This is a genomic window from Pseudomonas sp. GW823-FHT04A03 (assembly GCF_058796615.1).
Window position 1 is genome coordinate 53,132 of record NZ_JBXAIV010000008.1, and the last position, 56,694, is coordinate 109,825.

Sequence of the window (56,694 nt, forward strand, 5' to 3'; positions counted from 1 at the left end):
GCGACCTGGCGCGCATGGCCGGTTTCGAGCCGAGCGGCGTGATCTGCGAAGTGATGAACGATGACGGCACCATGTCCCGTCGCGCCGAGCTGGAAGCTTTTGCCGCCGAACACAACATCAAGATCGGCACCATCGCCGACCTGATTCACTACCGGATGATCCACGAACGTACCGTTCAGCGGATTGCCGAGCAGCCGCTCGACAGCGAACTAGGCCAATTCAACCTGGTGACCTATCGTGATTCCGTGGAAGGCGACGTGCACATGGCACTCACCCTGGGCACTGTCTGCGCCGAAGAGCCAACCCTGGTTCGCGTGCACAACATGGACCCGCTGCGCGACCTGCTGATGGTCAAGCAACCGGGCCGCTGGAGCCTGCGCGCCGCCATGGCTGCGGTTGCCGAGGCCGGCAGCGGTGTGGTGTTGCTGCTCGGTCACCCACTGGATGGCGACGTGCTGCTGGCGCACATCCGCGAAACCGGCGATCAGGCGGCGGTGAAAAAACCGACCACCTACAGCATCGTCGGTGCCGGTTCGCAGATCCTGCGTGACCTCGGCGTGCGCAAAATGCGCTTGATGTCTGCGCCGATGAAGTTCAATGCGATATCCGGTTTCGATCTGGAAGTTGTAGAATACGTGCCCTCCGAATAATGACCGGTTGTTTCCGGCTCCGAATTCGCGGCAAATAAATCACTGAGGGACGCGAAACAGACGCGTCCCGGCTCTTTAAGAGATCTGACGAATGACCCTGAAGACCATCGAAGGTACCTTCATCGCCCCTAAAGGCCGCTACGCTTTGGTAGTGGGCCGCTTCAACAGCTTCGTGGTTGAAAGCCTGGTCAGCGGTGCAGTTGATGCCCTGGTTCGCCACGGCGTGAGCGAAAGCGACATCACCATCATCCGCGCACCTGGCGCCTTCGAAATCCCGCTGGTTGCGCAGAAAGTCGCCCAGAAAGGCGAGTTCGCAGCAATCATCGCCCTGGGCGCGGTCATTCGTGGCGGTACTCCGCACTTCGAATACGTGGCTGGCGAGTGCACCAAGGGCCTGGCCCAGGTGTCCATGGAGTTCGGCGTACCGGTCGCTTTCGGCGTCCTGACCGTTGATTCCATCGAGCAAGCCATCGAACGTTCCGGCACCAAGGCCGGCAACAAAGGTGCTGAAGCTGCCCTGTCCGCTCTGGAAATGGTCAGCCTGCTGGCGCAGTTGGAGGCCAAGTGATTAGCGACGAAAGCGATCGTTTCAACCCGCGCGATCCGAAACCTGCGGATGCCGGCAAGCCATCGAAAAGCGCCAAGCGCCGCGAAGCCCGTCAGCTCGCGACCCAGGCCCTGTATCAGTGGCACATGGCTCGGCAGTCGTTGAACGAGATCGAAGCGCAGTTCCGGGTCGATAACGATTTCACCGATGTCGACGGTGCTTACTTCCGCGAAATCCTCCACGGGGTTCCGCAGTTCAAGACCGAAATCGACAACGCGCTCACGCCTTGCCTGGACCTGGCGATCGAAGAGCTGGACCCGGTAGAGCTGGCGGTTCTGCGCCTGTCCACCTGGGAACTGCTCAAGCGCGTCGACGTGCCGTACCGCGTTGTGATCAACGAAGGTATCGAACTGGCCAAGGTGTTCGGTTCGACCGACGGCCACAAGTTCGTCAACGGCGTGCTCGACAAGCTGGCTCCGCGCCTGCGTGAAGCTGAAGTGAAGGCGTTCAAGCGCTGATCCGCGCTTGAATACTTTTTCTCGGCCATGGGCGAGTTTGAGCTGATCCGCAATTTCTTCGCCGCCGCGCCCTGTGCGCAGGGCGGCGAAGGCGTTGCACTGGGGATCGGCGATGACTGCGCCTTGCTGGCGGTTCCTTCCGGGGAGCAACTGGCGGTTTCCACCGATACGCTGGTGGCCGGCGTGCACTTCGCCGATCCCTGCGATCCGTTTCTGCTCGGTCAGCGCTCGCTGGCCGTGGCGGTCAGCGACCTCGCTGCCATGGGCGCCACGCCCGTTGCCTTTACCCTTGCCCTGACTCTGCCGACGGTGAATGCCGATTGGCTGCAGGCCTATGCCCGCGGTTTGAACCGCATGGCGCAGGGCTGCGGCGTGGCACTGGTGGGCGGCGACACGACGCGCGGGCCGTTGAGCCTGACCGTCACCGTGTTCGGCCGCGTGCCGGCCGGCAATGCGCTGACCCGCAGCGGCGCGCAGCCAGGCGATCTGCTGTGTGTCGGCGGTGAGTTGGGCAACGCAGCCGGGGCCTTGCCGCTGGTGCTGGGTCAGCGTGACGCCGAACCCCATATCGCCCAGCCGCTGCTCGATCATTACTGGTCGCCGCAACCGCAACTCGCCCTCGGTCAGGCCCTGCGTGGCAAGGCCACCTCGGCGCTGGACATCTCCGATGGCCTGCTCGCCGACTGTGGTCATATCGCGCTGGCCTCAAAGGTTCGACTCGAAGTCGAGCGCGAGCGTGTTCCGCTGTCGGATGCGCTGGTGGCGTTTCTCGGCCAGCGCGGCGCCGAGCGTGCGGCGTTGAGCGGTGGCGATGATTACGTGCTGGCCTTCACCTTGCCGTCCGTCGAGTTGCCGGCGCTGCTCGCCGATGGCTGGCCGATCCATGTGATCGGCCGCGTCGCCGAGGGGCAAGGCGTGGTGCTGCTGGATCGCGACGGGCACGACATCACCCCGCAAATCCGGGGTTATCAACATTTTCAGGAGTCACCGTGACAGATCACCCGAAACAGGTTCCGGCCGAATTCGTTCCGCCGTCGGTCTGGCGCAATCCCTGGCATTTCCTCGCGTTCGGCTTCGGCTCGGGCACCTTGCCCAAGGCGCCGGGCACCTGGGGCTCGTTAGTTGCGCTACCCTTTATCCCGTTGTGGCAGATGCTGCCCGACTGGGGTTACTGGCTGATGCTCGGGATCACCATGCTGTTCGGCTTCTGGCTGTGCGGCAAAGTGGCCGACGATCTGCGGGTGCACGACCACGAAGGCATCGTCTGGGACGAAATGGTCGGGATGTGGATCACCCTGTGGCTGGTGCCGGAAGGCTGGTACTGGTTGCTCGCCGGGTTCCTGGTGTTCCGCTTCTTCGACATTCTCAAGCCATGGCCGATCCGCTGGATCGACCGGCATGTTCACGGCGGCGTCGGCATCATGCTCGACGACGTGCTGGCCGGCGTGTTCGCCTGGCTGGCGATGCAGGGACTGGTGTGGATTTTCGCCTGATTTCCAGGCGTGGATGGGGGATACAGGGATGACTCGACGCTGGTTGGCGATAGTGGTTTTGACCTTGCTTGGCGCCATGGCCCAGGCACAGGACGCACCGCCGTCGGTCATTCACCTGGCCAGCGAAGAATGGGAAGACTACACCGCCGCCGACGGCCATGGCCTGGGCTGGGATGTCTTGCGCAAAGTGTTCGAGCCGGCCGGCGTGACCCTGGACATCCGCACCGTGCCCTACACCCGCTCGGTCGGGCTGGTGCAGTTGAAGGAAGCCGACGCACTGGTCGGTTCCTACCGCGGTGAAGCCGAGCAGGTGCTGTATCCGAAATGGAATTTCGATTCCGACCATATCTACGCGCTCGGTCTGGCCAGCAATCCTTCGCCGACCCAGGCGACGCTGGGCAAATACCGACTGGCCTGGGTGCGCGGCTATCGCTACGAAACCTACCTGCCGAACGTCAAACGCTTCAACCAGATCGAGCGCCGCACCGGCATCCTGTCGATGCTCAAGCAGGGGCGGGCGGATTACTACATCGATGCGTTGACGGAAATCGAAGCGGTGGTGAGAAACGCCGCCGACCCGTCGCAGTACCGTTATTCACATCTGGCGGAGTTGCCGCTGTACCTCGGTTTCGCCGACACCCCGCAAGCCCGCGCACTGATGTCGATCTACGACCAGCGCATGGAGCAACTGGTGAAAAGCGGCGAGTTGAAGCCGATCTTCGAGCGCTGGAAACAACCGTATCCCTTCGAATGAACGCGATAAGGGCGAGCCTGTTATCAAACTTTTTGATCGTTATGGCCGATAATTCAGCCTAAGCGCCTGCGGGAACCTGCTGTTACAATGCCGCCCAGCGAATCTTCAGACTTTTCAGATCAGGAGCACACCGGTGCCTGTCGTTTTTGTCGCCGCTTCCAAGCTGCCAACGCCTTTTGCGCAATTCACCATGCACGGTTTTCTCGATGAAGCCACCGGCCGCGAGCACGTCGTGCTGAGCCTGGGTGAGATTGCCGACGGTGCCCCGGTACTCGGCCGTCTGCACTCCGAATGCCTGACCGGCGATGCCTTGTTCAGCCAGCGTTGCGACTGCGGTTCGCAACTTGAGGGCGCCCTCAAAGCCATCGCTCGCGAGGGTCGTGGCGTGTTGCTGTACCTGCGTCAGGAAGGACGCGGCATCGGTCTTTTGAACAAGATCCGTGCCTACGAATTGCAGGACGGCGGCGCCGACACCGTTGAGGCCAACGAGCGTCTGGGTTTTGCCGCCGACCAGCGTGACTACGCCATGTGCCTGCCGATGCTCGAGCATCTGGGCGTCAAATCCCTGCGCCTGATGACCAACAACCCGCGCAAGGTCAAAGCCTTGACCGACATGGGCATCGTCGTCGCCGAGCGCGTGCCGCTGCACACCGGCCACAACCCGCACAACAAACTCTATCTGGCGACCAAGGCCAGCAAGCTCGACCACATGATGGGCAACGAGCATCAGGGCGAGGTAGACCGGGCGTGACCCGCGGGCAAGTGCGGCGCCGTCTGTCGATCGCCTGGTGGAAATACCTGGCGCTGGCACTGGTGCCGCTGTTCGTGATCAACGCTGTGTTCGGCCAGGGCGAGGCCATTCTGCCGGTGCTGGCGATGCCTTTCTTTATCGCTGGCGTGGCCTCGATGTTTGTCAGCCTGAAGTTTTTCGGGCGCTACAAACATGCGCTGATCGCCACGCAAAAAGCCCTCGATACCCCTGAAGAACCCGCTGCCTGGATTGCCCTGGCGGCATGCCTTCGCAGTGCATTCGTGGTCGCGGCACTGCCGGCATGGATTGGTGCGCTGGCGGTGTTCGTCGGCCTTGAAGCGGTGCCGTTGATGTTGCTGGCGCTGTCCACGGCCGTGCTGTTCTACCTCTATCGTATCCCGCGTCAACTCGCTTGATGCGGCGTCTCTGGCTGGCGGTTCTGCTGCTGGCCGTCAGCGGTGAAACGCTGGCTGCCCTGCGGGTGGTCAGCCTCGCGCCATCCCTGTCTGAAATCGTGGTTGAACTGGATTCGGCCGACCTGCTGGTCGGCGTGCTGGATGCCGGTGAGCGGCCATCCGCGATCAAGGACGTGCCTTCGGTGGGTCGTTACGGTCAGCTCGACATGGAACGGCTGCTCAGCCTCAAGCCTGACTTGTTGCTGTTGTGGCCCGGCAGTGTCGGCCCGGCTCAGCGTGATCAGCTCAAGCGTTTGAACATCCCGACGTTCGTTGCCGAGCCCCACAGTCTCGAACAGTTGACCGCGCAGATCGAGGCCATCGCGACACAGCTCGGTCGTCCTGAGCGTGGGATCGAGCGGGCCAGCGAGTTGCGACAAAACCTCGATGAGCTGCGCCAGCGCTACCGACGGGAAACGCCGCTGCGGGTGTTCTATCAAGTCTGGGACAAGCCGCTGTACACCATCGGCGGCGGGCAGATCATCAGCGATGCGCTTGAAGTGTGCGGCGCGCGCAACGTGTTCGGCGACCTGAGCCTGCCGGCCCCGCAGGTGAGCATCGAAGCGGTTTTACAGCGTGATCCCGAAGTGATTCTGGCCGGCGATCAGTCGCAACTGGATGCGTGGAACGCCTGGCCGCAGGTCACAGCAGTCAAGCACGGGCAATTGCTGCTGGTCACCGATAAAGGTCTGGAGCGCCCGAGCGGGCAGATGATCGAGGCGACGGCCAAGCTCTGCCAACTGATTGCGCCAGATCGTTAGAGCTGCGGCGTCCAGGTCACGCCGAACATGAACGCTCGACCTTCCTCGCGATAGCCATACTGACTGCCGTCATGGCTGTACAGCGCCCGGCTGTAACCCTTGTCCAGCAGGTTATCGACCTTGAAATCCAGCTTGATCTCACGGTTCAGCGCCCAGCTGCTGCGCAGTCCGAGCAGTGCATAACCGCCCAATGGTTGCTGATTGTTCAGGTCGTCATAACTGCTGCTGACGGCCTGCCAACTGGCGCCGAGGCCAAGGCGATCGAACTGTCGATCCAGATCCCAGCTCAAGGTGCGACGGGCACGACGTGCCAGAGTGTGGCCGGTGTCGCGGTCGCGGGGATCGATGATCGCCACGCCGAGGTTGCTCTGCCAGCCGAACAGTTCCTGTTTCAGCGCTGCTTCGAAGCCGTTGATTCGCGCCGAGGCGACGTTTTCCGGGCGTGAGTTGCTGCCGAAGATGATCGCGTCTTCCAGATCGGTCCGGTACAGCGAGGCTTCGAGGCGAGTGCTGTCGCTCAACTGGCTGCGCCATTGCAGCTCGTAGCTTTTCGAGGTTTCCGGTTTCAGGTCGGGGTTGCTGAAGTCCGGGTAATACAGATCGTTGAAGGTCGGCGCTCGGAAACCTTCGCTGTAGCTGAGCAGCAGATCGTTGTCCGGATTGACCGGCAAGGTCAGTGTGCCGCTCCAGCTGTTCTGGCCGCCGAATTGCTGGTTGTCGTCACGACGCAGGCCGAGTTCGGTGGAGAAACTGTCGGCCTGATAACGATGCTGGATAAACGCCGCGCGGTTCCAGCGGCTGTCTTCGTCGAACGCGGTACTGCTGTTGATCCGGTCTTCGTACCAGTCGCCGCCAAGGATCAGGCTGTTGCGTGCATCGAGGGTCAGGTCATTCTGCCAGGTCACCGAGTCACGGTAGGTATTGAATACCGAGCGCTCGTCGCTGAGCTTGTCGAAGGACTTCTCACGGTTTTCGCTGTGGCCGAGTTCCAGGCGCGACTTCCAGCGCTCGTTTATCCGCGCGTCGATGTAGCTGCTGAAACTGCTGACGGTGAAATCGCTGTAGGGCTGCTGCTGAACGGAGTCAAAGGTCACCGGGTCAAAGCGCCCGAACGGGTTGTCGAATTCGCTTTTGCCACGGTTATCCAGCAGATTGGCGCCAACTTCGATGTCATCGGTCAGCGCATGGCTGAGGCTCAGGCTGATGGATTTGTTGCGGTAGGCGTCGTGGTCGCTGTCGCTGGGATACGACTCGTGGGTGCGGTCGAGGCCGGCGGTTTCATCGAGGCTGGCGCCGAGGTTGAAGCGGGTTTTCTCGTCTCCGCCGGAGAGGCCGATACTGCGTTCCCAAGTCTGATTGCTGCCGAACCCGACATGCATCCGCGGCTGCAAGCCTTGTTCGCCGCCGCGCCGGGTGAAGATCTGAATCACCCCGCCAATTGCATCGCTGCCGTAAATCACCGAACGCGAACCGCGCAGCACTTCCACGCGCTCGATCTGTTCGATGTTGAGGTGTTGCAGGTTGCTGTCACCGGATGTGGAGTTGCCGATGCGCTGGCCGTCGACCAGCACCAGGCTTTGCGCCGACTGCGTGCCGCGAATGTAGATTCCCGGCAGGCTGCCGCGTCCGCCGGTTTGTACGACTTGTACGCCCGGTACCCGTTGTAGCAGATCGGTGACGTTGCGCGGTTGCAGGCGCTCGATGTCTTCACGGGTGAACACGGTGTTGGCGGCGCTGCTGTCGTTGCGCGCTTCGACCTGGCGGTTGGCGCTGATCAGCACGTCCGGCAGCTTCAGGGCCTGATCGCGTTCGAAATTGTCGGCGAGGGCATTGGCGGAGGGCAGCAGCAGGAGGGGCAGGGCGAGGCGCGAGAGGTTCATCGGAGTCCGTTGGTACACAAAGCGAATTGAATTTTGGAAGCTGCACAAACCACTGTGGGAGCGAGCTTGCTCGCGAATGCGGTGTGTCAGTCAAGAATGAGTCGACTGACTGTCCGTCTTCGCGAGCAAGCTCGCTCCCACAGGGTTATTCACAGGTCTGGCGTTTAGCGGTTAAGCAGTTCCAGGCGCTCACGCACCGCCGCTTCGATCCCGGCCTCATCGAGCCCACACTCGGCCAGCATCTGCGCCGGCTTGGCGTGCTCGACGTAAACGTCCGGCAAGCCCAGGTGCAGCACCGACTTGAGGATATTTTCGCGGGCGAGAAACTCGCTGACCGCGCCACCGGCGCCGCCCATGATCGCGTTCTCTTCGATGGTCACCAGCAGCTCGTGGCTGTTGGCGATCTCGCGCACCAGCGCTTCGTCCATCGGTTTGACGAAACGCATGTCGACCACGGTCGCGTCCAGCGTCTCGGCGACTTTCAGGGCTTCGGCCATTTGCACGCCGAACACCAGCAGGGCGACCTTGCTGCCCTGACGACGCACCACACCTTTGCCGATCTCGATCGGTTCGAGGTCTTTCTCGATGGTCGCGTTCGGGCCGGTGCCGCGCGGGTAACGCACCGCCGCCGGGCCGTTGTACAGGTGGCCGGTGGTGAGCATCTTGCGCAGTTCGTTTTCATCGCTCGGGGTCATGATGACCATGCCAGGGATGCAGCGCAGGAACGACAGGTCGAAACTGCCGGCGTGGGTCGGGCCGTCTTCGCCCACCAGACCGGCGCGGTCGATGGCGAACAGCACGTCGAGGTTCTGCACCGCGACGTCATGCACCAACTGGTCGTAACCGCGTTGCAGGAATGTCGAGTAGATCGCCACCACCGGTTTTGCGCCTTCGCAGGCCATGCCGGCGGCGAGGGTCACGGCGTGTTGCTCGGCAATCGCCACGTCGAAGTAGCGCAGCGGGAAACGTTCGCTGAACGCCACCAGGTCCGAGCCTTCCTTCATCGCCGGGGTGATGCCCACCAGACGCGGGTCGGCAGCGGCCATGTCGCACAGCCATTCACCGAACACGCCGGAATACTTCGGCCCGCCGGCCTTTTTCGGCGCAGCGGCCGGGGCGTCCAGCGGTTCGAGCTTGGTGATGGCGTGGTAACCGATCGGGTCGACTTCCGCCGGTGCGAAGCCTTTGCCTTTCTTGGTGACGATGTGCAGGAACTGCGGGCCTTTCAGATCGCGCATGTTGCGCAGGGTGGCGATCAGGGTCGGCAGGTCGTGGCCGTCGATCGGGCCGATGTAGTTCCAGCCCAGTTCTTCGAACAGGGTGCCGGGAACCAGCATGCCTTTTGCGTATTCTTCGGTACGACGGGCAATTTCCCAGGCGCCGGGCAGGCGCGACAGCACTTTCTTGCTGCCTTCACGCATGCTCGCGTAAGTGCGGCTGGAAAGGATCTTCGCCAGATAGTTCGACAGCCCGCCGACGTTGCGCGAGATCGACATGTCGTTGTCGTTGAGGATCACCAGCATGTTGGCGTCGACTTCCGGCGCGTGGTTCAGCGCCTCGAACGCCATGCCGGCGGTCAGAGCGCCGTCGCCGATCACCGCAATCGCCTTGCGATCACTGTTCTGCAGGCGGGCGGCGATGGCCATGCCCAGCGCGGCACTGATCGAGGTGCTGGAGTGGCCGACGCCGAAGGTGTCGTACTCGCTCTCGGAGCGGCGCGGGAAGGCGGCGATGCCGTCCTTCTGGCGCAAGGATTCCATGCGCTCGCGACGACCGGTGAGGATCTTGTGCGGATAGGCCTGATGACCGACGTCCCACACCAGCCGGTCGTCCGGGGTGTCGAAGACGTAATGCAACGCGATGGTCAGCTCGATGACGCCCAGGCCGGCACCGAAATGCCCACCGGTCTGGCCGACCGTGTAGAGCAATTCCAGGCGCAACTCATCAGCCAGGGTTTCCAGCTCGGCTTCGCCTAACCGGCGCAGGCCGTCCGGCGTGTTCGCGCGGTCGAGCAGGGGCGTGGTCGGGCGCTTGCGGGGAATCTCATGAAACGTCGTGGGCATCAGGCGAATCGTTATAGGTATAAAAGATGCGGCAGTTTACCTGATGCATCGCCCCCTGCCCACGCGTTGGTCTTTTTTGGCTGATTAGCCTTCAGTTACGCCGATCGACGATATACCGGGCCAGATCGCGCAACGGCTCGGCAGCCGCGTCAAACGGTCGCAGTGCGTGCAGGGCCTGGTCGCGCAGTTCCAGCGCATAGGCCTTGGCGGCGTCCAGACCGAGCAGGGCCGGGTAGGTCGGCTTGTCACGGGCAATGTCGGCGCCCTGGCGTTTGCCGAGGGTTTCGGTATCGCTTTCCACGTCGAGGATGTCGTCCTGCACCTGGAACGCCAGACCGATGGCCTGTGCATAAGTCTGCAGGGACTTGAGTTCATCCTTCTCGGCACGGCCGCTGGCCAGCGCGCCGAGCTTGACGCTGACTTCGATCAGCGCGCCGGTCTTGTGCCGGTGCATCTGTTCCAGCGCTTTCTGATCGAGCTTGAGGCCGACCGAGCCGAGGTCGATGGCCTGACCGCCGACCATGCCGGCCGGGCCCGCCGCGTGCGCCAGCGCCGTGACCTGTTGCAGGCGGATGTCCGCGCTCAGGTCGCTCAGACGCGGGTCGAGCAGGGCGCTGAATGCCAGGCTCTGCAAGCCGTCACCGGCGAGGATCGCGCAAGCTTCGTCGAATTTCTTGTGAGTGGTCGGCTGGCCGCGACGCAGATCGTCGTCGTCCATCGCCGGCAAATCGTCGTGCACCAGCGAATACGCGTGGATCAGCTCAACCGCACACGCCGCGCCGTTGGCCTGTTCAGCCTTGCCGCCAAGGGCTTCGCACGCCGCGTAGGCCAGCAGCGGACGCACGCGTTTGCCGCCGTTCATCACGCTGTAGCGCATGGCTTCATAGAGACGCGCCAGTTCTGGCAGCGGGGCGTTGAACAGGGTTTCCAGTGCCGCGTTAACGCGCGCCTGGCTGGTGGCCGAATACGCTGCAATCATTCTGGCTGATCCGCGTCGAAGGGTTCCTCGGCGAGTTCGCCATCGCGCTCCAGCAACACCTGGACCTTCTGCTCGGCCTGGGCCAGCGCCGCCTGGCAGTCGCGGGTCAGGCCGATGCCCTGTTCGAAAGCGGTCAGCGAGTCTTCCAGCGACAATTCACCGTTCTCCAGACGCTCCACCAGCGTTTGCAGGTCGGCGAGGGACTGTTCGAAATCCAGTGCAGCTTTTTTGCGGGCCATGGCGGCTAATTCCGGTTGACGTTAAACCGGCGCGACACTAGCAGATAGGGGGGGTATGGGCAAATGAGCGGGGTGTTGTGGCCGTTTCATCATGGTGTCGATATTGGTCCTGGCTGGTCCGAAAGTTATTCGGCTCATTTTTGTGAGCCGAATAAGTCCGCTATTCGGCTCACGCCTCGTAAATGTGCGTGATTCCCACCGCATTTAAAGATGTATCCGATTGTTAAAAAACTGCCGAATCGCTAACCTTCGCGCCTTCTACGACCCGGCAGTCACGGGTCTTTCAGACGAAACGCAGTATCGCCCACTGTGAAGCGCCGAGGATCGGGTGCAAGGTTTCGTTCAGGCATGGCAGGAGGCATCACATGCGTTCACTTCTTTTGCTGCTGATCGGGTTGGCCTGCGTGCCCGCGCTGCTGGCGGCGCCGAGCGCGGAGCTGTCGGAGCCGGTGGGCGGCTGGCGCTATCACGGTCTGCTCGATCGCACGGAAAACCCGCAAGTCGCCTATCCCACGCCGCCCATCGATCGCGGCATCCAGCGCAATCGCACAATGATCGAGGGCCAGCTCAAGGCCATCGGGCATCTGCGTCCGCCGCACAGTCTGGCGGTGAATGGCAATCCACTGAATCTGTACACCGACGACCAGGGTCGTTTCGCGCGGCCGTACGCGTTCGGCGCCGGTTCCAACAGCGTCGAGGTGATCAGCGCCGACGGCCAGTCGCTCAAGCGCGTTCAATTCTACGAAGCCAACAATTTGCGCACGCCGGCGCGGATCCGCGTGGTGCTCGGTTGGGACGACCCTAAAGCCGAACTCGACCTGCACGTCATTACGCCTGACGGCCAGCACGCCTTCTGGGCGCGTCCGGCGATGAGCAACGGCGGCGGCCTCGATCCGGATGGTGTCGATGGCCCCGGCCCGGAAATGTTCACCATGACTGCGCCGCTGCACGGCACCTATCTGGTTTACGTCAACTATTGGGGCAACTTCGGCAACGGCGGCTATAACTTCGAGGAGACCAGCAACCAGAACGAGGTCATCACCTCGCAAATCACGCTGGTGCTCAACGAAAACACCGTCGACGAAAAACGCGAAACGTTCATCGTGCCCCTGCGGGCCATCGGTGATCTGCTGCTGGTCAAGACTTTCAACTATTAAGCATCCCGCCACGGATGAACTCGGGTTCTGGAAAGATGAGCGATAACACTGCTACACCGGCCGCCGTAACACCTGCGGGCAAACCTTCCCGGCGCTGGCCGTTGCTGGCGGTCGGGCTGTGCCTGGTGGCCGGGGTGGCGGGCGGGCTCGGCTGGCTGCTGCACAAACCAAAGGCGCCGCCGGCGGAACTCGCCAGTGACAAACTTGGTTTGAGCCGCCCGGACGCGCTGCTGGAAACCCGCTCCCTGAGCCAGTTGCCCAAGGACCTGCTGACGGTGCCGTTCCTCAAGGCCACGCTGACCGAGGATTTCGTCTTCTATTACGAAACCCACGCCGACCGCCTCGGGCTGATCGGTAGTCTGCGGCGGATCATCTACGAGCATGACCTGAAGTTGCAGGACAGCCTGATCGAGCAGCTCTTCGATCAACCGGCAGACGTGGCGTTGTGGCGTGGCGCCGACGGTCGCTTGAAGGATTTCCTGCTGGTGATGGATCGCGGCGGGCTGGCCAAAGTGCTGGAGCCGCTGGCGAAAGTCGCGCTGGATGATTCGCAACTGAGCGTGTTCAGCACCCTGAAAGTCGGTGGCGATGAAGTGCCGCTCTATCAACTGACCTACAACGCCGGCAAATCCCTGTTGTTTGCCTCCCGTGGCGACAAACTGGTGGTGCTGTCCAACCCGACCAAATTCTACGATCCGGAAAGTGGTGCTTCCGAGGAGTCTGGCCACGTCTCGCCGCAAGCGCTGGCGGCGCTGCTCAACGGCGAAAAACTGTTCCCCGAAGCATTCGGGCTCACGGCCAAAACACCTGAAACCAAACAGCGCCTGTCGGTCAACTCAAGCGTCCTGGCCATGGGTTACCAGCGCTTCATCCCGAACTTCGCTGGCCTGCGTTTCGACATGGACGACAAGGGCTGGCACAGCTATCTCGCCATGGACGAGCTGGAGAATCAGCCGGACTTCGATTTCAAACCGGTCTGGCAAGCCATGCCGCTGGGCGCCAGCGCCTGCGTGACCTTGCCGGTGGCTGCCGAACCGCAGAAACCGCTGCTGGTGAAACTCGGCGCCGAAGAAGCCGTGGCGCAGAAACTCACCGAGCACGTAGCCGGCGCGGCGGGCCTGTGCTGGTACGCCGATTCGCGGCTGTACACGCCGTTGCTGGTGGCCAGTCTCAACGACGAAGACAACGGCAAACTCGACGCGGATATCGGCACGCTGTTCGATTCGATGGTCGGCGCCTATGAAGGCAAGGTCGACGAACACGCGTTCCCGGTGGTCGAGAAACAGGAAGGCCAGAGCCACCTCTGGCAGCGTCAGGTCAGTTCCAACTTCGGTCCGTACGCGGCCAAGGATGCTGAGAACCCGGACGCGATCACCGGCCGTGCTTTCATGAAAGTCAGCCTGGCGCGCCACGGTTCGACGCTGCTGTTTTCCCTCGATGACAAATTGGTCGACAAGGCCCTCGGCACCCTCGACAAGCGCTTCCCGCCGATGGCCGATGTGCTGCCGAAAGACGTGCTGATGCCGATCTACTTCGGCCCGGATTCGATGGCGCAACTGATCCAGCAGGAAACCCTCGACAGCCTGCCGCAGGACATGGAGCCGGTGTTCTACAACGCCGCGCAAACCTACCTGATCCCGAAACTGCGCACCCTCGGCGGCATGGGCAAATACGCCCTGACTTTGCCTGAAGGCAGCGAGCCTGATGGTCACTGGCAATGGCTGCCGCTGGAGTGGAAAGCGCTGTGACCGGACTGATTCGCAGCCTTGGCCTTCTGGCGCTGTTGCTCAGTGCTGGCGCCCGAGCCGTTGAGGCGCCGGCCCTCGATCCGCAGCAGTCCCAGGTGTTTCGCGCCTGGTTCGTGCGCATCGCTCAGGAGCAGTTGAGCAAAGGCCCGAGCCCACGCTGGTATCAGCAGGACTGCGCGGGGCTGGTGCGTTTCGCCGCCAACGAAGCGCTGAAAGTCCATGACGACAAATGGCTGCGCAGCAATGGCGTGTCCAACCGCTACCTGCCGCCGGAGCTGGACCTGAGCGCCGATCAGCGCAAGCTCGCCCAGCAATGGCAGCAGGGCGGCGGCAAGGTCGGGCCCTACGTCAACGCGATCAAACTGATTCAGTTCAACAGCCATCTGATCGGCCGCGACGTGTCCCAGGCACGGCCCGGCGATCTGATGTTTTTCGATCAGGGCGACGACCAGCACCTGATGATCTGGATGGGCCGCTACATCGCCTATCACACCGGCACGACCACCCCAACCGACAACGGCATGCGTTCGGCAAGCCTGCAGCAACTCATGACATGGAAGGACACACGATGGATACCCGACGCAGCCAACCCCAACTTCATCGGCGTCTATCGACTGAACTTTCTCTCCCAATGACCGGTGCCCGCATGTTGCGCTTACTGCCTTTTCTGTTGCTGTTAGCCCTGCCGTTTTCGGCCGTGAATGCCGAAGACACCGTGGAGCCAAGTGGCTACACGCCGGTCTCCGGTGAGAGCTTTTTCCTGCTGGCCGACAGCAGTTTCGCCGCCGACGAACAGGCGGTGGTGCGCCTCGAAGCACCGGGCCGCGACTACCGTCGTTTCCGCATGGAACCGTACGGCGGCGCCGACATCCGCGTGTACAAAATCGACAAGCCGCTGGACTTCCTCAAGCGCCAGAAGAACCTGCACCGCGTGGTCAGCGACGGTCAGTTCAAGGGTGAAGGCCTGTCGAACACCCTCGCGTACCTGTGGGACAACTGGTACCGCAAATCCCGTCGGGTGATGCAGCGTGCGTTCTCCTACGAGTCGCGCCAGCAAGTCACCGAAGAAGTGCCGGAACTGAAGATGGGCAACGCCATCGCCGCGCCGACGCCGTACGACGCGCAACCGCAGTTCGCCCTGATTCCGGGCCTGCCGGTGGTCAGCCAGTTCCGCTATCCGCTGTGGCAGGCCAAGCCGATCCAGCCGCCGACCGGCGTCAATCTGGCCGGGTCTTCCAGCGAGTTCGTCAGTGTTGCGCCGGGTAACGTCTACATCCCGTTGGGCAATCTGAAACCGGGCCTGTACCTGGTCGAAGCGCTGATCGGCAAGTACCGCGCGACCACCATGGTCTTCGTTTCCAACACCGTCGCGGTGAGCAAGATTGCCGGTGACGAATTGCTGGTATGGGCCGCGCGCAAACACGAAGGCAGCTCGGTCCCTAAGGTCAATGTGCTGTGGACCGACGGCCTCGGCGTGATGAGCAGCGGCGCCACCGACACCGATGGTTTGCTGCGTCTGAAACACGTCAGCCCGGAGCGTTCGTTCGTGATCGGCGAGGACGAAGAGGGCGGGGTGTTCGTCTCGGAAAACTTTTATTACGACAGCGAAATCTACGACACCAAACTCTACGCCTTCACCGACCGGCCGCTGTATCGCCCGGGCGATTGGGTGTCGCTGAAAATCGTCGGCCGCGAATTCAAGAACGCGCGGGACTCGGTATTGCCGGGGGCTGCGGACGTCAATGTCAGCGTGCTCGATGCCACCGGCACCGAGTTGCAGCGCCTTGACCTGAAACTAGATTCGAAGGCCGGCACCCACGGCCGTTTCCAGTTGCCGGACAACGCGGTGGCGGGTGGTTACGAGCTGCGTTTCAACTACAAGGATCAGGCCTACAGCAGTGCCTTCCGGGTGGCGGAGTACATCAAGCCGCACTTCGAAATCTCGCTGAATCTGGCCAAGCAGGATTACCGCACCGGCGAACCGGTGAAGGGCAGCCTGGTGCTGCTCTATCCGGACGGCAAACCGGTGGCGAACGCCAAACTGACCCTGAGCCTGCGCGCCCAGCAACTGTCGATGGTCGACAACGAGCTGCAATACCTCGGGCAATTCCCGGTGGAACTGACCAGCACCGAACTGACCACCGACAGCAAGGGCAACGCGACCCTCGACCTGCCGGCCGCCGACAAACCGAGCCGCTACATGCTCACCGTGTTTGCCAGCGATGGCGCGGCGTATCGGGTCAAGACCACCAAGGAAATCCTCATCGACCGTGGCGCCGCCAGCTTCCGCCTGACCGCGCCGCAGCGCTTCAGCGCGGTGGGTGACAAGGTCGCGTTCAGCTACGCCAATGAGGGTGGCAGCGAACAGGCGCAGGCCGTTGTGCCGAGTAGCTACAGCTGGGTTCGACTCGAAGACCAGACCACCGGCGAAGGCAAACTGGCGGCGAAAGACAAAGGCTTCAGCGTGGCTTTCGAGCGCCCGGGCACCTACAACCTGTCGCTGAACGATCAGCACGGTCGAGTGATTGGTGCGACCGGTCATTCGGTCACCGGCGACGGCGTGAAGGCTGTGCCGGGCACCGTGGAAATCGTCCTCGACAAACCCGAGTACAAGGCTGGCGATGAAGCGCTGGCGCTGATCACATTCCCGGAGCCGGTGAGCGATGCATTGCTGTCGCTGGAGCGTGACAAGGTCGAAGCCACCGCGCTGCTGGCCACGGGCGGCGACTGGCTGAAACTGGAAAAACTCAGCGAAACCCAATACCGCGCACGCATCCCGGTGAAGGACAACTTCGCGCCGAACCTGACGTTCTCTGTGCTGTACACCAAGGGCGGTCAGTACAGCTTCCAGAACGCCGGGATCAAGGTTGTTGCGCCGCAGATCGACGTGGCGATCAAGACTGACAAAGAGACCTATCAACCGGGCGATACCGTGACGGTCGACCTGACCACCCAGTTCGCTGGCAAGGCTGTGCCGGCGCACCTGACGGTCAGCGTGGTCGATGAAATGGTCTACGCGCTGCAACCGGAAGTTGCGCCGACCATCGACCAGTTCTTCTACCACCCGCGCCGCAACAACGTGCGTACCAGCGCCAGCCTGTCGTTCATCAGCTACGACGTGGCATTGCCGGGCAGCCCCGGCGCGCCGGGCAAGGCCAACCGCAGCGAACGCGGGGTGAAAGTGCTGGAGCGGCCGCGTCGCGAAGACGTCGACACCGCTGCGTGGCAGCCGGAATTGTTGACCGATGCCGACGGCAAGACCCGCTTCACCTTCAAGATGCCGGACTCGCTGACTCGCTGGCGCATTACTGCGCGGGCGATTGCCGATGATGGTCAGGTCGGGCAGAAGAAGCAGTTCGTGCGCTCGGAAAAACCGCTGTACCTGAAGTGGAGCGGCCCGAGCAAATTCCGCAAGGGCGATCAGCCGCAACTTGGCGTATTCGCCTTCAGTCAGGCCGAAAAACCGGTCAAGGCTGAGCTGGTGACGCACTACGCCGGCGCCGAACAGCGCCTGCCGGTGACGCTCAATAACGGCATCAACTACCTGCCGCTACCGGCCTTCGCATTGACCACCGGCGAATGGACCGCCGAGCTGGTGCAGGACGGCAAAACCGCCGATGCCTTGGCTGTGCGCCTGACCGCCACCGGCGAAGGCTGGCAAGTGACACAGACCCAGAGCCTCGACGTGGCCAGCGGCGACACGCCGTTGAGCCTGCCGGCAGATGCCACCGACATTCGCCTGCGTCTGGATGACAGCCCGCAAGCGCTGTTCCGTTCGGCCCTCGACGATCTGCTCAGCTATCCGTACGGCGGCGTCGAGCAGACCGCCAGTCGCTTGCTGCCGCTGAGCATCGCTTATCCGTCGCTGGCGTCGAGCCCGCAGATCCGCGACCGCTTGCGCCTGATCATGCAGAACAGCCGTCTGCGCCTGGTGCAAATGGCCGGGCCGTCGGCGAGCTTCACCTGGTGGGGCTTCGACGGTGAACCGGATGCGTTCCTCACCGCTTACGCCTACTACGCCGACTGGAACGCCAGCCAGGTGCTGGATCTGACCCTGCCGCCGGAGCACTGGCAGCGGGTGCTGGAGGTTTACGCCAAGCAGGCGCCGAACACGCCGTTGCTGCAACGGGCGCTGATCCTGTCGTTCGCCAAGCAGATGCATCTGCCGGTCAACACGCTGCTCAGCGGTTTGATGGACGATCTGGCGAAGGCCGGGGAAGGCAATGCCGAAAACCTGATGGACGACGGCGAAGACAGTCTTGTGATGGGCGATCCGGATTCGGCGCTGGGTCTGGCGGCGGCGCGGGTCTTGACCGCATCGCTGGCGACCCAGTCGAAAATTGCTCTGCCGGATGCATTCAATCGTCAGATGGGCGCTGCGCAACAGCGCTTGTCCGTCAGCTCGCAGCCGTTTGCCGAAGCGCTGAACCTGTCGCTGCAACCGTTCGATCAGGCTCGCGCGACAGCGTTGTTGCAACGCCTGTTGCCACAGCAATCGACCCTTGAACGTGCGCTGGCGCTGACCTGGCTGCAACGCAGCATCGCCCAGGCATCACCGACCATCGCGCTGGCACCGGGCGAAGGCTGGAAGAAAAAATACGGCGCGACCGGCGAGATGTACTGGACGTGGCAGGGTGCTGCGCCAGTGCCGAGCGTGTTGTCGGTATCGGGCACTCAGGAGCGTCCGTTGCGTGCGGCGCTGAGCTTCCAGACCCAGAAACCGGCGGTCGATCCGATGGCGGTGACCATCACTCGTCGTCTGTCGCGTCTGGTGCCGGGTGATGAAGCGTTCACCTTCAAACTGGAGCCGGTCGGCACCAAGCCGTTGTCGAGCGACAGCCTGTATCTGGACGAAGTGATCCTCACCAGCAAGGCACCGAAACCGCTGCGCTACGGCATGCTCGAAGTGCCGCTGCCGCCGGGCGCCGATGTCGAGCGCACCACGTGGGGCATCAAGTTGCAGGGCAAGGACGGCACCGAACCGACTGCGCTGGAAAAAGCACGGTTCGAACCGGGTCAACTGGCCTACGCGGTGCCGGTGGATGCGTTGAGCGGTGAATTGCGTCTACGGCATCTGGTGCGCTTCTCGCAGAAGGGCCAGTTCAACCTGCCGCCGGTGCGTTTCACTCAGGTCTACGCGCCGCAACATCAGGCCCGCGAAGCGAAAGCGGCCCTTGGTCAGGTCACGGTCAACTGACATGACCCGGCCGCTGGTGTGGCTGCTGATGTGTGTGATTCCTGCGCTGGCGACGGCGCAGGATGAACCGTTGCGCGTGGCGTACAAAGGCGAGTTGCTGTCGCTGAACACCACGCAACTGACCGCTCGCGAGCCGCTGCCTTCGTCTCTGCATACGCCGCTAGGCAGTCTGTGGAAGGTGTTCGTTTACGCGTGGCTGGTGGATACCGGCGCGCGGGAACCGGCTTATGAATGTCGCGGGCAGTCGAAGGAAGAAGTTTACTGCTGCACGGCGGGCGGGAAGGTTGAGCGTGATCAGGCGCTGGTGAAATCCTGCGGGCTGTATTTCGAGCCGGCGCGCTTGGGCATAACCGCTGGCGATTGGAGATCCTATTGGCAGGCGCGACAGGCGCCGTCGTGGTTGCTGGATTTGCCATCGATGCAACCGGCTACTCGGGTTCCCGTGGCTGACTTGCTGAGGGTTTTGGCTTTGCTGCCGGCTCAGGATCAGATGCGCCGTGTGCTGCTCGACGTGGTGCTGAACGTGGCGGACGGCAATGTCGTCGGTGAGCTCGGCGGGCGCTTGCGGGTGAAAACCTGGAGCTGGCTCGGCGATCAGGACCCGCAATCACGTCAGGGCGGATTCGCCGGCTGGACCGCGGACGGCTCGCCGATCTGGGCCGGTGGCCGTGGCACCAGTCAGATGGTTTTGCGGCATTACGGTTCGGCGTTGGCGACGGTGTTGCCCGCATCGTGGCCGGCGGAAGCGGGGCGCTGCGTTGAGGTCGGGCTGTTCACGCGTTATCCAGTTTCGCAGGTTCTGTCGGGTGAGCGCGTTGCGGGCTCCGGCCCGTTGCAGGGCGATTACCGCGTGGAGTTCGCCAACGGTAATGCGCTGGATATCCACAGCGACGGCGAACTGTTTCTGCTCAACGACAAACTGGTCGCCCGGCTGGATCGCGAAGAGTACGTCGCCCGTGTGCTGGAGCGTGAAGCCAAACCCGAACCGGCCGAAGCCGCCAAAGCGTTGGCCGTGGCGATCCGCACGTATTTGCTGCAAAACGCCACGCGCAATGGCGAATGTTTGAGCATCGACGACAGCAGCACTCGCCAGCGCGTCGCCCCGCGTCCGGCCTCCGCCGAATCCCGCAGCATCGCCGCATGGACGGCGGACCTGGTGTTGGCCGGCAGCACCGTCACCTATCACTCCGATCAACCCGGCCCCGACAAACTCGCCTGGCAACAAGCCGTCGAGCAAGCCAATGCCGGCCAGCGATACGACGCGATTCTGCTGCACGCCTATCCCCGCGCCAGCCTCAGCCGTTGGGACAACCCGGTGGCGTCCTGCGAAGCACTGCCCGCTGCTCAGGACTGGCTGCAAAAGCAGCGGCGCGGCTGGCGTCCCAGGCTGGAAAGCGAAACCGGCTACAACGAAGTCAGCACTTTCGCCGTCTGCAAGCTCGCCTTTGGCCGCCCCTTCGTCGACCGCGAACGCCAGCGCATCTACGTGCGCGGAGTGCTGTCCTTGCAGGACCGCCTCGACCTGACTCACGAATACCTGCACCTGGCCTTTGAAGCACACCCCAACGGCCAGGATGAAACCTATATCGAAGGGCTCGCCCGTCACCTTTTGCTGGAATAGACCATGACACTCCGTTATCCACAGGTCTTGATGTTGCTCTGCGCGCTTAATGCATTGCCAATGGCGATGGCCGCCGACAGCGTCAAACTCGACACCCCGGTCGGCGGCTGGCGCAGCGGCGCGCCCGAAGGCGAGGGCGAAAGTTTCCGCCAGACCGTCAACTACCCGGCCTCCTCGGTGAACACCCCGCTTGGCCAGGCCAACACCGCCCGCATCAGCGGCGAAATCAAAGCCACACCGAAAAACAAAGAGCCCGGCCGCCTGATCGTCAACGGCGTCAGCATGCCGCTGAAAATCGACGACAGCGGCCGCTTTGATCGCCCGTTCTCGTTTCCCAACGGCAGCAACAGCGTCGAAGTCCGCAGCCCGGACGGCCAGCAACGGCACCGCACGCAGTTCCTCAACACCAGCGGCGGCGCTACTCCGGCGAAACTGCGGGTGTTGCTGGCGTGGGACAGCGATGGCACCGACCTCGATCTGCACCTGATCACACCCGACGGCGCGCACATCTGGTACGGAGACCGCGTCGCGCCCAACGGCGCAGCTTTGGACGTCGACGTGACCACCGGTTACGGCCCGGAAATCTTCGCCATGCCGGCGCCGATCAAGGGGCAGTATCTGGTGTATGTGAACTACTTCGGCGGTGGTTATCGCGGGGATGATGAGGGTGGGGAGGAGGCGGTGCAGCCATTGACCACGGCGCAGGTTACGGTGATTACGGAAGAGGGGACGCCTAGCGAGAAGATGGAGACTTTCATCGTGCCGATGCGGGCGGTGGGGGAGTTGACGTTGGTGAAGTCGTTTAGTTATCCGTGAGGTGATTGTGCAACGAGCTGTTGCACGATTGAGTTGGGCAGCAGCCTGTTGCCGATTACTGGATCAACTCTCGCGAAACTAGGGCTCGACGGGATTCAACGTTACAAGTCATCCAGGCTTACTTTGACTCGCTGAGGAGCGACGAGACGTTCGTCGGCTGCGGCGATAAGCGACACATCCTCCTCGCAACGTAACTGGGCTTTGACCAGTAACTCATCCCGATCAGAGAGTTGCGGCTTTTGACCGTCATCATTATGGATTTTTGGGGAGTCCATGATGGAGCACCGTAATGAGTTTTGCCTTTACGGTAACAAGGAAGATATTGGGACGGTAGATTTGGTTTTCTTTCAGGCATTAAAAAGCCGGCTTGTGGCCGGCTTCTCGGGGACTGGCTTGGTTTATTTTTGGTAAACCGCGCCAGCCTTCAAAACGTACATCCGGATCTTGCGTCCGGCTGTGGGACTTGGTCAGACAGTGGTCTGCCGCGTCAGGCGTCATCTGGGCCGCTTGGCGGGTCGATGCGCGAATGTGGGGCGCAGGATACTGAGTTTTGTTGGGGATTCCCAGTGCGAAGTGCGGGATAGAGCGTTCTATCCAGGAAAAAATCCCGTATTTGTCACGACTATCCGGGCCGGTTGCCCCTCACGACAGAAGCTGGCTTAGAGAAACGGCACCACCGGCCGCCGTTTACCCAGCGTCGACCACCAGAACACCCACCCCAACACATGAATCCGCTGCTCCTCAATTTGCGCGGCCCGGAAGATCTCGTCCGGGTATTCGGCGCTGTTGTGGCTGCGCAGGCGCAGGGCGTTGCCGGGCATGCGGTGCAGGTATTTGATGCGCAGCATGCCGTCGTGTTCGATGGCGTAGATTTCGCCGTCCACCACCTGGGTGAGGCCGCGGTCGATGGCGAGGGTGGAGCCGTCTTCGATTTTCTCGGCCATGCTGTTGCCGATCATGTGGGTACAGATGGCGTCGGTGTGGCGGATTTCCAGTGTTTCGAGGTGGCTGCGGGGCAGGCGGATGGTCTGTTCCGGGTCCTTGATGACGTGGGTCTTGCCGGAGCCGGGGGCGGTCGGGCTTTCCTTGTAGAGGGGCAGTTCGATGTCGTGGGATTCGAGCACCGTGTAGACGCCGTGAATGGCATGGGCATCGAACGTTTCGCCCGAGTCTGTATGCAGGTGCGGGGCATCCTTCGGGCCTTCGCCGGTTTTCAGCCATTGGCTGTTGACGGACAGCAGGCGCGCGACTTCTTCCATGCGGTACGCGGGTACGCCCCGGGTGTACCAGTTATGAACGTTTTGGGCTTCCGTGCCCCAGAACTTTGCGAATCCCGTGGTGGTGATGTTCGCAGCTTCCAGGAGTGCCTTGAATCTTGGACCGCTAGTGTTCTTTCTCATAAACACGAGTCTACGGCCGGCCTAGAGCGGTTTGAATAAACCTTGCGTTCAAAATCAGGGCAAATTTTGCGACGGGATGTAAGACGTCCTTGTGGGAAATTACACACAGTAAAACTTTTCTGTAGGTCGCTATAAACAAGCTGTTTAAGCACTTATCGGGCAGGCACAAAAAACCCCGGATCAACCGGGGTTTTCTTCAAGCGTGTCGCAGGTCGCGAGGCTTAGCCTTTGTAGGCAGCAACCGACTTGGTGATCGCGGCGCGGGCAGCGTCAGCGCCGTCCCAGCCTTCGATTTTCACCCATTTGCCTTTTTCGAGATCTTTGTAGTTCGCGAAGAAGTGCTCGATCTGCTGGATCAGCAGGGCTGGCAGGTCGGTGTATTCCTTCACGTCCACATACAGCTGGGACAGTTTGTCGTGTGGGACTGCGATGACTTTGGCATCGCCGCCGCCGTCGTCGGTCATGTTCAGGATGCCGACCGGACGAGCACGGATCACCGAACCTGGAGCAACCGGGTAAGGGGTCACGACCAGCACGTCCAGGGGATCACCGTCGTCAGCCAGGGTGTTCGGGATGTAACCGTAGTTGGCCGGGTAGAACATCGGGGTGGCCATGAAACGGTCAACGAACAGGCAATCGCTGTCTTTGTCGATTTCGTATTTGATCGGCGCGTGGTTGGCCGGGATCTCGATCGCGACGTAGATGTCGTTCGGCAGGTCTTTGCCAGCCGGAATCTTGCTGTAGCTCATTGGGCGTTGCCCCCGTTAGTTGACCAAAAACACTTGGCCGGATTGACCAAAAAGTGGCGGCGATTATAGGCATATTCTGCCGTGGACGCCACGTACCGGAAGTCGTGCAGACCTTTACTCGTGAGCCTGATAGACCGGGTCGCTGACCTGAAGTTGCTTCAGGCGCGCCAACGGATCCTGGCGGTAGAAAAGCTGCAGCTGCGCATACACCTGTGGATAAGCCTCGTGCAGCAGATCCGGGGCGCTGAAGAAGTACTCGCTGGTGACGGCGAAGAATTCGGCCGGGTTCTCGGCGGCATACGGGTCGATGGCGGTTTCGGCGTCGGGATTGCGGTCGAGCTGGTGATTGAGGTCGTCGTACGCCGCCTGCATCACCTCGGCCCAATCGCTGACCCGCATGTCGGCATGCAGCGGGGGCAGGCCGTTGGCGTCGCCGTTGAGCATGTCGAGTTTGTGCGCGAGTTCGTGGATCACCAGGTTGTAGCCTTCCCAGCCACCACTGGCCATCACCCCCGGCCAGGCGAGGATGATCGGCCCTTGCTGCCACGCCTCGCCGCTGTGTTCGCCGTCCCACTCATGCTCGACGCCACTGGCATCGCGATGGCGCTGGGGGCTGAGGAAGTCGTCCGGGTAGAGGACGATTTCATGGAAACCCTGATACCAGTTCAGATCGCCGAGATGCAAAAGTGGCAGTTGCGCCTGGGCGGCGAGCAGCAGGCGTTGTTCCTGGTGCAGCTCGACGCCGGGCAGGGCGGTCAGGTGTTTGTCTTCGAGGAACAGCACGCTGGCTTCGCGCAGCCACTGGTCTTCAGCGGCACTGATGCCATCGAGAAAACTCAGGTGATGACGCACCCGCTGCCACATATCGTCGGCAATCGGGTGCTTCGCCAGAATGCGCCGGCGTCGCCAGGCGCTCAGCGACCACATCGGTTCAGTGCGATTGGGCTTTGGCGCCGCCGAAACGGCTGCGAACCACGCCAATGATCATCGGTACCAGCGACAGCAGGATGATGCCGACCACCAGCAGCGACAGGTTCTTCTTGATGAACGGCACGTTGCCGAAGAAGTAACCGAGCGTCACCAGACCGCCGACCCACAGGACGGTGCCGAACACGCTGAAACCGAAGAAACGTGGGTAAGGCATCTTCGCTACACCGGCAACAAATGGTGCAAAGGTGCGGATGATCGGCAGGAAGCGCGCCAGGGTCACGGTTTTACCGCCGTGCTTGTCGTAGAAATCGTGGGTCTGTTGCAGGTAATCGCGGCGGAAGATTTTCGAGTTCGGGTTACTGAACAGCTTCTCGCCCGCCGTTCGTCCGATCACGTAGTTGGTGCTGTCGCCGAGGATAGCGGCCAACATCAGCAGGCCGCCCAGCAACACCGGGTCCATGCCGCCGCCCGCAGCCACTGCGCCGGCGATAAACAGCAAGGAGTCACCCGGCAGGAATGGCATCACCACCAGACCGGTTTCGCAGAAGATCACCAGAAACAGGATGGCGTAGATCCAGGTCCCATAGTTGTTCACCAGCATGTCGAGATAGACGTCGAGATGCAGGATGAGGTCGATCGGGTTGAAATCCATGTGGGCACCTGTGGTGATGGCCTGACTCTGCAGGCCTGTGCGGATGACTTCGTGTAAGCCTACAAGCGGGTGTAGTTTTTCTTACAAGCCGGAAAGATCGGGATTATACGGGCTGAGGGGTGAAAAGCGTGTTGGTTTTGTAGCGGGGGATGTCGGTGTGAATAAATGTCGGGTTGGCATTCATTTTGGGGAGGGAGTCTGCTCCCTCCCCGCAGGGCACTCCGCGATCAGAGCTCGTCGCTGATCGGCAGCACGTAGTTCTTGAACTCGGTGTCTTCCTTGAACCCGATGGATTCGTAGGTTTTCTGCGCCACTTCGTTGTCGGCACTGGTGGAAACGCGCATGCGCACGGCCTGGGTTTCCTTGGCCATTTTCTTGGCAGTGCGAATCAGGTTGTCGGCCACTAGTTGGCGGCGGGCGTCTTCGGCGACATAGATGTCGTTGAGGATCCACACGCGCTTGAGCGACAGGGAGGAAAAGCTCGGGTAGAGCTGGCAGAAGCCCATGAGCTTCTTGTCGTCGTCATCGGCCAGCGCCAGGTAGATCACCGATTCCTTGCGTCGCAGGCGCTTTTCGAGAAAGGCCCGGGAGGAGTCCGGATAGGGCAGGGAGCCGTAGAACTCGCGGTACTTAACGAACAACGGGGTCAGCAAATCCAGGTGTTCAAGGGTCGCTTGGATAATCCGCATGGTAGGTCTCGTCCTTCAAGTGGCTGTCTTCACGTGGGGCTGACGGCATCGGGAAACCTTGGGCGGCCGTGCGTCGATCCTGCCTCAAACCGGCGCAGAAAGGCAATGCGGAAACGGTTCAGGCTGGGGGCGGATCGAGTAGGAAATTACTCTTCATGTCTGCACCGGCTTCCGATTCCAGCGTCTGAACCTGCGCTTCGTCCTTCAGATTGACGCCCGACAGCTGTCGCCGGCAGGCTTCGCGCATCAGATACAGCAAGCGATGCGCCGCCATGCCGTAGCTGAGCCCTTCCAGCCGCACATTGGAGATGCAATTGCGGTAAGCATCCGTGAGGCCGACCTTTGGATTGTAGGTGAAATATAACCCCAGGCTGTCCGGCGAACTGAGGCCGGGACGCTCTCCAATCAGCATCACAACCATCTTGGCGCCCAGCAACTGGCCGATTTCATCGCCAATCGCCACTCGACCCTGTTCCACCAGCACTACCGGCGCAGTCGACCATTCGTCGGCGCTCATCTGTTCTTCCAGACGGGTGAGAAACGGAAGGGTATGCCGATGCACCGCCAGCGCCGAGAGACCGTCCGCCACCACAATCACCAGATCCACGCCGCCCGGATGCGCCTGGGCGTATTCGCGCAGGGCTTGCGCCGATTGATCGCTCAATTTGCGCCCGAGATCCGGGCGTTGCAGGTAGCTGTTGCGATCCGCCGCCGCGCTGTGCAACAGCAGACTGTCGCGCTGGCGCTCGGTCAGTTGGGCGCTGAGCCCGGCGTGATCGAACGGCAAATGCACGGCGTCCCGAGCCTGCGCGTGGGCGAACTGGAAATCCAGCTGTGCGCTGGTCGGCAGGCTGGTGCCGGTGCGGCCGAGGGCAATGCGCGCCGGGGTCAGACGACGTAGCTCCAGCCATGGGTTTTGTGGATCGACGGGCGCTTTTTCCATCTGACTCATCCCAGTTGCGCCAAGGCCTGGCGGAAGGCCGGCGGCAGGTTGTTTCCGAAGCGGACCTTGCCGTCCGCCTGGGTGAAGATGCCCATGTTCGCCAGCCACTGCTCGAACTCCGGCGCCGGTTTCAGGCCCAGGGTCTGGCGCGCGTAGAGCGCGTCGTGGAACGAGGTGGTCTGGTAGTTGAGCATGATGTCGTCGGAGCCGGGGATTCCCATGATGAAATTGATCCCGGCCACGCCGAGCAGGGTCAGCAGGGTGTCCATGTCGTCCTGGTCGGCCTCGGCGTGGTTGGTGTAGCAGATGTCGCAGCCCATCGGCACGCCAAGCAATTTGCCGCAGAAGTGGTCTTCGAGGCCGGCGCGGATGATCTGTTTGCCGTTGTAGAGGTATTCCGGGCCGATGAATCCTACGACGGTGTTCACCAGAAACGGCTTGAAATGGCGCGCCACGGCGTAGGCCCTTGTCTCGCAGGTTTGCTGATCGACGCCGTGGTGGGCGTTGGCCGACAGTGCACTGCCCTGGCCGGTTTCGAAATACATCAGGTTCTGCCCGAGCGTGCCGCGATTGAGGCTCAGGCCCGCTTCATAACCTTCCTGCAAGATGTTCAGGTTGATGCCGAAACTGGCGTTGGCCGCTTCGGTGCCGGCAATCGACTGGAACACCAGATCCAGCGGCACGCCACGGTTGATCGCTTCTATAGAGGTGGTGACGTGGGTCAGCACGCAGGCCTGGGTCGGAATGTCGTAGCGCTGGATGATCGCGTCGAGCATTTCCAGCATCGCGCAGATCGAGGCGATGCTGTCGGTGGCCGGGTTGATGCCGATCATCGCGTCGCCGTTGCCGTACAGCAGGCCGTCGAGAATGCTTGCGGCGATGCCGGACGGTTCGTCGGTCGGGTGATTGGGTTGCAGCCTTGTGGATAACCGTCCACGCAGGCCCAAGGTGCCGCGAAATTTGGTGACCACACGGATCTTCTGCGCTACCAGCACCAGATCCTGCACGCGCATGATCTTCGACACGGCAGCGACCATTTCCGGCGTCAGGCCAGGGGCCAAGGCACGCAGGCTGGACTCATCGGCCGCTTCGCTCAACAGCCAGTCGCGGAAGCCGCCAACCGTAAGATGGCTGACGACCGCGAAGGCCTGCTTGTCATGGCTGTCGATGATCAGCCGGGTGACTTCATCGGTTTCGTAGGGAATCAGCGCTTCCTGCAGGAAATGCGTGAGCGGGATGTCGGCCAGCGCCATTTGAGCAGCCACCCGCTCGCCGTCGTTGAGCGCGGCGACACCGGCCAGGAAGTCCCCGGAACGTGCCGGGCTGGCCTTGGCCATCACGTCCTTGAGGCTGTCGAAGCGGTAGGTCTGGGCGCCGACGGTATGGGCAAATGCGGCCATGGGGCGCGTTCCTCCTGAGTGAATGCTTTTAGTGCAGGCACCGAGCCGTGGGCCCGGTGCCGGTGCAACCCTGATAACTTTTTAGATACCTTCGAGCATAGCGTCTGCCGGGGCTTCGGAGCGTTGCTTGGCGGTCAGCTGGAAGTACAGGTAGCCGGCGGCCATGAAACCGAGGAACACACAGCCGATCAGCGTGTTGAACCAGGCCATCGCCACCAGGCACACCACCGCCAGGAACAGCGCGATGGCCGGCACCACCGGGTAACCCGGCGCGCGGAAGGTGCGCTCCAGGTTCGGCTCGGTTTTGCGCAGTTTGAACAGGCTGAGCATGCTGATGATGTACATCACGATGGCGCCGAACACCGACATGGTGATCATCGCCGCCGTCAGGGTCATGCCTTGCAGATTGACCAGGCCGTCGCTGTAGATCGCAGCGATGCCGATCACGCCGCCGGCCAGGATCGCCCGGTGCGGGGTCTGGAAGCGCGAGAGTTTGGCCAGGCCTTTCGGCAGATATCCGGCCCGGGCCAGGGCGAAGAACTGCCGCGAGTAGCCGAGGATGATCCCGTGGAAACTCGCTACCAGCCCGAACAGGCCGATCCACACCAGCATGTGCATCCAGGTCGAGTTGTTGCCGACCACCGCTTTCATCGCCTGCGGCAGCGGGTCGTTGATGTTCGACAGTTGGCGCCAGTCGCCAACGCCGCCGGCCATCACCATCACGCCGATGGCCAGGAACACCAAAGTCAGGATGCCGCTGACGTAGGCCCGTGGAATCGTGCGTTTCGGATCCTTGGCTTCCTCGGCCGCCATGGCCGCGCCCTCGATGGCGAGAAAGAACCAGATCGCGAAGGGAATTGCCGCAAAAATGCCCGGAATCGAGCCCATCGTGAATTCATTGGCACCCGACCAGCCGTTCAGCACGAAGTTGCTGAAGCTGAAGCCCGGCGCAACCACGCCCATGAATACCAGCAATTCGGCGACGGCGAGCACGGTCACCACCAACTCGAAGGTCGCGGCGATGCTGACGCCAAGGATGTTCAGGGTCATGAACACGAAATACGCGCCGACCGCCGCGAGTTTCGGATCGAGTCCCGGATATTGCACATTCAGATACGCGCCGATGGCCATGGCGATGGCCGGCGGGGCGAACACGAATTCGATCAGTGTGGCGATCCCGGCGATCAATCCGCCTTTCTCGCCGAACGCCCGGCGGCTATAGGCAAACGGCCCGCCCGCGTGGGGAATGGCGGTGGTCAGTTCGGTGAAACTGAAGATGAAGCAGGTGTACATGGTCGCGACCATCAGGGCCGTGACCAGGAAGCCCAGGGTTCCTGCCGTGCCCCAGCCGTAACTCCAGCCGAAGTATTCGCCGGAAATCACCAGGCCGACGGCAATGCCCCATAGGTGCAGGGTGCCGAGTGTGGGTTTGAGCTGTGTGGTGGAAGTCATAAGTCCTCTCTGTCTTTTTTATTGTTCGATCTGTTGGACTTTCGGGTGCAGCGGTTGAGTGGGTGGATGCTGTTCACGCAGCGGCAGTGTTCACGCAAATCCTGAATGACGGGTACGCAAGGCCCGTGCCAGAGCGGCCAGGCCAGGGGTTGTCATCGGGATGAAAAGGGCGACACCGATAGTTCGGTGTCGCCCGGTTTTTTAGAAGAAGCCCAGCGGATTGATGTCGTAGCTCACCAGCAGGTTTTTGGTCTGTTGGTAGTGGTCGAGCATCATCTTGTGGGTTTCACGACCGACGCCGGATTTCTTGTACCCGCCAAACGCGGCGTGCGCCGGGTACAGGTGGTAGCAGTTGGTCCACACACGACCGGCCTTGATGGCGCGGCCCATGCGATAGGCGCGGTTGATGTCGCGGGTCCAGAGGCCGGCGCCCAGGCCGAACTCGGTGTCGTTAGCAATCGCCAGAGCTTCGGCTTCGTCCTTGAAGGTGGTGATGCTCACCACCGGGCCGAAGATTTCTTCCTGGAACACGCGCATTTTGTTGGTGCCCTTGAGCAGGGTCGGCTGGATGTAATAACCGGAGGCCAGGTTGCCTTCGAGTTTTTCCACCTTGCCGCCGGTCAGCAGTTCGGCACCTTCGCCCTTGGCGATTTCCAGGTACGAAAGGATCTTGTCGAATTGCTGCTCGGACGCCTGGGCGCCAACCATGGTGTCGGTGTCGAGCGGGTCGCCACGTTTGATCTGGCTGACCTTCTTCATCACCGCTTCCATGAACTGCGGATAGATCGATTCCTGAACCAGTGCACGGGACGGGCAGGTGCAGACTTCACCCTGGTTGAAGAACGCCAGCACCAGGCCTTCAGCAGCTTTTTCAATGAAGCTTGGCTCGGCCTGCATGATGTCTTCGAAGAAGATGTTCGGCGACTTGCCGCCCAGTTCCACGGTGGACGGAATGATGTTTTCGGCGGCGCATTTCATGATGTGCGAGCCGACCGGGGTCGAGCCGGTGAAGGCGATCTTGGCGATGCGCTTGCTGGTGGCCAGGGCTTCGCCGGCTTCTTTGCCGAACCCTTGCACCACGTTCAGCACGCCCGGCGGCAGCAGGTCGCCGATCAGTTCCAGCAGCACGCTGATGCCCAGCGGGGTTTGCTCGGCAGGTTTGAGTACCACGCAGTTGCCGGCGGCCAGGGCCGGGGCGAGTTTCCACGCGGCCATCAGGATCGGGAAGTTCCACGGGATGATCTGGCCGACCACGCCCAGCGGTTCATGGATGTGATAAGCGACGGTGTTGCCGTCGATCTCGGCGGCGCTGCCTTCCTGGGCGCGCAAGCACCCGGCGAAATAACGGAAGTGGTCGGCGGCCAGCGGGATGTCGGCGTTGAGGGTTTCGCGGATGGCTTTGCCGTTGTCCCAGGTTTCGGTGATCGCCAGGGTTTCGAGGTTCTGTTCGATGCGGTCGGCGATTTTCAGCAGGACCAGCGAGCGGGCCTGGGCGGAGGTCGAGCCCCAGGCATCGGCAGCGGCGTGAGCGGCGTCCAGGGCTTTTTCGATGTCTTCGGCCGTGGAGCGCGGGAATTCGGCAATCGGTTGGCCATTGACTGGCGAGGTATTGGTGAAGTACTGACCTTTTACAGGCGCGACGAACTCGCCGCCGATGTAGTTACCGTACTTGCTCTTGAACGAGACTTTGGCGCCTTCAGTACCGGGGTGAGCGTAACGCATGATGTTCTCCTTGGCTGTTGTACTTATCAGAGAGACGCGCATGAGCGCTTGCTATAAGCGTAGAGCAAAGGTCGGGCCACTGCCGTGCGAGTCAGGCAAATCAAGGCCTTGCGTGATTTCTGTCGGACAAGTGGCAAGCGTCTGTGACGGTATCGGTACAGCCCGGGTGACATTTTGTACCGCTTCTGGCACAACCCGTGACCGGGCGGTCTTGCCAGCATTGCAAAGACCGGTTGGCTGGAGGATGCTGGGCACCACTTCACGCATGGGCCGATGAGCCTCGGGGAGAATAATAAGAAATGCACGACAACCATTTGAGTCGCCATGCCCAACAGGTTCTCACCGTCACCCAGGGAAAGCCGCACCTGCATGGCCCTGGTGCCGACCCGTCGATTGCCCGCTCGTGGCTGCGTTGTCTTGAGGACTATCACCTCGACCCGGCCCTGACCATGGCGCCGACCGTGCTCGAACACGGTCGGGTTCTCGAAAGCCGCGAACGGCTGCAACAGGTATTGCAGATCGCCGGCAATGAAATGAGCAGCCTGCATCAACAACTCTCCGGCGCCGGGCATGCGGTACTGCTGACCGACGCGCGCGGGGTGATCCTCAACTGCGTCACCGCCCCCGCCGAACGCAAGATCTTCGAACGCGCCGGCCTGTGGCTGGGTTCCGACTGGAGCGAGGCCTGCGAGGGCACCAACGGCATCGGCACCTGCCTTGTCGAGCGTCAGGCCCTGACGATTCATCAAGACGAACACTTTCGCGGCCGCCATACCGGGCTGACCTGCTCGGCGAGCCCGGTGTTCGACCCGCACGGCGAACTGCTGGCGGTGCTCGATGTTTCCTCCGCGCGGCACGACGTCTCGCGCCAGAGCCAGTTCCACACGATGGCGCTGGTCAATCTGTCGGCGAAGATGATCGAGAGCTGCTATTTCCTGCGTTGCTTCGATAATCAATGGTTGTTGCGATTCCATCTTCAGGCCGAGTCCGTCGGGCTGTTCAGCGAAGGGCTGCTGGCGTTTGACGGGGAAGGGCGGATCAGCGGGGTCAATCAGAGTGCATTGAATCTGCTCGGCCATATTCGCGGTGGTTTGCTGGGCAAACCGGTGGAGGCGTTTTTCGATTGTTCGCTGGATGAATTGCTCGGGCGCGCCAGTGCCAATGCCAGCGCCAGTTGGCCGCTGCGTACTCGCGATGGGCGGTATCTGTTTGCGGTGCTGCGCGGCGAAACCCGCCGGCCGCTGCAGGTAGCGCCGGTTCCGGCGCCTGTGGAACAGCCGCGTCTTGCGGGGATTTGTCTCGGGGATGCGGCCTTGCAGGCAGGTTTCCGCAAATCGCTGCGGGTGTTCGAGCGCGACGTTCCACTGCTGATCAATGGCGAAACCGGTTCCGGCAAAGAGGCATTCGCCAAGGCTGTGCACAACGCCAGTCAGCGCGCCGGCAAAGCGTTCGTTGCTCTCAACTGCGCGGCAATTCCCGAAAGCCTGATCGAGAGCGAGCTGTTCGGTTATCGCGGCGGCAGTTTCACCGGTGCGCGCAAGGACGGCATGCGCGGCAAGTTGCAGCAGGCCGATGGCGGCACGCTGTTCCTCGATGAAATCGGCGACATGCCGCTGGCCCTGCAGACCCGTTTGCTGCGAGTGCTGGAAGACCGGCAAGTGGTGCCGATCGGCGGCGAGCCGGAAGCGGTCAACGTGCGGATCATCAGCGCCACCCACCGCAATCTGCTGGAGCGGGTTGGCGACGGCAGTTTCCGTGAAGACCTGTATTACCGGCTCAACGGGCTGGAAGTGGCGTTGCCGCCATTGCGCGAGCGCAGTGACAAGTCGCAGTTACTGGATTTCCTGCTGGCCGAAGAGGCGGGCGGAGAAGCGATCCTGATCGAAGAGCCGGCGCGTCAGGCATTGCTCGGGTTCAACTGGCCGGGCAATGTGCGGCAGATGCGCAATGTGCTGCGTACGCTGGCGGCGCTGTGCGATGAAGGGCGGATCGGGCTGGATGATCTGCCCGCCATGTTTCGGCAGGTGCAGCCGTTGTTGGTCAAGACCGATGAAGTGTCATCCGGGCAGCCGCTGGAGGATGCCGAGCGGCTGGCGCTGCTCAATGCCCTGGAGCACACGCGCTGGCACATGACCCACACCGCGCAGCAGCTCGGCGTGAGCCGCAATACGCTTTATAGAAAACTGCGCAAGCACGGGATTGCCCGAACTGCCTGAATACTCCTGCCGATCGTTCCCACGCTCTGCGTGGGAACGCCTCCCCGGACGCTCCGCGTCCGCTTTTGGACGCAGAGCGTCCTGCGCTGCATTCCAACGCGGAGCGTGGGAACGATCAAGGTCGGGTGATCAGCTAAAGAGTGCCATTTCCCCCTCCCTGCGCTAACCTGCGGCCATGTTTTACGAGGTCGACTATGCACATTCATATTCTGGGTATCTGCGGGACTTTCATGGGCTCGATGGCGGTTCTGGCCAAAGAGCTGGGCCATCACGTGACCGGCTCCGATGCCAACGTCTATCCGCCGATGAGCACCCAGCTCGAAGCCCAGGGCATTCAGCTGACTCAGGGTTACGACCCGGCGCAGCTTGATCCGGCACCGGATCTGGTGGTGATCGGCAACGCCATGTCCCGCGGCAATCCGGCAGTGGAATATGTGCTGAACAAAGGCCTGCCGTACGTTTCCGGCCCGCAATGGCTGGCCGACCATGTGCTGCAAGGTCGCTGGGTGCTGGCGGTTGCCGGTACGCACGGCAAGACCACCACCAGCAGCATGCTCGCCTGGGTGCTGGAACATGCCGGCATGAGCCCGGGCTTCCTGATCGGCGGCGTACCACAGAATTTCTCGGTGTCGGCCCGTCTGGGCGGCACGCCGTTCTTCGTGATCGAGGCCGACGAGTACGACAGCGCATTCTTCGACAAGCGTTCGAAGTTCGTCCACTACCGTCCGCGTACGGCGATCCTCAACAACCTTGAGTTCGATCACGCTGACATCTTCCCGGATCTTCCAGCCATCGAGCGGCAGTTCCACCACTTGGTGCGGACCATTCCGAGCGAAGGCCTGGTGATCCACCCGACCACCGAGCCGGCCTTGCAGCGCGTGATCGAGATGGGCTGCTGGACCCCGGTGCAAACCACCGGTGCCGGCGGTCAGTGGCAGGTCAAGTTGCTGAAAGACGACGGCTCGGCGTTCGAAGTTATGTTCGAAGGCGTGTCTCAAGGCGTGGTCGAGTGGGAACTGACCGGTCAGCACAACGTTGCCAACGCCTTGGCAACTTTGGCGGCCGCGCGTCACGTCGGCGTTGTGCCGTCGATGGGCATTGCCGGATTGAGCGCATTCAAGAGCGTCAAGCGCCGGATGGAGAAAGTCGCGGAAGTGCGCGGCATCACCATCTACGACGACTTCGCCCACCACCCGACTGCAATTGCCACCACCCTTGATGGCCTGCGCAAACGCATTGGCGATGCGCCGCTGATCGCAATCATCGAGCCACGCTCCAACTCGATGAAGCTCGGCGCCCATCGTGACGGTCTGCCGGACAGCGTGGTCGATGCCGATCAGGTGATCTGGTACGCCCCGGCCAACCTCGGCTGGGATCTCGCATGCACCGCCGCACTGTGCACCGTGCCGTCGATTGTCAGCGACTCGCTGGAAGGCATCATCGAACGCGTGAAGAGCCAGGCCCAGCCCGGCACTCACGTGGTGATCATGAGCAACGGCGGTTTCGGCGGCCTGCACGGCAAACTCGCCGAGGCGCTGAAATGAACAATCGTTTGCAGAGCAATGGCCCTGAACGCATCACGCTGGCGATGACCGGCGCGTCCGGCGCCCAGTACGGCCTGCGCCTGCTGGATTGTCTGGTGCGCGAGGATCGCGAGGTGCACTTCCTGATCTCCAAGGCCGCGCAACTGGTGATGGCCACCGAGACGGACGTGTCGCTGCCGGCCAAGCCGCAAATGATGCAGGCGTTCCTCACCGAATACACCGGCGCAGCCGCCGGGCAGATTCGCGTGTACGGCAAAGAAGACTGGATGTCGCCGGTGGCCTCGGGTTCCGGCGCTCCGGCGGCGATGGTGGTGGTGCCGTGCTCGACCGGCACCTTGTCGGCCATTGCCACCGGCGCCTGCAACAACCTGATCGAGCGGGCGGCGGACGTGACGTTGAAGGAGCGTCGTCAGTTGATTCTGGTGCCGCGCGAAGCGCCGTATTCGAGCATTCACCTGGAGCACATGCTCAAGCTGTCGAACATGGGCGTGACCATCCTGCCGGCCTCGCCGGGCTTTTATCATCAGCCGCAGACCATCGATGACCTGATCGATTTTGTGGTGGCGCGGATTCTCAATCTGTTGGGCATTCCCCAGGACATGCTGCCGCGTTGGGGCGAACACCATCTGAGCAGCGATGAATAAGCTGCTGGCGATCCTGCTGATCTTGCAACTGACCGGATGCGCCACCGCGCGCACGCTTGATGCTGCCAAGCCCGGCGCGCCGGTGGTGTATTCCGGCACGCGGCTGGATCTGTATGCGATGAATGGCGGTTGTTGTGCAATGGATCGGTTCGGCGCCGAGGCTCCGAGCTATCCCGGTGTGGACCTGCCGGCCAGCGCATTGCTCGACACGCTGCTATTGCCGTTGTCGTTGCTGACTGTGATCGGCGTGGGATTCCAGGCGACTGGCGGACTATGAAACTCAAAGGCTAGACCACACTGGGTCGAGCCTTTGAAACGCCCTACAACGTGATCGTTTCGGGTGGAAAGACGATGTCGTCGGAAAAGATTTCCTGACCTGCCGGCAACTCGATAATGCGTTTGCCAGCTGTCGCCACTTCATCGATCAACCCGTCATATTCGTCCCGGTTCAATTCTCCTGCCCGCGTGCGGGACTCGATGGCGTCGGCAGGGTTTTGATCCGATCCCGTTGCGTGCTTCAACGCCTGCAAATGGATATCTTCCACTGTCGCCGCGCGGGTCATGCCCGAGTTGACCAGCCAGACGCGCCTCGACGTGAAGCCGATCGACGACATCGATACGTGGCCCTCCATCTTCATGCTCGGGAACCACGTTTTTCCGTCGGCGTAGCTTCGTTCAAGCCGTGTCGGGTTGTAGGCGCGATTATCCTGTCCCGCAACGACCTCCACATTGCGGGTATCGAGCAGGTAGCAAAACCGGATGCGTTGAGCGGGGGGCGTCGAAGTTCCGCTGCTCGTCTGGTGCGCCTCCTTGCCTGCTAATGCCTTTGTTTCATTCGCAAAGTCCATGGCGGTCTTGAGGCTGAACATTGCACTCACGGGTATTTCGCTCGTGGCGCCCCCGGCCGATACCACGCGCGGGACCATGGCAGCGGGCCGTGCTATATCGAATGGTGTCCGGTCATCCACTTTGAACACGGCGGGAATGTCGGTTCGGTACAGATAATTGTGCGTGTTGCGTTTGAAGCCACTGAGCCGCAAAAGCTCCTGAAAGAAGGGTTCGGTCAGACTGGCCTTCAGCAGGCTGGTGCCTTCTCCCTGATTTCTCAGCCGGATGATTTCCGCATCGATTTCCGGCAGAAACGGATCGAAGAGTTTTTCGTTGGTTACCAGCCGGGTGCGATATTGATGGGTCTTGACCCACGCAGGCACCTCATCATTGATCAGGTTCTTGAACTGCCCTGCTGGCGACAGCTCCTTGCACAGTCGCACCAGTTGCATTACGGAGAGGTTGTAGGGCTGAAACCGGGCGAGGATTTGCTCCCGTGATTTGAGCGGGGAATCAGGATTGGTCCACAGCCTCAAGTAGTCGATCAATTGTTCACGCTGGGAAGGGTATTCCCTCTGCTTGACCCAGCCGGGCGGTTTCTGATGAAGCGCAACGTCTCGACGAAAGCGCACGATGTCGGGGCCTTCGATCCTGTAAAGGTTCCAGATGTCGACGTCCCGCCAGAACGGGCGCAGAACATTCTCTTTGTAGATCGGGTAACCGGTGGGCTCGACGACAGTCAGTCTGGCACCTTCACGAAACGCCAGTTGGGTGAGCGGTCCATGATTGTCATTCAGGCCAGGCTTGCGCTGCAGCTCGACATAGCCATGAAAATTCGACTTGTCGAGATCCCAGGTGTAGTGGCGCTGATCACCATAGGCAAGCGTGGCGTCGGCTGTCCCTGATGTGTCGGGTGTTGATGGGCGTGGGGAGGGCGAGCCGGGTGTCGGCGGGCTCGGCAACGGCGTTTGCGGGCCAGATGGGGTTCGGTGCAAGGTGACCGACTGGAGGTGCTCTGCCCATTGGGCGGGCGTGCGGTTCTGATGGATCAGGAGGCTGTTGAACAGGTCGCGATCCATGTCCATGCCAGACCAGCGGTATAGCTCGTCAAACAGGTAAGCGTTCTCCATCCGTTGCGCCCGAACGGTCGCCCACAGAGGTTTCTTGCCGGTACTGGTCGCTTCGCTGCGGAACCGGGTGATTTCTGCCCCCTGTATCCCGTAGAGATCCCAGAGGTCGCGGTCTGTCCAGGCAGATAGCAGCTCGGCTGGCTGATCGATTCGCGAAGCGGAGGGCTCAACACTGACAAACGAGCCGCTATCATCCATGAACGCATGATGCAGCAGCGGCCCGACCTCGTCGGTCCGGCGCATTTTTCGGTGCAGGACCACATAGCCATGGTGATTGTTGGCGGCGCTGTTCCATACGTAATGTCGAGTGTCGACGTAAATCGCTGCAATGGTCGGTTGCGTCCGGGCGGGTCCCGGCAGATGGGGCTGCGCGGGGTTAGCGTCGGTGTTGTCTGCCTGTCGGTGTACCGTGGATTCGAGGGTCTGACTGACAATCTGCGGCTCAGTGACCCGCCAGGTATTGCTGTCGGGGTCGAAATGCAGGAAGGGGCCGGACGGCTGCGCTTCCTGTGACCGCATGGCTCGGTAGGTGCCGAGGCCTTCGTCCCAGGCCACCATGACCGTCGTGGTCGTGGTGTATTGGACCTCGGCATAAATGCGTCCCCTGTGAACCCGCAACCCTTCGGTGTTGACGGCAGGCAATCGCGTTCGCAGTTGCGTCGGCAATTCGTAGTGACGGATCGAGCCGCTCGTGTGTGGATTGCTGGTTGAGCCTCCTTCAGTGTCTCCAGCCGGGTGGGTCAGATCCTGAATCTGTATCGCGGGCAATGTGTCACTTGAAGAGTGGCGTGCGGGCGCCTCCGTGGGGCGGCTGGCGCTGTCTGTTTCCGGGAATCGAATCGAACCCGGGAAATCATGACGCTGGGTTGGCGATGTTTCCGGACTCGACCTGTCGAGGGTGGGGGGCGTTTTGCTGGTGCCTTTCGACGTTTTTGTTTGCGGTGCCATCAAGGAGTCCTTTCATTGATTGCCTGACGTGCTGTGGTGTCATCCCGTGGCGGAATGGCCGTAGACGCAGGTGTGCTGGAGGGCACGTTATCCATGAAAGGGAAGGGGCACGTGGTAGATAGTTACTACACGCGGGTGGATTCGATTCACTTCATTTCGAATGTCGGCCAGTTCACGCAAGATCCCCGAGCTTCATTGGAAATGGTTACCCGGGATCCGCGTTGAACCGCTGTGGCGAGTGAGCTTACTTGCCGAGTTTTCTCAGCTCATCCGACTCGACAATCCGCACACCATCCTGCTCCTCCAGCGCCAGGCGCCACATGGCGCGGGCCAGTTGGCAGGCTTCGATGCCGCGGTATTTGCCGGGAATCAGTTTCGAGAACGGCGCGGCAAGCTGCTCGCCCAGACGAGGCTCGCTGCGTTCGCCGAGCAACAAGGATGGTCGGCAAATGGTCAGCTGCGGCCAGTCCTGCGCGCGCAATGCGTATTCCATCTCGCCTTTGACCCGGTTGTAGAACACCGAGGACCGGCGATCGGCCCCCAGGGCGCTGATCACGATCAGGTGCCGTGCGCCCATTTCCCGTGCGCGCTTGGCGAAGGCCACCACCATGTCCAGATCCACGGCGCGAAACGCTTCTTCGGAGCCGGCCTGTTTGATGGTGGTGCCGAGGCAGCAATAGGCGATGTCGACCCGACCGGCCAGTTGCGGCAGGAAGGTCTGTGGATCGCCGACCGGGTTTTCCAGATGCGGATGTTCAGCCAGCGGCCGGCGTGAGGGGGCAAGGACGCGGCTGATCGTCGGCTCGTTGAGCAGGCGGTCGAGCAGATGTTCACCGGTCAATCCGGTGGCTCCGGCAAGCAAGACATGCTGAGGCGTCAAGTACATAGTGTCTCTCCCTTGATACTGTTCAGCTTAGTTGCTCTTTATCGCTCCGTCGTTCAACGCAGCACTTTGCAATGCTTTTCTCGCTTGCTGTTTACGTAGCAGTTGCCAATGGGCCAGCACGGTTTTCGGCGCCCAGATCTGCGGTTCAGAGGCTTCGAAGCTGTCCGCCAGTTCGCGCTCGGCGACGGTGGCCTTGGCCAGTTTGAAGGCTTGCTCCAGGTCGTCGGTCTGGTTCAGCGCCTGGGCAAACAGGGCGTCGCCGAAGTAGGTGAAGTTGGCCTCCTCGGAGCAGCCGAACGACACGCGGTCGGCGCGCGAGGCGGTCATGATCAGCGTGCGTTCATCCTTCAGTGCCGGAATGAAGCCCCCGGAATAGCACGAGGAGATGACGATGATCTTGTCTCGATTCTTCAGCGGCGCGAGCACGGCGGCGAGTTCGTCGGCGGGCAGGTCGGCCAGTTCCATGCGCGGCTGGTCGAGCACCAGTTCGTGTTCGGCGGTGCCGTGGCTGGTCAGGTAAATGAACACCAGGTCTTCCGGGCCGCTGCGTTCGGCCAGGGTCAGGGCGGCGCGGCGCAGGTTCTCGCGGGTGGCCATCGGCCGGTCGCCGAGGTGGTCGCGATGGTTGACCAGACGAATCTGGCCAAAGGCGCCGAAGCGGCTGGCGAGCATGTTGGCCACATAATCGGATTCACGCAGGAACACGCTCTGCTTGCCATCGCCACCGAGGGTCAGGGTGTACAGCTCCACCGCCGGGGTCGAGGCCGGCACATTGGCCAGCGCTTCATCGAGCAGGCGACCCTGGGCCAGCAGGCCGAGTTCGAGGGTGTCCGGCAGCAACTTGCCGTCCGCATCGCGTACCCGCTGGCCGTTGATCCAGGTGCCGCTGAGCACGCTGCCATCGGTAAGCACCAGAGTGCCGCGTCCGGAATAGCTGTCGCTGTCGAATCCGCCGACGTAGAAACTGCCATCGGCCAGGTTCAGGCGGCCCTGACCGCTGAAGCGCCAATCATTGAAGTAGCCGATGTAGTGGCTGCCGTCGGCGCCGATCAGTTCGCCCTTGCCGGTCAGCGCGCCTTCCTTGAACTGCCCGAGCCAGACATCGCCATCGGCGTTTTCGTAGCGGCCCTTGCCGTGCAATTGATTGTTCTTGAAGCCGCCGACGTAGATGTCGCCGTCGGCACTGTTGAAGGTGCCGTTGCCTTCGAGCTGGCCGCTGACGAAATGGCCGGTGAACTGATTGCCGCTGGCATCGCCGCGCTGGCCTTCGCCGTTGGGTTTGCCGTGGGCGAACTGGCCCTGATAGGAACTGCCGTCATCCAGCTCGAGGCGACCGAGCCCGGAATACTGGTCGGCCTTGAATTCGCCGCGATAGGTCATCGCGTTTTCTTTGAGGGTGCCTTCGCCGTCGCGCCGACCCAGCTTGAAACCGCCGGTGTAGCTCCCGGCCGTGGTGGTCAGTGTGCCCTGGCCGTCGAACAGTCCTTGCTGAAAGTTGCCGCGGTAGACCTCGCCATTGCTGCCGTGCCATTCGCCCTGGCCATGCCATTGCCCCTTGTCGAACGCCCCGGCGTACCAGCTGCCGTTGGGGTAGTCGACCCGGCCCTGGCCTTGCAGCAAGCCATCGACCAGTTCACCGCGATAGCGGCCGCCGTCGGGCAGGCGCGCATCCGGCGGCAACAGCGATTCGCCGTCGCCACACGCGGCCAGCAACAGGGTCAAGGCAAGGGGAGCAAGAGGAGCGAATGAGCGCATAGCGGGATCCGGGCAATTAGGCGACCGAGTATGCCGCAGCTATGTGACCTTATACAGCCGGCGGGGAGGAGCGGATGCGAAACAGCGTGAGCCGCTTCGCATCCAGGCGCTTAAACGAAGCAGAGCGACAGCGGTTCGGCGATGTAGGCCGGTTTGTCCGAGCCTTCGATCTCCAAAGTGGCGGTGGCCTTGAGCAGCCACTGGCCAGGTTTTTTCTCGGTCACCTCACCGAGGTCGACTTTGAGCCGGACCTTTGAATTGACCTTGACCGGCTGGATGAAACGCACGCTGTCCAGGCCGTAGTTGACCACCATCTTCACGCCTTGCGGCAGGATCAGGATGTCTTCCATCAGTTTGGGGATCAGCGACAACGACAGAAAACCGTGTGCAATGGTGCTGCCAAATGGCGTTTGCGCGGCTTTGACCGGGTCGACATGGATGAACTGGTAATCCCCGGTGGCTTCGGCGAACAGGTTGATACGCTCCTGATCGATGGTGAGCCATTCGGAACGTCCGAGTTCCTTGCCGACATAATCTTTGAGCTCTGCAACTGGAACATAGGGCATTGAGACTCTCCTTGGGTTCATCGGTTTTATAGTTTTTCAGGTGGGGGATTTGACCGCCCTGCGAACCACTGTAGATCATCATGGCGATTTGCTCAGGTCAACCGACCATGCTTTTGGCGAATGCCGATCCATAGCGCAGGCGTGCTTATAATGCCCGGCCCGTGCTTGGCGGGATGTCGGACGGAGATGACGGATGTTGCTACGCGGCCTGACCATGCTGGTGCTGTTTCAATTGCTCGGCACGGCCCTCAATCATTTGCTGTTGCCGGTGCTGCCGGGGCCGATCATCGGCCTTTTGCTGTTGCTGGTATTCCTGATCGTGCGCGGTGAGGTCGGCGAGCCGCTGAACCTCGCCGCCGGTAGTCTGCTGCGTTATCTGCCATTGCTGCTGGTGCCGCCGGCGGTGGGCGTGATGGTGTATGCCACGGCGATTGCCGCGGATTTCTGGGCCATCGTCGGTGCGCTGGTGGTCTCGTTGATTCTGTCGATGGCCTTTGCCGGCGTGCTGATGCAACGGCTGGTCAAGCGTCACGCGCCGCATTCGGAGGAATCCTGATGCTGTTCGACTGGCAAGGTGCCTGGACGTCGGTGATTCACCATCCCTTGTTCGGCATCGGCATCACCCTGGGGGCGTATCAACTGGTGCTGGCGGCGTTCGAGAAAACCCGCTGGATCTTTCTGCAACCGGTGCTGGTCTCGATGCTATTGGTGATCGGCGTGCTGGTCGGCTGCGGCCTGACCTATGCCGAGTACCGCAAGAGCACCGAGATCCTCAGCATTCTGCTGGGCCCGGCGACCGTTGCGCTGGCGGTGCCGCTGTATCTGAATCTGCGGCGCATCCGCCAATTGTTCTGGCCGATTTTTACTACGCTGGTGATAGGCGGCGTGGTCGCCACGGGCATGGGCGTGGCGCTGGGCTGGTGGTTCGGCGCCGATCACATGATCCTGATGACCATGGCGCCCAAATCGGTGACCTCGCCGATCGCCATGCTGGTGGCCGAGCAGATCGGCGGTGTCGCGGCACTGGCGGCGGTGTTTGTGTTGATCACCGGGGTGATCGGCGCGATCTTCGGCCCGGCGCTGCTGACGCGTCTGGGCGTGCACAGCCCCGAGGCACGCGGCATGGCGCTGGGCATGACGGCGCATGCAGTCGGCACCTCGGTGGCGTTGCAGGAAAGCGATGAGTGCGGCGCCTTCGCGGCGCTGGCGATGAGTCTGATGGGCGTGGCCACGGCGGTGTTCCTGCCGTTGGCGGTGTCGATGGTGGTGTAAGGAAATGTCTATGAGTCTGCCGCTTTTTCCGCTGAACACTGTGCTGTTTCCCGGCTGCAATCTGGATTTGCAGATCTTCGAGGCGCGCTACCTGGACATGATCGGCCGCTGCATGAAACAGGGCGGCGGGTTCGGTGTGGTGTGCATCCTGGAAGGCAGCGAAGTCGGCGTCGCACCGGAAGGTTTCGCCCTGGTCGGCTGCGAAGCGCGCATCACCGATTTCCAGCAGCAGGACAACGGACTGCTGGGCATCCGGGTGCAGGGCGGGCGCCGGTTCATTGTGCAGCGCACCGAAGTGCAGCGAGATCAACTGATCGTCGCTGACGTCGAGTGGCTGGACGAAGAACCCGAGCAACCCTTGCAGGATGAAGACGCCGATCTGGTGGCGCTGCTCAAGGCCCTGGCCGAGCACCCGATGGTCGAGGCGCTGAAAATGGGCATCGAAGCGGCGGGCCAGCAATCGCTGGCCAATCAGTTGGCGTATCTGCTGCCGTTCGCCGAGGAAGACAAGATCGATTTGCTGCAACTCGACGACCCGCAGCAGCGACTGGATGCGATCCAGGCGCTGCTCGATGAATTGCAGGGCGAGTTGTTCGCTTAAGGCTCGGCCCGGTTATACGGGCCAGACGATGTCATTGGCGAACCAGTCCCGGCCACCTGGCAATGCAAGGATCGGCTTGCCGGCCTTGGCCACCTTATCGATCAAGGCATCGTATTCACGCTGATTGGCCACACCACTGTGGGTCCGTGCCTCGATGTCATTGCCGATGTAGCTGATTTGGGCGGCAGCGGCAACGTCGTCGACCTTCGCGGCGCGCGTGAAGGTCGAGTCGAGCAGCCACAGACGCTCTGATTCGATACCTCGCTTGGACGTTGAAATCAGGGCTTCGAGTTCGTCTTCCGGAAACCAGGCATTCTTTTCCCGTGCCGCCAGATTGAGCAAATGGTTCTCTTCATTGAGGACCACCTCCATCCTTCGGGTATCGATGACGTAAGAGAAGATGAACTGCTGGTCGTGGCGGATCGTCTCGTAATTGCGTTCCGTGTCCAGTTCTACGTCCGATGCATCGGACCAGTCGTTGTCGGAGTTCCCCGACTCGTTGTCCGATTCACCCGGTTTCCTGCCTGGGTATTTGTTTCTCTGGCTGTTGTAACGCAGGTATTCCGGATCGGGAGCCTCGGTGCCCCTGGCACCATATCTCTTGACCAACTGATGGCTGACCGTGGCACTGATCGGTTTTTCGGTCGTGGCGCCGCGTGGGTGTTTCAGGCGAGGCAGCATGCGTCCGTCGTTGTAGAACTCGAAAGGCGTGCGTTCATCGGCCCTGAACAGGCCCGGAATATCGGTGCGGTACAGGCAGTCGCTGCTGTTGCGCAGGTAACCGAGTCGGGTCAGAAAGGCGTCGAGAAATTCGCGGGTGACACTTTTGTCGAAGTCCACCAGATCGCTGCGCAGTGTTCCGTTCCTCACGGGCAGTAGCAGCGGTTCGATTTCCTCATGCAGTTGATCGAAGCGGGTCGGATCGTTCTCGTCCCGGGAGCGTAAGTGATGCTGCTCGGCCCACTCCGGCATCACCCGGGGATTGGCGGTCAGATCACTGTGCAACCGGATGTGTTGGCGTGGCGACAGGTTATAGGCGCGCAAAAGTTCGACGCGTTGACCGAGCGTCAAAAATGGGTGCAACGTGAGCAACGAGTCACTCAGCAGTCGGGTGGTGGCTTCATGCGCCGACAAAGGAGAGGTCTGCGCTTGTTTGGCCGGCACCGGCGTATCAACGTTACTGACCTGGGAATGGGGGCGTTTCGAAGGGTTATGCGAGGCCGGGCTCCAGGTCGACTCACCGGTGTTTCTGTAGAGCGCAGGCCCGGGAGACAACTTTTTGTACAGATCCATGGCCCGATAAGTGCCCAGCTCGGCATCGAATTCCACATGCACCGTGCCGCCGTCTTTCACATCGACGAACGCGCGTCCGACGATGTAGCGCAGACCGTCCTCGTTTGCCGGTTGCAGGTTGCGCAGCAATCCGGGGTTCAAACGGTAACTGTCCAGTCCGGTCGCCGTTTCCCGGGAAGCGACCGGCAGGTCAGACACTTCGATTTTCGGCAATCCGGGTGTGTCCGCGAGAGGCGGGGTGTGTCCCGGGTTTCGCTGATGCGCGGCCGTCAGGTCTGGCAACAAATGCGGTAGCTGCGGGTCTGGCGCTTGCGGTCGCAATCGTGGGCGTTCAGCAAGCGAGTCGGCGGCCGTATTGCCTTTGGCAAAGCCTGGCGGCGAAGGTGGTTTTGGTCGCATGGTGTCATTCCTTGACGATGATCAGGTGCTCGACAGATATCGAGCGGGACGGAGTGGTTTCGCTGCTCCAGACGTGGGTGGCAACGTTGTATGAAATCTTGCCGGCAGCGGTTTCGCTCAGGTGAATGTGGTGAACCGACACTTCGTCGGACTCAAGCTCTTCACGCCGTTGATGTTCACGAATGTCCTGGGCGATGGCCTGAGCCGATGTGTAGGCTCGGGCATCGATGGCGCACAGACCGATCACCTCGAACAGTGCATTGATCCGATAGCGGTTTCCCGAGGAGACCACGACTTCGATGGTTTCCAGTGGCAGCAGCGGATCGTTGCTGTCCGGCAGTTGAATCCGGATGCTGCCGATTCTGAGGAGGTTGTCCTTGATGGCGAGGTCTCGGTGGCTGATCTGCTCCTCCAGATGTCGAGTGTGAATGAGCCAGGTGGAAGAGCCCGAGATTTGGGCATCTGCGTCTGCAGTGGACAGCCGGATGGACGTTGCGCTGGCGGGAAACAGTTCATAGCTGGACGACCGTCCCTCCAGCCAATAGGTCGCGTTATGTTCGGCGGCCTGAAAGTCGACCCGCTGCGGGGTTGCTTTCAGCGTGCGTTTCTCGACAGAGGGCCTGACGAAGATATACCGGCCGGCTCGCTCGCGCAGCGCGGTGCGGCTTTGCACAACGGTATAACCCGGGTTCCTTGCGTCGTTTAGATACGTGGGACGTGGAAAGTCGAGGTGATAGGAAACCCCGTCTCGCATGACCAGCGTCAGCGGGTGATTCATCTGCCAGCCGGAGGCCAGGATTCCGGCTCCCATGTCGCGTTTCTTGCCCGGATTTTCACTTGCAGCACCGTGCAACGAAAGCAGGCCACCACCCTCGTGGAACGTGATGGTGTGGTGAATGTTCGTGTAGCTGAGCAGCGTGAATGCATTTGGCCTGGTTTTGGTAACGGTATAAATCGCCCGGACTTCATCAATTTCCGTGCTGTCGCGGTCGACGTACAGAGTGCTTCGGGTCGGATTTGCGTGTGGCGTTGCCATCAGAATGGCATGGCGGATCTGGCGCGAGATGAAGTAGTACGAGTGCGGTTTGTTGGAAATCCTGCAAGGGCGATCATTGACCGGCACCGGCGAGGTTTTCGTCGTGCCGACAGTTAGAACGGTCACTTTCACGGTCTGGTCGGCCAGGTCCGGGGTTTCGGCAGGCCACCCGGGCTGCAAGTGGTAGCCGTCCTGTGTAATGAACGTCCATTTGTCGTTGCGCAGGGTGCGTTTGCCATCGACCGTCCGGTACACCGCCTCCAGCACCAGTTCCCGCATGGGTGACCGGATGTCGTCGTCGCGCAGGGATTCAATGACTATCGCGTCATTGCGCACGTACCAGCGCTGGATGGCTTCGAGTGTCACGCCCAGATAGACGGTGCTCGGTTCCTGGCCATCCTCGTGCAGTGAAACCTTGAGACAGTTCGGGGCAATTTCATAGGTATCGCTGCCGCTGCCTCCATCGACGGTGCCATGAAAGCCGCGGACGGCGATGCGGTCATCGCCGGCCCCGGCATCGACGCGATCATTGCCATTGGCGGCAATGGTATCGGGGTGATCGGAACCGGTCACGCGGTTGAACGCGCCGGCCAGTGTCTCGACCTTTTCGATGGACTTGAAGGTTGAATGCAGCACCGGCTCACGCGACGGGTCCACAGGGCGCACCGCCAGCCTGCCGTTTTTCAGGTCGATTTCAAAACCGATATGGAGCGGCGGGTTGGCGACAGGGTCTTGGTTTTTGTGTTTGCCTTGCAGCCAGAGCAGATCGGTACCGTCACCGCCGGACAGCTCACTGACGCTGGCCGGGTCGTCAGACAGCGCTTCGGATGCCGACTGAAACAGAAAGGAGTCATCCTTGTTGCCGCCGTCGAGGGTTTTACGGCCGCTGGCATAGCTGAAGAAGTTCGGCTTGTCCTCGACGCCTTGAACCTTGTCGTGGCCGCCGCCCAGGTTCCAGAAGACTCCTTTCGCCGGGTCGCTTTTCGCACTGGCGATGACAGCGCCCGAGTCGGGTAATCCCTTCTTGGCGTCGTAGGTGTCATCCGTATCGCTGATGACAGGGCGGTTTTCGATGGTATAGGGCGTTTCGCCTTTGCTTTCATCCCATTGGAAACGATGGAGGCGAGCCGGCTGCAACGTAACCTCGAAACGGCCATTGACGATCACGTCGACGCTTTCCTTGAACTCATTGTCGAGCCAGCCAAGGCTGCGGGTCTTCAAGGCTTTGGCGTAGTCGCTCGTGGTCTTTGCAACCAGGTAGCGCTCCATCAGCGCCTTGTCCTGGCTTTGTCCGGTGAACGCGAACCAGCCGGCACGCCAGCGTTCGTGCACGGTCAGCTCGATGTAATCGTCGATGTCGTCGACCATGCGTGCGGCGCCATAGATTCGGGCACCGACGATCATGATCGCCGCTGCTGCAATCCCCACCGGGCCTGCCGCCTGAAAGCCCATCAGGGCCGCGCAGCCCAGGGCAATGGACAGCGCGCCGCTGAACACGCTCAGCCCACCGGTGACATACAGATCCTGAGCTTCCTTGCCCTGGGCCTTGGCGGCATCGTTGAAGGACTTGATGGCGGTGTAGATGTCGAAGGGCAACGTCAGCACGCTGGCAATCAGGCCCGCGCCCCGGCACAGCCATTTGCCCATGGTGGTCTTGCCGAATTGCTCGAGGGCCATGGAGCCCTGACGGATCATCTGTTCACCGGTCTTGTTAAGCGCGTATTCAAGGCCCAGTGAAGTGATTTCGGCGAAAGCACCCCCCGCGTTGATCAGCACTTCGCCCATCCGGCCTTTTTTGAGGCCGTCGATGGCTCCCATGTAGGCGCTGTAAAGTCCGTACGCCTGAAGTCCGGCACCCATGCTGGTCATCCCGCGACTTTTGGCCTTGTCCACCCAGCCCGGCAGGTGTTCGGGCAAAGGGCTTCTGTGGATATCCAGCTTTTGGGTGGCGGTCAGCAGTTTGCTGATTTTCTGCAGAGGATGTTCAGCATCACTGGCGGATATTTCGCGCAGAAGCGGTGCTGCATCGGGGGAGCGCAGGGTAGCGATTTCGTAGAGTAATTCCGGTACTCGTTGGCGCTCCTCACCGTCGACTGACTTGATCCGCTGATCAACCTGGACGGGATCGAATTCCAGCCCATCGGTAAAAAACTGATCTGGCTCGGAGAAGTACGTGTTGGCGGCTGTAATGGCCTTGCCATTGACCCGGGCACCCAGCGCCTGAAGTGTCTGGCGGCTCACGGTCAGTTCGCCAAATCGAAGCGGCCCGAACAGTTTGTCCAGATCGCTGAGGTCGGGAACTTTGCCGGGCGTTGTATCGGTTTCGGCCGCCGTTGAATTTGATGGAGTGATAATGTCGGAAATTGTTATGGGGGCTGTAAGAATAGTTTCAGGATTGATGTTAAAGGGTTTGGCCAAAATCAATACTCTTTGATGAAGTGTCGGGTGACTCTGGCATGAAGGGTGGATGTGTTCAGTTGTTATTGTTTTGCCGATTGTATTGTTGTTTTTTGTATTGCCTTTGAAGTGGTCTGTGAGATGTTTTTGATTTAGCGTTGAACCCGACTCGCAGGAAGCGGGTTTCATGAACAAGGAGAACGGTGTGACAATTTATGAAGATGAATGGGCGTTCTGGGACGATATTGCCGGAAAGTATATTTTCAAACATGCGGGCGTTGATCTGAATACCGACATTGTCCTCAAGGCTGCCGGCTACTACGCGGATTCCATGGTGCTTGAGCGCCGCAAGCGCAAGCGGGTGAAGAACGATCCGGCCCAGGCTGCTGGTAAATGAAATCCTGTCTGTTGTTCACTCCGTTTTTAACAAGAAGAGAACCTTCACATGTCTGATGCCAATAATATTACCTTCACGGGGCAACTGTTTGCGGATGGACTTCCGCTGGTGCTCAATTATCAAGTCATGGAACAACGTTTGAAACAACCGCGAATCACCACGGGGCAGAGGTTGAATGCGGAGATTTCCCTGAATGATGAAATCAGTTCGCCAATCGTGACACTCGCGGATCATGATGATGCCGAGCCGCTGTTGTTGGAGTTTGTTCCGGATTATCAGGGGCGATATGCCATTAATATAAAAACGGCCGGTCGTTACTTTAATTGGCGGCTTCGACTTGATCAAAGTACAAGGCATCTTCTGGCCACAAAAAGTGGCGGTAGTTACTTTGAGCTGGAAACGTATGCCGGAAAGCTCAAGTCCTTTGGTGACCTGCCGTCCAACCCGGTTTCTGTGGCGCTGTTCAGCGTAGAGAAGAAGATGCGCCTGTTTCAGCATGAAACGAAGGAAGGGCTCACGTACTTCCTGGACAAGAATCCGAACGACACCGGGCACAATGCCTACAACCCTTCGTCGGTGTCGTTCGTCTTGAGGACCAATCCTTCGGCTCTGCAGCCTGCCGCCTAGTACGCGTACCGCAGCAGGGTATGCGGCAAATGTCGCAGCACGAAGAAGCCGAACAGGGCGACCAGCGCCGGCAACACCAGCCACCAGACTTTCTGCGGCATGGCGCCGAGCGGTGATTGCCGCTGGCTAAGCCAGAGCCCGGCGGCGCACACGCACGCGGCAAGCATGGCGCCAGCCAGCACATCCGTCGGCCAGTGCGCGCCCAGATACACCCGCGACAAGGCAATCGCCAGTGCCGGAATGCAGCCGATCAGCAACCAGGTCAGTCGCAGTCTCGGCGGTTGCCCGCGTCCGGCGAGTACGGCCAGGGTCAGGAACAGCGCGAACGATCCGGACGCATGACCGCTGGGCATGCTGTAGCTGGTGAGCGGGTCGGTCAGCACTTCCGGGCGCACCCGGGCGAAAAACATCTTGGTGCCGGTGTTGGCCAGGGCCGTGACGAGCAAGGTGCCGCCCACGAAGATCGCGTGGCGCCACTGACGGCACAGCAGGAGCAGCGCAGTCAGCAGGGCGCTGAACAGCAGCATGTTGCGGAACTCACCGATCAGGGTGAAAACCACCGCCACTTCATCCAGCGCCGGGCGGCGGTGTTCCTGCACCAGGGTCATGACGCCCTGATCGAGGGCGGTCAGGTACGGGTAACCGATGAACAGGCCGATCAGGATCAACAGGCTCATGCTGCTGATCCAGATCGTCGCCCGGCGATGGCGGCGCAGGCTGCTGTTGGCGCTCAGGCCGACCATCACCGCGATGCTGCCGGCGACAATCCCGGCCTGCAGCCAGAAGCCTTCCGGCAACGGCAGACGAATCGCCGCCCCGGTGGCCCAGCCCGGCAGCAGGTACGCGAGGCTCCAGCCGGCCGCTGCCAGCAGACTCACGGCGGCGAAGCGCGGGAAGGGCATGTCGCACATCCCGGCGACCATCGGCAGCATCGGTCGCAACGGGCCGATGAAGCGTCCGACCAGCAGGCTGGCGATGCCGTAGCGCTGGAAATAGGTTTCCGCGCCGGCCATCCATTCCGGGTGATGGCGCAGGCCCGGCAGACGCCGGATGTTCTGGTGGAAGTGGCGCCCGAGGAAATACGAAATCACATCGCCGAGAATCCCGCCGAGGAAACCCAGCAACAGGGTTTCGCTCAACGACAGTGCACCGCTGCCAGCCAGCACCGCCACGGCAAACAGCAGCACCGTGCCGGGCACGATCAGTCCGGCAATCGCCAGGCATTCCACACAGGCCACGACAAACACTGCAGCGGCCAGCCACTGCGGATTGGCAGCCAGCCACCCGGTCACGCTATCGAGCCATGGGCCCATACAAACCACTCCATTTCATTGATTTCCCTGATCGGCGAGCCGAAGGGGTGTGCATTCACAGCAGAAAATAATCGCGACCTTCGACCTGACCCCGGCGCAGCGGGTTCCGGGTGCACCACTGGGCGTAAGCCGCATCGACGAAGCGATACATCAAGTGTTCGTCACGGCCATGGGGAATGCCCAGGCGGGTGGTCTGAATCACATGAGTTGGCGCGGGGCCGGTGTCTTCCACCAGCAGGATTTCGTGGTCGAAGCGCTTGGCATCCCACACCGGCACTTTCAGTCCCAGCGCCTTGCACAGCAGCGTTTGCCCGGCACACAGTTTCTGCGACGGACGCGGACGGCCCTGAGCATCGGGGTTGTTCAGCAGCATCTGAGCCAGACTGGCCGGGCCGCTGATCTCGTCGACCCACGGATAAGCCGATTTGATCAGCACCGCATTGCCCGGACCCTGCGCGCTGAAGTTCAGCGAATCGCCGCCCCGGGCGTAGTACATATAGATGTGGCCGCCGTCCAGAAACAAAGCCTTACGCTTTTCTGTGTAGCCGAGGGACGCGTGGCTGCCTTTTTCTTCGCAGTAATACGCTTCGGTTTCGATGATTCGGGCGCTGAGCCACAAATCGCCAACGCGGTGGCGGATAACTTTACCGAGCAGATCACGGGCCAGTGTCTGGGCGTCGCGGTCGAAAAAGGCGTCCGCAAGGCCGACAGGCTGGCGCGCGGAGGTGGCGCGAACGGTCAGGTTGGACATGGCAAACAGTGTTTATCCAGGCGAAGGAGGTCGTGATGATAACAATTCACGGCTTAATCCCGGCTGAACGTCGGCAAATCGCCGTCCATTTCGACCATCCGCCCGTCACCGCTGTTAGTCCCGGGACGCGACAGCTATAATCTGCCGCTTTCCTCTTTGCCAAGACCCCAGCAGACCATGACTGAGTCCGTTCTTGACTACATGACCCGATTGGGTCGCGCCGCCCGCGAAGCCTCCCGCGTCATCGGCCGTGCCAGCACCGGGCAGAAAAACCGCGCCCTGCTGGCTGCCGCCAATGCCTTGGACGCCGCCCGCGCCGAGCTTGCGGCAGCCAATGAGCAGGATCTGGCCGCAGGTCGCGCCAACGGTCTGGAGCCGGCACTGCTGGAACGTCTGGAACTGACCCCGGCGCGCATCGACGGCATGATCGTCGGTCTGCGTCAGGTCGCAGCGCTGCCGGATCCGGTCGGTGCGATCCGCGACATGAGCTTCCGTCCGTCGGGCATTCAGGTCGGCAAGATGCGCGTACCGCTGGGCGTGATCGGGATCATCTACGAATCCCGTCCCAACGTGACCATTGATGCCGCGAGCCTGTGCCTGAAGTCCGGCAACGCGACCATCCTGCGCGGCGGTTCCGAAGCGATTCATTCCAACCGCGCGATTGCCGCCTGCATCCAGCGCGGGCTGGCCGAAGCCGAACTGCCGGCCGCCGTGGTGCAAGTGGTGGAAACCACCGACCGCGCTGCCGTTGGCGCGCTGATCACCATGCCGGAGTACGTTGACGTGATCGTGCCGCGCGGTGGCCGTGGCCTGATCGAGCGCATCAGCCGTGACGCCCGGGTACCGGTGATCAAGCATCTGGACGGCATCTGCCACGTCTATGTCAGCGAACACGCCGACCTGCCGAAAGCCCAGCGCATTGCCTTCAATGCCAAGACCTATCGCTATGGCATCTGCGGTGCGATGGAGACCCTGCTGGTCGATCAAAGTGTTGCGAAGGATTTCCTGCCGTCGATGGCCAAGCAGTTCCGCGAGAAAGGCGTCGAACTACGTGGTTGCGAACGCACCCGGGCAATCATCGAGGCCGTAGCGGCGACCGAAGAAGACTGGAGCACCGAGTACCTGGCGCCGATTCTGTCGATCCGCGTGGTGGATGGCCTGGATCAGGCCATCGAACACATCAACCAGTTCGGCTCCCATCACACCGACTCGATCGTCAGCGAAAACCTCGCCGACACCCGCCAGTTCGTGGCTCAGGTCGACTCGGCGTCGGTGATGATCAATACCCCGACCTGCTTCGCCGACGGATTCGAATACGGATTGGGTGCCGAGATCGGCATTTCTACTGATAAGCTGCACGCCCGTGGCCCGGTGGGCCTCGAAGGACTGACCTGCGAGAAGTACATCGTGGTCGGTGATGGCCAGTTGCGCGGCCAGGCGACGGTCTGACTTGTCCGACATCGACCTGAAAGCGCCGAAACCCGGCAAGAAGTCCCGTCCCCGGCGCATTGGCGTACTGGGCGGGACGTTCGACCCGGTGCACGTCGGCCATTTGCGCGGCGCACTGGAAGTGGCCGAAGCGTTGGGGCTCGACGAGCTGCGCATGATGCCCAGCGCCCGGCCGCCGCACCGCGATACGCCGCAGGTGTCGGCGCAGGACCGGCTGGCAATGGTTGAATGTGCGGTGGCCGGTGTGCCGCCGCTGGTGGTGGACGCCCGCGAATTGCAGCGGGACAAACCGTCCTGGACCATCGATACCCTGGAGTCGCTGCGCGCCGAAATGGCCGCCGAGACCCAGGTTTTTCTGCTTCTGGGCTGGGACGCATTTTGCGGCCTGCCCACTTGGCACCGCTGGGAAGAGTTGCTCCAGCATTGCCACATCCTGGTGCTACAGCGCCCGGACGCCGACAGCGAACCGCCGGATGCCTTGCGCAACCTGCTGGCAGCGCGTTCGGTGAGCGACCCGCTGGCCCTGAAGGGGCCGAGCGGACAGATTGCATTCGTCTGGCAGACACCGCTCGCGGTTTCCGCCACCCAGATCCGTCAACTGCTGGCCAGCGGTAAGTCGGTACGTTTCCTGGTGCCCGACGCGGTCCTGGCCTACATCGATGCGCACGGTCTGTACCGTGCGTCGAACTGAACAAGGCGTGCTTCACTGATACGAATCCACGTGTCGCCAAGCCGCCGAAAATATGAGCAAAACGAGTTTTATATGACTGACAAAGACCAAACCAAAGTAAAGCGCAAAGGCACGTTCAAGAGCGCTCCGCTGCCGGAAGTCGCCAACACCAACGAGCCGCTGAAAGGCGATGAGCTGGTCAAGGTGGCCGTTGCTGCCCTGGAAGACGTCAAGGCCCAGGACATCCAGATCATTGATGTGCGCGACAAACAGAGCATCACCGACTACATGATCATCGCCACCGGTACTTCCAACCGCCAGATCAACGCGATGCTGGACAAGGTTCGCGAAGAGGTCAAAAAGAACGGCGCCAAGCCGCTGGGCGAAGAAGGCAAGGGCGACAGCGACTGGGTGCTGCTGGACCTGGACCTGGTGATCGTGCACATGATGACCGCCTCGGCACGTCAGTTCTACGACCTGGAGCGCCTGTGGGCCGGAGCCGAGCAAAGCCGTGCGGCGGACGCCAAGCACCACAGCCCGGAAAACACCCACGAGCATTTCACCAAGCTCAACAAAGACCAGCTGTAAGGGATTGCTGTGCGACTGCGACTGATCGCCGTCGGTTCACGCATGCCCAAGTGGGTGGAAGAAGGCTGGCATGAATATGCCAAGCGTCTTCCGTCCGAGCTGGCGCTGGAACTGGTGGAAATTCCGCTCAATACCCGTGGCAAGAACGCCGACGTGGCCCGTTTCATCCGTCAGGAAGGCGAAGCCATGCTGGCCAAGGTCGGGCCGAACGAGCGGATCGTCACCCTCGAAGTTCATGGCAAGCCGTGGAGCACCGAGCAACTGGCGGTCGAACTCGATCGCTGGCGCCTGGACTCGCGCACGGTCAACTTCATGGTCGGTGGCCCGGAAGGGCTGGCGCCGGAAGTCTGTGCCCGCGCGGATCAGCGCTGGTCGTTGTCGCCGCTGACGCTGCCGCACCCGCTGGTGCGCATCCTCATCGGCGAGCAGTTGTATCGTGCCTGGACCGTGCTGTCCGGCCACCCTTACCACAAGTAATCCGCCCTCATGTCTCAGCCGATCCGCATCAAGGACCACGAAAAAGACGCCCGTCTGGTGCGTGGTCGCGTCGTGTTCGGTGCAATTGCGGTGGTGGCGCTGATCTGCGTGCTGATCGCGCGCCTGTATTACCTGCAGGTGATTCAGTACGAATATCACTCGACCCTGTCGGAAAACAACCGGGTTCACGTGCAGCCGATCCCGCCGACCCGTGGCCTGATTTTTGACCGCAACGGCGTGGTGGTCGCGGACAACCGTCCGAGCTTCAGCCTGAGCATGACCCGCGAGCGCTCCGGCGACTGGCAGCAGGTGCTCGACGTGATCGTCGAGGTCTTGCAGCTGACGCCGGAAGACCGGGTGATCTTCGAGAAGCGCATGCGTCAGGGCCGCCGGCCGTTCGAGCCGGTGCCGATCCTGTTCGAGCTGAGCGAAGAGCAGATCGCCCGGATCGCGGTGAACCAGTTCCGCCTGCCGGGCGTCGAGGTGGTCGCGCAACTGGTGCGTCATTACCCGCAGGGCGCGCATTTCGCGCACTCGGTGGGTTACATGGGGCGGATCAACGAGAAAGAGCTGAAGACCCTCGATCCGGTCAACTACAGCGGCACCCACCACATCGGCAAGACCGGCATCGAACGTTTCTATGAAGCCGAACTGCATGGTCAGGTGGGGTACGAAGAGGTCGAGACCAACGCCCGTGGCCGCGTCCTGCGCGTACTCAAGCGTACCGATCCGGTGCCGGGCAAGGATATTGTCCTGAGCCTCGACATCAAATTGCAGGAAGCTGCCGAGGCCGCACTGGGCGGTCGACGTGGCGCGGTGGTGGCGCTCGATCCGAAAACCGGCGAAGTGCTGGCGATGGTCAGCCAGCCGAGCTTCGACCCGAACCTGTTCGTCACCGGCATCAGCTTCAAGGCCTACGCCGAGTTGCGCGATTCGATCGACCGGCCGCTGTTCAACCGCGTGCTGCGCGGTCTGTACCCGCCGGGTTCGACGATCAAGCCGGCGGTGGCGATTGCCGGTCTCGATGCGGGCGTGGTGACGGCGTCGAGCCGGGTGTTCGACCCCGGCTACTACATGTTGCCCAACTATGATCACAAGTACCGCAACTGGAACCGCACCGGGGACGGCTTCGTCGACCTCGACACGGCGATCATGCGGTCCAACGACACCTACTTCTATGACCTGGCGCACAAGCTGGGCATCGACCGGTTGTCGGCCTACATGAACAAGTTCGGCATTGGCCAGAAGGTCTCGCTGGACATGTTCGAAGAATCCCCCGGCCTGATGCCGTCCCGCGAGTGGAAACGCGCGACCCGGCGTCAGGCGTGGTTCCCCGGCGAA

Annotated in this window: 51 protein-coding genes (2 of these 51 only partly in view); 29 read left to right on the top strand and 22 right to left on the bottom strand. The window is 61.6% G+C overall.

Going from position 1 to position 56,694, the window contains the following annotated elements:
• From ribBA to AC1Q9F_RS19995, 9 genes are all read left to right on the top strand, one after another.
• Positions 1–650, top strand: the 3' portion of a protein-coding gene (gene ribBA / locus AC1Q9F_RS19955; RefSeq protein WP_065259547.1) for a bifunctional 3,4-dihydroxy-2-butanone-4-phosphate synthase/GTP cyclohydrolase II. Its footprint begins 442 nt before the window's first position; 650 of the gene's 1,092 nt are visible here — the last part of the coding sequence; its start codon lies beyond the left edge, outside the window; its stop codon occupies positions 648–650.
• 91 nt (positions 651–741) lie between these two features.
• On the top strand, positions 742–1,218 hold the full coding sequence (gene ribH / locus AC1Q9F_RS19960; protein WP_003228649.1) for a 6,7-dimethyl-8-ribityllumazine synthase: 477 nt from the start codon (positions 742–744) through the stop codon (positions 1,216–1,218).
• Complete coding sequence (gene nusB / locus AC1Q9F_RS19965) at positions 1,215–1,715, top strand: transcription antitermination factor NusB (protein WP_007955566.1); 501 nt, start codon at positions 1,215–1,217, stop codon at positions 1,713–1,715. The genes ribH and nusB overlap by 4 nt, the downstream gene beginning before the upstream one ends.
• 27 nt (positions 1,716–1,742) lie before the next feature.
• Positions 1,743–2,708, top strand: a complete 966-nt coding sequence (gene thiL, locus AC1Q9F_RS19970; protein ID WP_492620787.1) for a thiamine-phosphate kinase — start codon at positions 1,743–1,745, stop codon at positions 2,706–2,708.
• Positions 2,705–3,208 (top strand): phosphatidylglycerophosphatase A family protein, encoded by a 504-nt coding sequence (locus tag AC1Q9F_RS19975; RefSeq protein ID WP_007910933.1) that lies wholly within the window; start codon positions 2,705–2,707, stop codon positions 3,206–3,208. The genes thiL and AC1Q9F_RS19975 overlap by 4 nt, the downstream gene beginning before the upstream one ends.
• A 28-nt stretch (positions 3,209–3,236) precedes the next feature.
• Positions 3,237–3,962, top strand: a complete 726-nt coding sequence (locus AC1Q9F_RS19980) for a substrate-binding periplasmic protein (RefSeq protein WP_207984086.1) — start codon at positions 3,237–3,239, stop codon at positions 3,960–3,962.
• A 133-nt stretch (positions 3,963–4,095) separates the two neighbouring features.
• Positions 4,096–4,713, top strand: a complete 618-nt coding sequence (ribA, locus tag AC1Q9F_RS19985; protein WP_007955551.1) for a GTP cyclohydrolase II — start codon at positions 4,096–4,098, stop codon at positions 4,711–4,713.
• The gene (locus AC1Q9F_RS19990; RefSeq protein WP_064382213.1) at positions 4,710–5,129 is read left to right on the top strand and encodes a hypothetical protein; all 420 of its coding nucleotides are present in this window, start codon (positions 4,710–4,712) and stop codon (positions 5,127–5,129) included. The genes ribA and AC1Q9F_RS19990 overlap by 4 nt, the downstream gene beginning before the upstream one ends.
• Positions 5,129–5,929 (top strand): cobalamin-binding protein, encoded by an 801-nt coding sequence (locus AC1Q9F_RS19995; protein WP_492620786.1) that lies wholly within the window; start codon positions 5,129–5,131, stop codon positions 5,927–5,929. Before AC1Q9F_RS19990 ends, AC1Q9F_RS19995 begins: the two co-directional genes overlap by 1 nt.
• Here AC1Q9F_RS19995 and AC1Q9F_RS20000 read toward each other — a convergent pair.
• The 4 genes from AC1Q9F_RS20000 to AC1Q9F_RS20015 form a co-directional block, all read right to left on the bottom strand.
• Positions 5,926–7,809 carry a TonB-dependent receptor domain-containing protein gene (locus tag AC1Q9F_RS20000; protein ID WP_492620785.1) on the bottom strand — a complete coding sequence of 628 codons (1,884 nt, stop codon included), beginning with the start codon at positions 7,807–7,809 and terminating at the stop codon, positions 5,926–5,928. The two genes, AC1Q9F_RS19995 and AC1Q9F_RS20000, sit on opposite strands and share 4 nt — an antisense overlap.
• Before the next feature lie 164 nt (positions 7,810–7,973).
• Positions 7,974–9,872, bottom strand: a complete 1,899-nt coding sequence (gene dxs, locus AC1Q9F_RS20005; protein WP_492620784.1) for a 1-deoxy-D-xylulose-5-phosphate synthase — start codon at positions 9,870–9,872, stop codon at positions 7,974–7,976.
• A gap of 91 nt (positions 9,873–9,963) precedes the next feature.
• Positions 9,964–10,851, bottom strand: coding sequence for a (2E,6E)-farnesyl diphosphate synthase (gene ispA / locus AC1Q9F_RS20010; protein WP_064599720.1), 888 nt, complete (start codon positions 10,849–10,851; stop codon positions 9,964–9,966).
• Positions 10,848–11,090, bottom strand: a complete 243-nt coding sequence (locus AC1Q9F_RS20015) for an exodeoxyribonuclease VII small subunit (RefSeq protein ID WP_007894317.1) — start codon at positions 11,088–11,090, stop codon at positions 10,848–10,850. Before AC1Q9F_RS20015 ends, ispA begins: the two co-directional genes overlap by 4 nt.
• Before the next feature lie 365 nt (positions 11,091–11,455).
• Between AC1Q9F_RS20015 and AC1Q9F_RS20020 the strand changes: the two genes are divergently transcribed.
• Genes AC1Q9F_RS20020 through AC1Q9F_RS20045 form a run of 6 tightly spaced genes read left to right on the top strand, consistent with a single transcriptional unit; the run spans position 11,456 to position 21,629 of the window.
• Entirely contained in the window at positions 11,456–12,247 is a 792-nt protein-coding gene (locus AC1Q9F_RS20020) for a YfaP family protein (RefSeq protein WP_102686385.1), read from the top strand.
• A 35-nt stretch (positions 12,248–12,282) separates the two neighbouring features.
• Positions 12,283–13,995 (top strand): DUF2138 domain-containing protein, encoded by a 1,713-nt coding sequence (locus AC1Q9F_RS20025; RefSeq protein ID WP_492620783.1) that lies wholly within the window; start codon positions 12,283–12,285, stop codon positions 13,993–13,995.
• On the top strand, positions 13,965–14,630 hold the full coding sequence (locus tag AC1Q9F_RS20030) for a DUF1175 domain-containing protein (RefSeq protein ID WP_064382202.1): 666 nt from the start codon (positions 13,965–13,967) through the stop codon (positions 14,628–14,630). The genes AC1Q9F_RS20025 and AC1Q9F_RS20030 overlap by 31 nt, the downstream gene beginning before the upstream one ends.
• Entirely contained in the window at positions 14,627–19,192 is a 4,566-nt protein-coding gene (locus AC1Q9F_RS20035; protein WP_492620782.1) for an alpha-2-macroglobulin family protein, read from the top strand. The genes AC1Q9F_RS20030 and AC1Q9F_RS20035 overlap by 4 nt, the downstream gene beginning before the upstream one ends.
• A gap of 1 nt (position 19,193) precedes the next feature.
• Positions 19,194–20,813, top strand: a complete 1,620-nt coding sequence (locus AC1Q9F_RS20040; RefSeq protein ID WP_492620781.1) for a DUF2300 domain-containing protein — start codon at positions 19,194–19,196, stop codon at positions 20,811–20,813.
• 3 nt (positions 20,814–20,816) lie between these two features.
• Complete coding sequence (locus tag AC1Q9F_RS20045; protein ID WP_207984076.1) at positions 20,817–21,629, top strand: YfaP family protein; 813 nt, start codon at positions 20,817–20,819, stop codon at positions 21,627–21,629.
• A gap of 101 nt (positions 21,630–21,730) precedes the next feature.
• Here AC1Q9F_RS20045 and AC1Q9F_RS20050 read toward each other — a convergent pair whose 3' ends face one another.
• The 10 genes from AC1Q9F_RS20050 to exaC all read right to left on the bottom strand — a co-directional run bounded on the left by AC1Q9F_RS20050 (position 21,731) and on the right by exaC (position 31,566).
• Positions 21,731–21,904, bottom strand: a complete 174-nt coding sequence (locus AC1Q9F_RS20050; protein WP_492620780.1) for a hypothetical protein — start codon at positions 21,902–21,904, stop codon at positions 21,731–21,733.
• Between the two features lie 384 nt (positions 21,905–22,288).
• Positions 22,289–23,029 carry a S24 family peptidase gene (locus AC1Q9F_RS20055; RefSeq protein ID WP_492620779.1) on the bottom strand — a complete coding sequence of 247 codons (741 nt, stop codon included), beginning with the start codon at positions 23,027–23,029 and terminating at the stop codon, positions 22,289–22,291.
• 221 nt (positions 23,030–23,250) lie between these two features.
• Complete coding sequence (ppa, locus tag AC1Q9F_RS20060; RefSeq protein ID WP_007933577.1) at positions 23,251–23,778, bottom strand: inorganic diphosphatase; 528 nt, start codon at positions 23,776–23,778, stop codon at positions 23,251–23,253.
• Between the two features lie 114 nt (positions 23,779–23,892).
• The gene (locus tag AC1Q9F_RS20065) at positions 23,893–24,705 is read right to left on the bottom strand and encodes a M90 family metallopeptidase (protein WP_492620778.1); all 813 of its coding nucleotides are present in this window, start codon (positions 24,703–24,705) and stop codon (positions 23,893–23,895) included.
• 4 nt (positions 24,706–24,709) lie between these two features.
• Positions 24,710–25,360, bottom strand: coding sequence for a DedA family protein (locus AC1Q9F_RS20070; protein WP_179693607.1), 651 nt, complete (start codon positions 25,358–25,360; stop codon positions 24,710–24,712).
• Positions 25,361–25,587: 227 nt separating this feature from the next.
• Positions 25,588–26,049 carry a GNAT family N-acetyltransferase gene (locus AC1Q9F_RS20075; RefSeq protein WP_007958617.1) on the bottom strand — a complete coding sequence of 154 codons (462 nt, stop codon included), beginning with the start codon at positions 26,047–26,049 and terminating at the stop codon, positions 25,588–25,590.
• A 118-nt stretch (positions 26,050–26,167) separates the two neighbouring features.
• Positions 26,168–27,001, bottom strand: coding sequence for an ethanolamine ammonia-lyase subunit EutC (gene eutC, locus AC1Q9F_RS20080; RefSeq protein WP_492620777.1), 834 nt, complete (start codon positions 26,999–27,001; stop codon positions 26,168–26,170).
• The gene (locus tag AC1Q9F_RS20085) at positions 26,998–28,392 is read right to left on the bottom strand and encodes an ethanolamine ammonia-lyase subunit EutB (protein ID WP_445434433.1); all 1,395 of its coding nucleotides are present in this window, start codon (positions 28,390–28,392) and stop codon (positions 26,998–27,000) included. The genes eutC and AC1Q9F_RS20085 overlap by 4 nt, the downstream gene beginning before the upstream one ends.
• Positions 28,393–28,473: 81 nt before the next feature.
• Positions 28,474–29,844, bottom strand: coding sequence for an ethanolamine permease (gene eat, locus AC1Q9F_RS20090; protein WP_085608773.1), 1,371 nt, complete (start codon positions 29,842–29,844; stop codon positions 28,474–28,476).
• 201 nt (positions 29,845–30,045) lie between these two features.
• The gene (gene exaC, locus AC1Q9F_RS20095; protein ID WP_085608772.1) at positions 30,046–31,566 is read right to left on the bottom strand and encodes an acetaldehyde dehydrogenase ExaC; all 1,521 of its coding nucleotides are present in this window, start codon (positions 31,564–31,566) and stop codon (positions 30,046–30,048) included.
• Between the two features lie 299 nt (positions 31,567–31,865).
• Between exaC and AC1Q9F_RS20100 the strand changes: the two genes are divergently transcribed.
• From AC1Q9F_RS20100 to AC1Q9F_RS20115, 4 genes are all read left to right on the top strand, one after another.
• Positions 31,866–33,782 carry a sigma-54-dependent Fis family transcriptional regulator gene (locus AC1Q9F_RS20100; RefSeq protein ID WP_492620776.1) on the top strand — a complete coding sequence of 639 codons (1,917 nt, stop codon included), beginning with the start codon at positions 31,866–31,868 and terminating at the stop codon, positions 33,780–33,782.
• A gap of 194 nt (positions 33,783–33,976) precedes the next feature.
• Positions 33,977–35,326: a UDP-N-acetylmuramate:L-alanyl-gamma-D-glutamyl-meso-diaminopimelate ligase gene (gene mpl / locus AC1Q9F_RS20105; RefSeq protein ID WP_492620775.1), complete on the top strand. Its 1,350-nt coding sequence runs from the start codon at positions 33,977–33,979 to the stop codon at positions 35,324–35,326.
• On the top strand, positions 35,323–35,970 hold the full coding sequence (ubiX, locus tag AC1Q9F_RS20110) for a flavin prenyltransferase UbiX (protein WP_207984068.1): 648 nt from the start codon (positions 35,323–35,325) through the stop codon (positions 35,968–35,970). Before mpl ends, ubiX begins: the two co-directional genes overlap by 4 nt.
• Positions 35,963–36,247, top strand: a complete 285-nt coding sequence (locus AC1Q9F_RS20115; protein ID WP_039771878.1) for a YceK/YidQ family lipoprotein — start codon at positions 35,963–35,965, stop codon at positions 36,245–36,247. The genes ubiX and AC1Q9F_RS20115 overlap by 8 nt, the downstream gene beginning before the upstream one ends.
• A gap of 43 nt (positions 36,248–36,290) precedes the next feature.
• On the opposite strand, the gene AC1Q9F_RS20120 is transcribed toward AC1Q9F_RS20115, so the two are convergent.
• The 4 genes from AC1Q9F_RS20120 to AC1Q9F_RS20135 form a co-directional block, all read right to left on the bottom strand.
• Complete coding sequence (locus AC1Q9F_RS20120; protein ID WP_492620774.1) at positions 36,291–38,876, bottom strand: hypothetical protein; 2,586 nt, start codon at positions 38,874–38,876, stop codon at positions 36,291–36,293.
• Between the two features lie 244 nt (positions 38,877–39,120).
• Positions 39,121–39,762, bottom strand: coding sequence for an oxidoreductase (locus AC1Q9F_RS20125; protein ID WP_007958634.1), 642 nt, complete (start codon positions 39,760–39,762; stop codon positions 39,121–39,123).
• A 27-nt stretch (positions 39,763–39,789) separates the two neighbouring features.
• A complete protein-coding gene (locus tag AC1Q9F_RS20130) occupies positions 39,790–41,517 on the bottom strand; it encodes a C13 family peptidase (protein ID WP_207984066.1) in 1,728 nt (575 codons plus the stop codon).
• Between the two features lie 110 nt (positions 41,518–41,627).
• Positions 41,628–42,083 (bottom strand): MaoC family dehydratase, encoded by a 456-nt coding sequence (locus tag AC1Q9F_RS20135; protein ID WP_007909575.1) that lies wholly within the window; start codon positions 42,081–42,083, stop codon positions 41,628–41,630.
• A 193-nt stretch (positions 42,084–42,276) separates the two neighbouring features.
• On the opposite strand from AC1Q9F_RS20135, the gene AC1Q9F_RS20140 reads away from it, so the two are divergent.
• The 3 genes from AC1Q9F_RS20140 to AC1Q9F_RS20150 are packed head-to-tail and all read left to right on the top strand — an operon-like array spanning position 42,277 to position 43,956.
• The gene (locus tag AC1Q9F_RS20140; protein ID WP_007958636.1) at positions 42,277–42,639 is read left to right on the top strand and encodes a CidA/LrgA family protein; all 363 of its coding nucleotides are present in this window, start codon (positions 42,277–42,279) and stop codon (positions 42,637–42,639) included.
• Positions 42,639–43,355 carry an LrgB family protein gene (locus AC1Q9F_RS20145; protein ID WP_207984065.1) on the top strand — a complete coding sequence of 239 codons (717 nt, stop codon included), beginning with the start codon at positions 42,639–42,641 and terminating at the stop codon, positions 43,353–43,355. The genes AC1Q9F_RS20140 and AC1Q9F_RS20145 overlap by 1 nt, the downstream gene beginning before the upstream one ends.
• A 10-nt stretch (positions 43,356–43,365) precedes the next feature.
• Entirely contained in the window at positions 43,366–43,956 is a 591-nt protein-coding gene (locus AC1Q9F_RS20150) for an LON peptidase substrate-binding domain-containing protein (RefSeq protein WP_492620773.1), read from the top strand.
• Positions 43,957–43,968: 12 nt separating this feature from the next.
• On the opposite strand, the gene AC1Q9F_RS20155 is transcribed toward AC1Q9F_RS20150, so the two are convergent.
• Both AC1Q9F_RS20155 and AC1Q9F_RS20160 read right to left on the bottom strand, forming a co-directional pair.
• The gene (locus tag AC1Q9F_RS20155) at positions 43,969–45,648 is read right to left on the bottom strand and encodes a hypothetical protein (protein ID WP_492620772.1); all 1,680 of its coding nucleotides are present in this window, start codon (positions 45,646–45,648) and stop codon (positions 43,969–43,971) included.
• Positions 45,649–45,652: 4 nt separating this feature from the next.
• Positions 45,653–49,102, bottom strand: coding sequence for a calcium-binding protein (locus AC1Q9F_RS20160; RefSeq protein ID WP_492620771.1), 3,450 nt, complete (start codon positions 49,100–49,102; stop codon positions 45,653–45,655).
• Between the two features lie 166 nt (positions 49,103–49,268).
• Here AC1Q9F_RS20160 and AC1Q9F_RS20165 point away from each other — a divergent pair, with 166 nt between their 5' ends.
• Together AC1Q9F_RS20165 and AC1Q9F_RS20170 are read left to right on the top strand one after the other, a co-directional pair.
• Positions 49,269–49,478, top strand: a complete 210-nt coding sequence (locus AC1Q9F_RS20165; protein WP_492620770.1) for a hypothetical protein — start codon at positions 49,269–49,271, stop codon at positions 49,476–49,478.
• A gap of 48 nt (positions 49,479–49,526) precedes the next feature.
• Entirely contained in the window at positions 49,527–50,105 is a 579-nt protein-coding gene (locus AC1Q9F_RS20170; RefSeq protein WP_492620769.1) for a hypothetical protein, read from the top strand.
• Here the strand turns inward: AC1Q9F_RS20170 and AC1Q9F_RS20175 are convergent.
• Together AC1Q9F_RS20175 and AC1Q9F_RS20180 are read right to left on the bottom strand one after the other, a co-directional pair.
• Entirely contained in the window at positions 50,102–51,418 is a 1,317-nt protein-coding gene (locus AC1Q9F_RS20175; protein WP_273904855.1) for a bifunctional DedA family/phosphatase PAP2 family protein, read from the bottom strand. The genes AC1Q9F_RS20170 and AC1Q9F_RS20175 overlap by 4 nt on opposite strands.
• A gap of 55 nt (positions 51,419–51,473) precedes the next feature.
• Entirely contained in the window at positions 51,474–52,169 is a 696-nt protein-coding gene (locus AC1Q9F_RS20180; RefSeq protein WP_007958648.1) for a DNA-3-methyladenine glycosylase, read from the bottom strand.
• Between the two features lie 177 nt (positions 52,170–52,346).
• Here AC1Q9F_RS20180 and AC1Q9F_RS20185 point away from each other — a divergent pair, with 177 nt between their 5' ends.
• The 5 genes from AC1Q9F_RS20185 to mrdA form a co-directional block, all read left to right on the top strand.
• Positions 52,347–53,618 (top strand): glutamate-5-semialdehyde dehydrogenase, encoded by a 1,272-nt coding sequence (locus AC1Q9F_RS20185; protein ID WP_492620768.1) that lies wholly within the window; start codon positions 52,347–52,349, stop codon positions 53,616–53,618.
• Positions 53,587–54,309, top strand: a complete 723-nt coding sequence (gene nadD, locus AC1Q9F_RS20190; protein ID WP_492620767.1) for a nicotinate-nucleotide adenylyltransferase — start codon at positions 53,587–53,589, stop codon at positions 54,307–54,309. Before AC1Q9F_RS20185 ends, nadD begins: the two co-directional genes overlap by 32 nt.
• Before the next feature lie 72 nt (positions 54,310–54,381).
• Entirely contained in the window at positions 54,382–54,876 is a 495-nt protein-coding gene (gene rsfS, locus AC1Q9F_RS20195) for a ribosome silencing factor (protein ID WP_207984059.1), read from the top strand.
• A 9-nt stretch (positions 54,877–54,885) separates the two neighbouring features.
• The gene (gene rlmH, locus AC1Q9F_RS20200) at positions 54,886–55,353 is read left to right on the top strand and encodes a 23S rRNA (pseudouridine(1915)-N(3))-methyltransferase RlmH (RefSeq protein WP_003185785.1); all 468 of its coding nucleotides are present in this window, start codon (positions 54,886–54,888) and stop codon (positions 55,351–55,353) included.
• Positions 55,354–55,362: 9 nt separating this feature from the next.
• Positions 55,363–56,694, top strand: partial view of a penicillin-binding protein 2 gene (gene mrdA, locus AC1Q9F_RS20205; protein WP_007958656.1) — the 5' portion only. The gene runs 564 nt beyond the window's last position; the window shows 1,332 of its 1,896 coding nt (coding positions 1–1,332); the start codon lies at positions 55,363–55,365; its stop codon lies beyond the right edge, outside the window.

Excerpts from the sequence above, each read along its gene's own strand:
- ribH (WP_003228649.1), top strand. The coding sequence starts at position 742 with ATGACCCTGAAGACCATCGAAGGTACCTTCATCGCCCCTAAAGGCCGC.
- thiL (WP_492620787.1), top strand. The coding sequence starts at position 1,743 with ATGGGCGAGTTTGAGCTGATCCGCAATTTCTTCGCCGCCGCGCCCTGT.
- AC1Q9F_RS19980 (WP_207984086.1), top strand. The coding sequence starts at position 3,237 with ATGACTCGACGCTGGTTGGCGATAGTGGTTTTGACCTTGCTTGGCGCC.
- AC1Q9F_RS19995 (WP_492620786.1), top strand. The coding sequence starts at position 5,129 with ATGCGGCGTCTCTGGCTGGCGGTTCTGCTGCTGGCCGTCAGCGGTGAA.
- AC1Q9F_RS20000 (WP_492620785.1), bottom strand. The coding sequence starts at position 7,809 with ATGAACCTCTCGCGCCTCGCCCTGCCCCTCCTGCTGCTGCCCTCCGCC.
- dxs (WP_492620784.1), bottom strand. The coding sequence starts at position 9,872 with ATGCCCACGACGTTTCATGAGATTCCCCGCAAGCGCCCGACCACGCCC.
- ispA (WP_064599720.1), bottom strand. The coding sequence starts at position 10,851 with ATGATTGCAGCGTATTCGGCCACCAGCCAGGCGCGCGTTAACGCGGCA.
- AC1Q9F_RS20015 (WP_007894317.1), bottom strand. The coding sequence starts at position 11,090 with ATGGCCCGCAAAAAAGCTGCACTGGATTTCGAACAGTCCCTCGCCGAC.
- AC1Q9F_RS20020 (WP_102686385.1), top strand. The coding sequence starts at position 11,456 with ATGCGTTCACTTCTTTTGCTGCTGATCGGGTTGGCCTGCGTGCCCGCG.
- AC1Q9F_RS20025 (WP_492620783.1), top strand. The coding sequence starts at position 12,283 with ATGAGCGATAACACTGCTACACCGGCCGCCGTAACACCTGCGGGCAAA.
- AC1Q9F_RS20030 (WP_064382202.1), top strand. The coding sequence starts at position 13,965 with ATGGCTGCCGCTGGAGTGGAAAGCGCTGTGACCGGACTGATTCGCAGC.
- AC1Q9F_RS20035 (WP_492620782.1), top strand. The coding sequence starts at position 14,627 with ATGACCGGTGCCCGCATGTTGCGCTTACTGCCTTTTCTGTTGCTGTTA.
- AC1Q9F_RS20040 (WP_492620781.1), top strand. The coding sequence starts at position 19,194 with ATGACCCGGCCGCTGGTGTGGCTGCTGATGTGTGTGATTCCTGCGCTG.
- AC1Q9F_RS20045 (WP_207984076.1), top strand. The coding sequence starts at position 20,817 with ATGACACTCCGTTATCCACAGGTCTTGATGTTGCTCTGCGCGCTTAAT.
- AC1Q9F_RS20050 (WP_492620780.1), bottom strand. The coding sequence starts at position 21,904 with ATGGACTCCCCAAAAATCCATAATGATGACGGTCAAAAGCCGCAACTC.
- AC1Q9F_RS20055 (WP_492620779.1), bottom strand. The coding sequence starts at position 23,029 with ATGAGAAAGAACACTAGCGGTCCAAGATTCAAGGCACTCCTGGAAGCT.
- ppa (WP_007933577.1), bottom strand. The coding sequence starts at position 23,778 with ATGAGCTACAGCAAGATTCCGGCTGGCAAAGACCTGCCGAACGACATC.
- AC1Q9F_RS20065 (WP_492620778.1), bottom strand. The coding sequence starts at position 24,705 with ATGTGGTCGCTGAGCGCCTGGCGACGCCGGCGCATTCTGGCGAAGCAC.
- AC1Q9F_RS20070 (WP_179693607.1), bottom strand. The coding sequence starts at position 25,360 with ATGGATTTCAACCCGATCGACCTCATCCTGCATCTCGACGTCTATCTC.
- AC1Q9F_RS20075 (WP_007958617.1), bottom strand. The coding sequence starts at position 26,049 with ATGCGGATTATCCAAGCGACCCTTGAACACCTGGATTTGCTGACCCCG.
- eutC (WP_492620777.1), bottom strand. The coding sequence starts at position 27,001 with ATGAGTCAGATGGAAAAAGCGCCCGTCGATCCACAAAACCCATGGCTG.
- AC1Q9F_RS20085 (WP_445434433.1), bottom strand. The coding sequence starts at position 28,392 with ATGGCCGCATTTGCCCATACCGTCGGCGCCCAGACCTACCGCTTCGAC.
- eat (WP_085608773.1), bottom strand. The coding sequence starts at position 29,844 with ATGACTTCCACCACACAGCTCAAACCCACACTCGGCACCCTGCACCTA.
- exaC (WP_085608772.1), bottom strand. The coding sequence starts at position 31,566 with ATGCGTTACGCTCACCCCGGTACTGAAGGCGCCAAAGTCTCGTTCAAG.
- AC1Q9F_RS20100 (WP_492620776.1), top strand. The coding sequence starts at position 31,866 with ATGCACGACAACCATTTGAGTCGCCATGCCCAACAGGTTCTCACCGTC.
- mpl (WP_492620775.1), top strand. The coding sequence starts at position 33,977 with ATGCACATTCATATTCTGGGTATCTGCGGGACTTTCATGGGCTCGATG.
- ubiX (WP_207984068.1), top strand. The coding sequence starts at position 35,323 with ATGAACAATCGTTTGCAGAGCAATGGCCCTGAACGCATCACGCTGGCG.
- AC1Q9F_RS20115 (WP_039771878.1), top strand. The coding sequence starts at position 35,963 with ATGAATAAGCTGCTGGCGATCCTGCTGATCTTGCAACTGACCGGATGC.
- AC1Q9F_RS20120 (WP_492620774.1), bottom strand. The coding sequence starts at position 38,876 with ATGGCACCGCAAACAAAAACGTCGAAAGGCACCAGCAAAACGCCCCCC.
- AC1Q9F_RS20125 (WP_007958634.1), bottom strand. The coding sequence starts at position 39,762 with ATGTACTTGACGCCTCAGCATGTCTTGCTTGCCGGAGCCACCGGATTG.
- AC1Q9F_RS20130 (WP_207984066.1), bottom strand. The coding sequence starts at position 41,517 with ATGCGCTCATTCGCTCCTCTTGCTCCCCTTGCCTTGACCCTGTTGCTG.
- AC1Q9F_RS20135 (WP_007909575.1), bottom strand. The coding sequence starts at position 42,083 with ATGCCCTATGTTCCAGTTGCAGAGCTCAAAGATTATGTCGGCAAGGAA.
- AC1Q9F_RS20140 (WP_007958636.1), top strand. The coding sequence starts at position 42,277 with ATGTTGCTACGCGGCCTGACCATGCTGGTGCTGTTTCAATTGCTCGGC.
- AC1Q9F_RS20145 (WP_207984065.1), top strand. The coding sequence starts at position 42,639 with ATGCTGTTCGACTGGCAAGGTGCCTGGACGTCGGTGATTCACCATCCC.
- AC1Q9F_RS20150 (WP_492620773.1), top strand. The coding sequence starts at position 43,366 with ATGAGTCTGCCGCTTTTTCCGCTGAACACTGTGCTGTTTCCCGGCTGC.
- AC1Q9F_RS20155 (WP_492620772.1), bottom strand. The coding sequence starts at position 45,648 with ATGCGACCAAAACCACCTTCGCCGCCAGGCTTTGCCAAAGGCAATACG.
- AC1Q9F_RS20165 (WP_492620770.1), top strand. The coding sequence starts at position 49,269 with ATGAACAAGGAGAACGGTGTGACAATTTATGAAGATGAATGGGCGTTC.
- AC1Q9F_RS20170 (WP_492620769.1), top strand. The coding sequence starts at position 49,527 with ATGTCTGATGCCAATAATATTACCTTCACGGGGCAACTGTTTGCGGAT.
- AC1Q9F_RS20175 (WP_273904855.1), bottom strand. The coding sequence starts at position 51,418 with ATGGGCCCATGGCTCGATAGCGTGACCGGGTGGCTGGCTGCCAATCCG.
- AC1Q9F_RS20180 (WP_007958648.1), bottom strand. The coding sequence starts at position 52,169 with ATGTCCAACCTGACCGTTCGCGCCACCTCCGCGCGCCAGCCTGTCGGC.
- AC1Q9F_RS20185 (WP_492620768.1), top strand. The coding sequence starts at position 52,347 with ATGACTGAGTCCGTTCTTGACTACATGACCCGATTGGGTCGCGCCGCC.
- nadD (WP_492620767.1), top strand. The coding sequence starts at position 53,587 with ATGGCCAGTTGCGCGGCCAGGCGACGGTCTGACTTGTCCGACATCGAC.
- rsfS (WP_207984059.1), top strand. The coding sequence starts at position 54,382 with ATGACTGACAAAGACCAAACCAAAGTAAAGCGCAAAGGCACGTTCAAG.